This window comes from Streptococcus intermedius SK54 = ATCC 27335, assembly GCF_000413475.1.
Lineage (GTDB): Bacteria > Bacillota > Bacilli > Lactobacillales > Streptococcaceae > Streptococcus > Streptococcus intermedius.
Window position 1 is genome coordinate 1 of the sequence record NZ_ATFK01000006.1, and the last position, 57,671, is coordinate 57,671.

Consider the following 57,671-nt stretch of genomic DNA (forward strand, 5'->3'; position numbering starts at 1 on the left):
TATGCACCCTAGAGGAGTCGAACCTCTAACCGCCTGATTCGTAGTCAGGTACTCTATCCAGTTGAGCTAAGGGTGCTCTCTATTCCTATGCCGAGGACCGGAATCGAACCGGTACGATTGTTTCCAATCGCAGGATTTTAAGTCCTGTGCGTCTGCCAGTTCCGCCACCCCGGCTTCCTCAAGCGAACGACGGGGTTCGAACCCGCGACCCCCACCTTGGCAAGGTGATGTTCTACCACTGAACTACGTTCGCATTCACTTCTTTCCTTCTAATGCCGGCTACATGACTTGAACACGCGACCCTCTGATTACAAATCAGATGCTCTACCAACTGAGCTAAGCCGGCTTATCTTCTATGCGGGTGAAGGGACTTGAACCCCCACGCCGTTAAGCGCCAGATCCTAAATCTGGTGCGTCTGCCAATTCCGCCACACCCGCTTGTGACTATGACCCGTACTGGGCTCGAACCAGTGACCCTTTGATTAAAAGTCAAATGCTCTACCAACTGAGCTAACGAGTCGCTCTAATGTATTTCTATACACTAAAACGGTCCCGACGGGAATCGAACCCGCGATCTTCGCCGTGACAGGGCGACGTGATAACCGCTACACTACGGGACCTATTAAGCTTTTCCGCTTAAGAAATGGGAGTTAACGGGATCGAACCGCTGACCCTCTGCTTGTAAGGCAGATGCTCTCCCAGCTGAGCTAAACTCCCAATGTGAGATTAACTCAGCTAGCAGTAAGAAACATTGTTTCTCTATCCACTGATTGAAATGATAATACCCTCTCCATTTCAACTGAGTTAAACTCCAAAAAAGAAAGTCTTTTAACTTCCTATCCTGCTAAGCGACTACCATATCTGACAGGGGGCAACCCCCAACTACTTCCGGCGTTCTAGGGCTTAACTACTGTGTTCGGCATGGGTACAGGTGTATCTCCTAGGCTATCGTCACTTAACTGCTGAGTATGTAACACACTCAAAATTGAATAACTTCTCAAATCTTCTCAAGATCATCCCTTCTACGCTGATTCTCAATGAAATCGTACTCAAGCTCAACCCTTACTGGTTTCGCCTTCATTACTTCTTTTTGGATAAGTCCTCGAGCTATTAGTATTAGTCCGCTCCATTGCTCACACAACTTCCACTCCTAACCTATCTACCTGATCTTCTCTCAGGGCTCTTACTGATATAAAATCATGGGAAATCTCATCTTGAGGTGGGTTTCACACTTAGATGCTTTCAGCGTTTATCCCTTCCCTACATAGCTACCCAGCGATGCTCTTGGCAGAACAACTGGTACACCAGCGGTAAGTCCACTCTGGTCCTCTCGTACTAGGAGCAGATCCTCTCAAATTTCCTTCGCCCGCGACGGATAGGGACCGAACTGTCTCACGACGTTCTGAACCCAGCTCGCGTGCCGCTTTAATGGGCGAACAGCCCAACCCTTGGGACCGACTACAGCCCCAGGATGCGACGAGCCGACATCGAGGTGCCAAACCTCCCCGTCGATGTGAACTCTTGGGGGAGATAAGCCTGTTATCCCCAGGGTAGCTTTTATCCGTTGAGCGATGGCCCTTCCATACGGTACCACCGGATCACTAAGCCCGACTTTCGTCCCTGCTCGAGTTGTAGCTCTCGCAGTCAAGCTCCCTTATACCTTTACACTCTGCGATTGATTTCCAACCAATCTGAGGGAACCTTTGGGCGCCTCCGTTACTCTTTAGGAGGCGACCGCCCCAGTCAAACTGCCCGTCAGACACTGTCTCCGTAGATGATAAACCTACCGGGTTAGAGTGGCCATAACACAAGGGTAGTATCCCAACATCGCCTCCATCGAAACTGGCGTCCCGATCTCATTGGCTCCTACCTATCCTGTACATGTGGCACAGACACTCAATATCAAACTGCAGTAAAGCTCCATGGGGTCTTTCCGTCCTGTCGCGGGTAACCTGCATCTTCACAGGTACTAAAATTTCACCGAGTCTCTCGTTGAGACAGTGCCCAAATCATTACGCCTTTCGTGCGGGTCGGAACTTACCCGACAAGGAATTTCGCTACCTTAGGACCGTTATAGTTACGGCCGCCGTTTACTGGGGCTTCAATTCATACCTTCGCTTACGCTAAGCACTCCTCTTAACCTTCCAGCACCGGGCAGGCGTCACCCCCTATACATCATCTTACGATTTAGCAGAGAGCTGTGTTTTTGATAAACAGTTGCTTGGGCCTATTCACTGCGGCTGACCTAAATCAGCACCCCTTCTCCCGAAGTTACGGGGTCATTTTGCCGAGTTCCTTAACGAGAGTTCTCTCGCTCACCTGAGGCTACTCGCCTCGACTACCTGTGTCGGTTTGCGGTACGGGTAGAGTATAAATTATCGCTAGAAGCTTTTCTTGGCAGGGTGACATCACTCACTTCGCTACTAAACTTCGCTCCCCATCACAGCTCAATGTTAGAGATATAAGCATTTGACTCATATCACACCTTACTGCTTAGACGTGCTCTTCCATTCGCACGCTTGAGTTAGCCTTCTGCGTCCCTCCTTCACTCTATACTCTAGTACAGGAATCTCTACCTGTTGGCCATCGGATACACCTTTCGGTCTCTCCTTAGGTCCCGACTAACCCAGGGCGGACGAGCCTTCCCCTGGAAACCTTAGTCTTACGGTGGACAGGATTCTCACCTGTCTTGCGCTACTCATACCGGCATTCTCACTTCTATGCGTTCCAGTGCTCCTTGCGGTACACCTTCTCCACACATAGAACGCTCTCCTACCATACCTATAAAGGTATCCACAGCTTCGGTAAATTGTTTTAGCCCCGGTACATTTTCGGCGCAGGGTCACTCGACTAGTGAGCTATTACGCACTCTTTGAATGAATAGCTGCTTCTAAGCTAACATCCTAGTTGTCTGTGCAACCCCACATCCTTTTCCACTTAACAATTATTTTGGGACCTTAGCTGGTGGTCTGGGCTGTTTCCCTTTCGACTACGGATCTTAGCACTCGCAGTCTGACTGCCGACCATAATTCATTGGCATTCGGAGTTTATCTGAGATTGGTAATCCGGGATGGACCCCTCACCCAAACAGTGCTCTACCTCCAAGAATCTTTCTGTCGACGCTAGCCCTAAAGCTATTTCGGAGAGAACCAGCTATCTCCAAGTTCGTTTGGAATTTCTCCGCTACCCACAAGTCATCCAAGCACTTTTCAACGTGCCCTGGTGCGGTCCTCCAGTGAGTTTTACCTCACCTTCAACCTGCTCATGGGTAGGTCACATGGTTTCGGGTCTACAACATGATACTAAAACGCCCTATTCAGACTCGGTTTCCCTACGGCTCCGTCTCTTCAACTTAACCTCGCATCATATCGTAACTCGCCGGTTCATTCTACAAAAGGCACGCTCTCACCCATTAACGGGCTCGAACTTGTTGTAGGCACACGGTTTCAGGTTCTCTTTCACTCCCCTCCCGGGGTGCTTTTCACCTTTCCCTCACGGTACTGGTTCACTATCGGTCACTAGGGAGTATTTAGGGTTAGGAGATGGTCCTCCCAGATTCCGACGGGATTCCTCGTGTCCCGCCGTACTCAGGATACTGCTAGGTACAGAATCTATTTTAAATACGAGGCTCTTACTCTCTTTGGCTGATTTTCCCAAATCATTCTTCTATAAATTCTGAGTCCACATTGCAGTCCTACAACCCCGAAGAGTAAACTCTTCGGTTTGCCCTTCTGCCCTTTCGCTCGCCGCTACTCAGGCAATCGCTTTTGCTTTCTCTTCCTGCAGCTACTTAGATGTTTCAGTTCACTGCGTCTTCCTCCTCATTCCCTTAACAGAAATGGGTAACAGGCATCAACCTGCTGGGTTCCCCCATTCGGACATCCCTGGATCAACGCTTACTTACAGCTCCCCAAGGCATTTCGTCGTTTGTCACGTCCTTCTTCGGCTCCTAGTGCCAAGGCATCCACCGTGCGCCCTTACTAACTTAACCTTATTTTGACCTTTCAGTCATAAACTCATTAATATTCACAGCGTTTTCGGTTTATTTTCTTGTTACTATTTGATATCGTTATTCAATTTTCAATGTGCTACTTTAGGATATCATCAACTAAAGGTGAATTCCATATCCTAATGGAGCCTAGCGGGATCGAACCGCTGACCTCCTGCGTGCAAAGCAGGCGCTCTCCCAGCTGAGCTAAGGCCCCACAAGACCTCTCAAAACTAAACAAAACGAACTCAATGTCTTCCGTATTTTCCTTAGAAAGGAGGTGATCCAGCCGCACCTTCCGATACGGCTACCTTGTTACGACTTCACCCCAATCATCTATCCCACCTTAGGCGGCTGGCTCCTTACGGTTACCTCACCGACTTCGGGTGTTACAAACTCTCGTGGTGTGACGGGCGGTGTGTACAAGGCCCGGGAACGTATTCACCGCGGCGTGCTGATCCGCGATTACTAGCGATTCCGACTTCATGTAGGCGAGTTGCAGCCTACAATCCGAACTGAGACTGGCTTTCAGAGATTAGCTTGCCGTCACCGGCTTGCGACTCGTTGTACCAGCCATTGTAGCACGTGTGTAGCCCAGGTCATAAGGGGCATGATGATTTGACGTCATCCCCACCTTCCTCCGGTTTATTACCGGCAGTCTCGCTAGAGTGCCCAACTGAATGATGGCAACTAACAATAAGGGTTGCGCTCGTTGCGGGACTTAACCCAACATCTCACGACACGAGCTGACGACAACCATGCACCACCTGTCACCGATGTACCGAAGTAAAGCTCTATCTCTAGAGCGGGCATCGGGATGTCAAGACCTGGTAAGGTTCTTCGCGTTGCTTCGAATTAAACCACATGCTCCACCGCTTGTGCGGGCCCCCGTCAATTCCTTTGAGTTTCAACCTTGCGGTCGTACTCCCCAGGCGGAGTGCTTAATGCGTTAGCTGCGGCACTAAGTCCCGGAAAGGACCTAACACCTAGCACTCATCGTTTACGGCGTGGACTACCAGGGTATCTAATCCTGTTCGCTCCCCACGCTTTCGAGCCTCAGCGTCAGTTACAGACCAGAGAGCCGCTTTCGCCACCGGTGTTCCTCCATATATCTACGCATTTCACCGCTACACATGGAATTCCACTCTCCCCTTCTGCACTCAAGTTAAACAGTTTCCAAAGCCTACAATGGTTGAGCCACTGCCTTTAACTTCAGACTTATCTAACCGCCTGCGCTCGCTTTACGCCCAATAAATCCGGACAACGCTCGGGACCTACGTATTACCGCGGCTGCTGGCACGTAGTTAGCCGTCCCTTTCTGGTTAAGTACCGTCACAGTATGAACTTTCCATTCTCACACTCGTTCTTCCTTAACAACAGAGCTTTACGATCCGAAAACCTTCTTCACTCACGCGGCGTTGCTCGGTCAGGGTTCCCCCCATTGCCGAAGATTCCCTACTGCTGCCTCCCGTAGGAGTCTGGGCCGTGTCTCAGTCCCAGTGTGGCCGATCACCCTCTCAGGTCGGCTATGTATCGTCGCCTAGGTGAGCCGTTACCTCACCTACTAGCTAATACAACGCAGGTCCATCTGGTAGTGATGCATTTGCACCTTTTAAACATCTACCATGCAGTAAATGTTCTTATGCGGTATTAGCTATCGTTTCCAATAGTTATCCCCCGCTACCAGGCAGGTTACCTACGCGTTACTCACCCGTTCGCAACTCACAGAATACGGTGTAGTAAACTACGGTGCATCCTGTGCGTTCTACTTGCATGTATTAGGCACGCCGCCAGCGTTCGTCCTGAGCCAGGATCAAACTCTCATTTATAGTTTGAGTCTTCACTCATTTCTGTCACTGACAGATTTATTTGCTTATGTTTGACTGACTGTCTCTCAACAGTCGCCTGCACATTGGTTCGTCTTGTTCAGTTTTCAAAGGTCTTTATCGCCATTCAAGCGACAACTATCTTAGTATATCACCTACTACTCTTCTTGTCAATACCTTTTTTCATCTTTTTTTCTAACGCTCTGATATTTCCCTTGATTACGCTACATCTCATAGTCTTTTAAGTAGGTTCGTAACTCTCGAAGCATCGCTTGGCGGCCTTTGAACCTTTCATCTGCCAGTAACCGCTCATACTGCTCTTGCTTGGCGGGACTCAGTTGCTTTTGATAGGACTTTAATTGATCGCGGAGTATTACCAACTCGTCTAGATACAGACCTTTCAGACTTAACTTGTGCCCAATCTCACTTACCTCTTCATACACTTGGCGATCCAGTTTGCGCTTTTGACTTTCTTGTTTGCGCAGAATATCCTTTATGTGATTCCGAAACTTTGTCTTATAGTAGACATAGAGATGGGCTTCTTCCTCTACCAAATAGGGGTGGCGACTTACCAACTCATACAAGACTATCATCCCTTCTTGATCCCAATCGCTTAGCTCCCACAGATGGACATAATATTCCCGCCGACACTTCAGCACAATTCCCCTTACTTTCTCATATAACTCCTTGAAATCCATATCCTCTTCTCCTTCCTTAGATTTACATCTTTAGGATATCATGTAGAGAAACAGAAAAAACTACTTCGCCCTCTTCTGACTTCTATTTGGGGCTTTCTGACAACCTTAGGACTAGAAGATACACTTCTGGGATAAATAGGGGCCGATTAGAGATGAACGAACCCGTATTAATTGAGAAGATCAAACTGATCTTCTCAATATATTGTCTGATATCTACTTATTTATTCTGGATATTTTAGCACCTATACTTGTTTCTGACTTTATCAGTCTCTAACGACAACCTCAAAGCAAACCAAAAAGACTATAATTAGAAGCTAGTTTTACTGTTTTCTTTTATTTATCATTGTCAACAATCCTAAGATTATCGTTGCAATACCTAAAAACAGTATTGACACATTAGTTGTGCTACCTGTAGATGGAAGGTTATGATGATTTGTCAAGACTTTATTAGCCTGCTTTTTCTCTGTAGCAGGTTTTTTAGTAGATTTTTTCTCTTTGTATTCTGGTACTTCATTTACAGTTCCTTTACCGCCGTTTACTCCTCCAGGAATGCTAGCACCTGTCAGATTCACAGGGAGGTTGTGTATACTTTCAATACTTCCTGATGCTAAACCAGTGATTTTTTGACCAATAGCTCCCTTATCAACCTTAAATAGCAAAGTTTTGCTGTCGTACTGGGTTATGAAAGTTGCTATTTTCCCATTAGTCAATTTGAGAGTTGGTGCCTGATTGACTAAAACTTCTGAATCAAACTCCAAGCCAACAACTCCTTTTCCCCTATCCACAGCTTTTTTCACTTTGACTTCTTTAGGAGAAATTAAATCTTTACTCAAAAAATCCCAGTTAAATTTCTTATAAGATAAAGTATAGGGATTTTGCCCATTCTCACGATGTTCATAAAATAATCCATACTCTCCGTTTCCTAGGTCTTGAAGAGAGTTATAAGCGAATTCTCCTTTTTGAATCAAATTGTGTTTCAACCAAGTCAACTCACCATTTTTTTCAACACGCGCCAAGTGCACCAAGCCATTCGTACGTTCTGGTCCACCTGCATTACTGAGGACAACATATTCTATGCCATCATGCATGGTATGAATGGCAGACATTTGAACATAGACATCTTTAACCTGAGGATAGCGTTTAATTTCCTTTTCCCAAGTTGCACCACCATCTTTACTTGTAGCAACCTGAAGATCTCCCATCAAGCCGCGCATAAAGAGTTTGATATCTCCATTATTCAGTTGAACAACTGTTGATTCTGTATTTTGAGCATTCCTATTATTCATGGTAGAAGAATGTATCTTCTGACCTCCTACTTGACGATTGTCATTAATTGCTTCGCCAGCATGCCAAGTTTCCCCATGGTCATCTGAATAAATCAAACGAGAAGATTGAGAACCATTCAAATGTGATACGTTATTGGTCGTATAAACTGGTATCAAGATACGCCCCTTGTGCTTTCCTGTACGCAGCACAATGCCTGTTCCAGGACCTGTTCCAAGGAATTTCATCCAGTCCTTACGAACCCCTGATGTAATATCTCTTGGTGCAGACCACGTTTTTCCATCATCATCACTGTAGGACATCCACAGATAACTTGTATAAGCTATTCTAAATGGATTTTTCTTACTCTGGGCAAAATAAATATTTCCAACCAATTCCTGACCTTTGTAAATATCTCCTTTATCTCTATAATCTGCTTTTGTAGGATTGACTACAACACGATAGTCTGTTTTCTGATTATTAGCATCATAAACTTCGCCATTCTCACGAATAGTATAATGCCCAAATTCTCCTTGTTTATACAAGATTTGATAAGTCTTATCCCCTACCTGTTCATAAGCTTTTTCATTAATTTTAGGCATTCCAAAAATGCCCTTCCCCTCTGGGAACATATCATAAATTGCGAAGATTCTCTTCGTCGTTGGATCTTGAACTAGAGTCATGTCAATATTGAGAGGAGATGGTGCAACAGGATCCTTTGCATCAGGATTGTCCCTTAGATTGGACAAGACCTTCTTATCCCCCCAAGTTTTTCCATTATCCTCACTACGACGCACTACCATACCAATATCGCCATAGTCAGCGTGGTGTAACCGTCTTTGATCAGCACCAGCTATCAAAGTGCCTTTATCCGTTCTGAGAAGGGCAGGAATACGATAACTATTGATGCCTTCACTATTGGGTTGATTGTTATATCCGCTTTTAAAGACATCTGTCTTTTCAGTTAAAAGAGCTCCCTCGGGTAGCCTTTTCTCAAGATCTGATCGCTTAAAAAGTTGACTACGTTTTTGAACTTCTTCTGACGTCAAAGCACGATTATAAACCGTGAGATTTCTAACATGCAAATTGGAACCCCACATCATACTTCCCGCTCTGTTAGTCTTACCAATCTGAACATGATTAACATCTGGCATATCTTTGATAAAACGTCCTGATAATTTACTTGTTCGAGATAGAACACCATTGACATAGAGCCTAACTTGTCCATTTGGATGATCCGAATTTGGTCCATCAACTGTAAAAGTGACAGAATTCCACTGACCTGATTTAATTTTTAAGGGTGCATCATTATAACTATTGTAGAATTGTTTTCCATCTTTATCTCGACCCTCTACGATAGCAGTATTATTGTAAACTGCCATTGTAAAATATTCATTCTTAACCTTATCACTAGATACGGAAAAAAGATTATAAAATCGTGGCGCATTAGCATCTGCTTTAAATTCTATATGAATTGTTGCAGTTTGAAGCTGTTTTAATTTATCTAATTCCCCTGAAAGGTCAATTCTCTGATTATTTGAATCATTTGTTACAACATTCTCTTTTTCAAAGATCGTCTGAACATTTTCCAATTGTCTAGCATAGTAATCACGTGGAATAACATTAGTTTCTTTTAGCAAATCTGCTATAGAATTATTTATCCCTGATTCAACTTTTTTAGTATTCGCAAGCACTGTATTTACCTGTTTCAAGCCTGACAAAGCTAAAAAAATAGCTATTCCTATTACTATGAAAGTTGCCCCAACCACTAATTTACGAATTTTATCTTGTTTTTTCCAATCGAAAAAAGACCAATTCATTTTTTCTCCTTTCAAACCAAAAAATAAAGCGCTTTCTTTTTTATCGAAAATTTTTAATTCTTCAGATTAAAATACAAACAAAAAGAAATTAAGAAACTGATTAAAAACTTCTCTCCCCTTCAATTATTTACTGTTCTGTTTTTAAACCGATCAGTAAGAAAATCCCTCCTCTCTCATATGATTTTTCCCTTATTATACAACAAACACTTAAAGTTATATAGGGATTGGTATAGAATAGATTTTACTTTTAATATATTTTAATATTAAAATTTTTGTGAAAGTACTTTCTATACGCATTAAAAGAAAGTTGCTGTGTCACAACCATCACAACTATTGAGGATGATAATAGCTAAATTGAGTATGTTTAACATTTCTATTCAATTCTATTAAGCAAAGAAAAATTTTAGCAACACATAGATATCATCAAAATCTTTGAAAACAACTTGATGAAGCTAAGGAAAAATAATATCTCAATATTTAGTATTAGGATTTACCAAGTAATCTGATGTTTCTTAAACCGTCTAATATAACATGTTATACTCTTCAATTTTTTTCTTGCTACCATACCTAAACAATTCACTATTAAGGTCTGAAAAGCGTTTAAGAGTAAAATATGAATATGTTTTCTTTGTCTTTATCTTATACAACATGAAAATAATTTAATAAATATTTTGATGAATAAAGGGGTAAATAAGTAACGGTTTAATATTTTCTCATGAAAAATATTAAGAATTTCAAGGTAAAATATTTATATGTATCAAACTCATTATCAATTAACACAAAAAAACTGTGGATAGAGTATTTCCAAAATCATTTACGATTAAAGAAATAACTAATCCACAGTGATTTACTAAATATGCTGCTTAAAACTTGGCAGTATAGTATTCAATTGCACTAACTATTCTATAAAGATAAGAAATAGAAACAAATATCGACTCTGATTTTGAATCAAAAAAGTAATAAAGTTTGTACCACTTATTCTGATTTTTGCTCTTCCATTTGTGACTTCACCTCATCATAGCTCAAAGCATGTGAAGAGCTTGTATTTGGCTCCTCAGGCATTTCGCCCGTTTCATATAACGATTTAATTTGATGACTATCAAGTGTTTCATACTTAAGAAGAGCTTCTGCAATTACCTTATGTTTATCACGATTTGATTGGATAATTTCAGCTGCTTTGTTACGCGCTTCATTAAGCAAATTACGAACTTCTTCATCAATTTCATATGCAGTCTGCTCGGAAATTGATTTTTGTGTACTTGCAGCACCAAACATCGCATGGTTTCCTTCATATTGAACTGGGCCAAGTTTTTCACTCATACCATACTCTGTTACCATAGCACGCGCCATCTGTGTAGCTTGTTCAAAGTCATTTGAAGCACCTGTAGTTTGGACATTGAAAATAATTTCCTCAGCAACACGTCCTCCCATCAATCCTGCAAGTTGTTCCTTCATATCTTCTTTAGATAAAAGAGTTTGATCTTCTTTTGGGAGAGCAATCATATATCCACCTGCACGACCACGAGGTACAATAGTTACCTTATGCACAACACGTGCATTTGATAAAACAAGTCCAACAATTGTATGTCCTGCTTCATGATAAGCAACAATTTGACGATCACGTTGTGAAACTGTCTTATCTTTTTTGGACGGTCCTGCGATAACTCGGTCCTCTGCTTCATCAATATCAGAAGCATCAATAACTTTTTTATTCCGACGTGCTGCAACAAGAGCCGCTTCATTTAAGACATTTTCCAAGTCAGCACCAACAAAACCAGGAGTTTGTTGAGCAACCAGTTTTAAATCTACATCTTCAGCAAGGGGTTTATTCCTAGCATGAACACGAAGAATCGCTTCGCGGCCTTTTACATCTGGTTGACCAACAAGAACTTTACGATCAAAACGACCAGGACGCAAAAGAGCTGGATCCAAAACGTCACTTCGGTTAGTAGCAGCTATGACGATAATCCCTTCATTCCCCTCAAAACCATCCATCTCAATCAAGAGTTGGTTAAGAGTTTGTTCACGTTCATCATTACCTCCACCAAGACCAACACCACGTTGGCGACCGACAGCATCGATTTCATCAATAAAAATAATAGCTGGGGCTGCCTTTTTGGCATCTTCAAAAAGTGAGCGAACGCGGCTAGCACCAACACCAACAAACATTTCAACAAAATCGGAACCTGAGATACTAAAAAATGGAACACCTGCTTCACCAGCTACAGCTTTAGCAAGAAGGGTTTTACCAGTTCCAGGAGGGCCCTCAAGAAGGACACCAGCTGGTATACGAGCTCCCAGTTTTGTATAACGTTTAGGATCTTTTAAAAATTCAACAACTTCAACTAGTTCTTGTTTTTCTTCTTCTGCACCTGCAACATCAGAAAAGCGCACTTTTATATCTTCTTTATTTGTCGCACGAGCTTTATTACGTCCAAAACTCATAGCTCCGCGCGCTCCACCGCCTCCACCTTGATTCATCATAGAAAACAAGAAGAAAGCAAAAATTGCAAATGGAACAAGAGTTGTCAGAACTTGAATCCAAACACCACTTGAACTTTCACGTTTAATGGTAATTTCAGTTCCTTTAGCTGATGCTAATTTTTGCAATTCAGCTACTGTTAAATCTGAAGGTAGAATAACACTAGTAAAGCGACTTACAGATGTAGAAGAAGGCGTAAAAAACTGAATCCCTGTATTATCTTTTACTTTCTTGGCTTTCCTATATGTACCTGTAACTTCAATAACACTACCATTTGGTTGATAGCTAATATCCTTTACATTGCCATTTTTAATTTGTTTAACTAGTTCGGTATAGTTAATTTGTTGGCTGCGACCCACAGAACTTCCAGCTGAAAAATACTGAAAACCTGTAATAACAACGACAATGATTAAAATGTATAGGAAAGGATTTTTTATAAAACCATTATTTTGTTTATTTTTCATTTATCTATCAATATACCTTTTTATTTTGTATAAACTTCTTCTTTTAAAACACCCACATATGGGAGATTCCGATAATTTTCATCAAAATCCAAACCATAACCCACTACAAATTCATTTGGAATCGTAAAACATGTATAATCCGCTTCAATATCAACTTTTCGGCCCTCGGGTTTATCTAAAAGTGTGGCAATTTTAACAGACGCAGCTTTTTTTTCTTTAAATAGTTCACAAAGACTCTTCAACGTTTTCCCTGTATCAATAATATCTTCAACAAAAAGAATATGACGTCCAGCAACATCTTGATCAATATCTTTTATAATATGGATAACACCACTACTAGAAGTTCCACCATGATAACTTGATACTAACATAAAATCCATTTCAATATGAGTATCAACATGCTTTATCAATTCTGCCATAAATGGAACAGAACCCTTAAGAATTCCAACAAAAATAGGATTTTTTCCTGCATAATCACCAGTTAATTGAGCCCCTAGCTTTTGAGCTGCTGTTACGATCTCATCATGTGAAACCAAAACTTTCTTAATGTTTTGTTCTAGCATCTTTTTTACCTATCTAAATTTTGAATATAAAGTTTGTTATACATTATATCATTTTTTTGACTCTTACTCAAATTACTTGTTACGATTCCAGCAATTGCTATGATTTCCCCATTTTGTTCAATAATAACAGCATTTTTTCTTTGATCTATAGGAACTTTTTGATCAATAAAATACCGACGAAGTTTTTTATAATGTTGATTCAAGAATATTTTATCTTGTTCTCTTCTGCGTCGAAGTATAATTTCTGTTTCACGTGAAACAAATACTTCTTGAATTTCTGTACCATGAAGTTCTTTTCCAAAAGAAAAGCGATAATTACCATATTCCACAATATCGTTATATTTTAACAAAATTGAATCCACTTTTAAATCAGACTGTGGACTGATTTTACGAATCTCAAAATAATCATAATTTTTATATAGCTCATAATCCGCTTTAAGTAGTTGTTCATAATTAGAATGTTTGTTTAAGATTGTTAAAATATCAGAAAACTGTGCTTTACTTATCTGTAAATCAGGAAATTTCTTTAAATAAGTCTGTAGTAAAAAACTTTGTACACAATAAGGTTGGTATTGGAATTCCTTTACATTTGTTAATTCAATATTCTTCGTTAAATATACTAATGCATCTTGCATTTGAGAAATCTCTATTCCCAATTCTATTAAATGTTTTTTTAGTTGTGGATTTTCTTTTTCCAAAATTGGGAAATAATCGTTTCGAATCCGATTGCGCAAGTAATGATTTTCTTGATTTGTCCAATCTTCAAAGTGAAAAATAGTAGGGAAATCTGATTTTTGAAAAGACAGCAATGGTCTTATCAATTCTCCATTCGCAAATCTTTGTTTTTCCTTTATTCCTGAAATATGAAATAAACGACTACCACGCAAAATTCTCATAAAAATTGTTTCTGCTTGATCATCAGCATGATGTGCTGTTACTAAGGCTGTGCACTGTTCCTCTTTCATAATTTTTTTGAAAAAACTGTACCGAAAAGCACGTGCTTTTTGTTCTGAAAAAGGTCCAGAAAAACTCGATGTAAAAATATTTACACCAAGTTTCTTTGCTATTTTTTTTAATTCTTGTTCTTCAAAATCTGATTCTTCTCTCAGTCCATGATTAACATGAGCAAGACAAATTTCTATTTCTAATTTTTTACGATATTTATAAAGCCAGTCAAGTAAGGTCATAGAATCTAGTCCACCAGAAATAGCAAGTAAAATTTTTCTATGATGTTTAAAATAGCCTTTTTTTTGCACCAACTGAAAAAATCGTTGTTCTATCATTTCAAAACCTCATAAATGTCATCTGCGATTTGAGAAATGGTATCATAATCAGAATTATTTGTAAAAATAGATAAGATAAAAGGAGAGGTTGCATAAACAATAGCAACATCATGCTTAAAATCATAAGCATCCCCAATTTTATGAGCCACTTTTACATTTATATTTTTAGAAATGCGCTGTGCATCAAAATTTGTTTGCGATAATGCATTTATAATATCACCATTTTGTTCATAGATAGCTTCCATCACATTTCCTGCCATCTTTGCTGAAGCATTACGTTTTTCTACATCCCATTTTTTCCCAGCAATTTGTTCAATGGTTGTTTGATAAGTACTATCTGATTGATTGGTAATATAGTATCCTAAAATATTTGTAGCTGCATTATCTGATTCTTTTGCAATATGATTAATCAAATCTTGAATACTGTAATGATTATTATCTGCTTTTTTAGAAATGCTTCCACTACCTTCTGTATTATAAGCTCCTAAATAATCATTTACTTCTGGAATATATTTTAAGCCAGAAGATAGAATATATTTTCCCTCATTCAATTGCTTTTGAGCGTAATAAAGAATAGGAAGTTTTGCTACACTAGCAGAATACATTTCCAAATCTGGGTTGATACCAGCCGTTTTTCCAGAACCTAATTGTTTCACATAGATAGAATAGTCTGCCTTATTATACTTACTTGTTAAGATTTCTTGAACTTTATCCATACGATTATCTGTATCAGACAAATATTTCATGTCAATCCAACCTTTTTCTTCAACATAGGCATATTTCCCAGATATTGTTTCAGCAAGTTGAGTAATTTTTACTGAATGATAAGGCAGCAGATTTGTCTTAATTTCCTTTGTTCCGGTTACAAAAGCTTGATTATAAACTACAAATGACGGCTTGAGCCACATTGTTTGAGAAACAGCTGTGCTTGATTGAACAACATCATCATAAATCATTCGTTTATCAGCAGGAACGAATTTTCCATCAGCAAGCTTAAATACTGGAATACCTTGTTCATTGACCTGTAATTCAGAAAGTTTAATTGATGTATTCGGAGTTAAATTCCCAGCTACTTTTTCCAATTTTAATGATGTATAAGTTGGAATTTGCTCATAAACATTTGGATTTGTTGGAAGATCAGTGTAATAGTTACTGTATACTGTACTAGTGATTTCATACTGTTGCTTTGCAGTCAATTTAACATCTTGTTCTGTACTTACCACTATTTTTGCAGTAAAGAATGCTGGCAACAATAATAAAAATAGTAACTTACGCATGTTCTCTCCCTTCTTTTTTGATCATCTCTAACTTTATAGCATGATTTTTTTTAGATAACTCTTCTAACTTTTCATCTGAAAAATCCAAAAATTGCTCAATTGTTTGTAATAAATTTTCCATTTTTATTGTGGTAACAATCCTGGAATTGTATAAATATATTCCCCTTTTTTAGAATAATAATATTTAGCACGAGCATACTTTGCAGCATACTCCTCATTTTTTAATTTATTAGCAAAAGCTTTTTGAGATTCTTTTTCGTTGCTTATTTCCTCATATTTCTTTTGTAAATGTGTCAATTGTGCTCGATGTTTTAATAAATTTTGATAACTTTGAACCAAATTAAATGTTGGTAAAATAAACAATAAGATAACTAAAATCAATACCCAACCCATAAAGCGATTCTTCTTTCTTTTTTCTTGCTCTAAATAACGACGATGTTGATTTTCATCTTGTATATAGCGATTATTTAATTGAACAATATTTCTAACCATCTACTTCTACCCTTGTCTCTTTTATAATTTCATACATTTTAGCAGCATCTTCTTTTTTAGTACTGTCTTTCATTTCTAAAACTCGAACTAGCAAATTTTTATTTCCAAAACGAATTTCTATTTCATCATTGATTTTTAAATCTGTTGAACTTTTCGCTAAAATTCCATTTACTTTAACTCTTCCCTTATCCGCCACTTCTTTAGCAATAGGACGACGTTTTATAATACGGGATACTTTTAAATATTTATCTAATCTCATAAAGCTACCTCAATTTATTATTTTACCATTTTTTAAGAAAATATTATAGATGAAAACATAACTTTACAAAATTGTAAAGTTAGTAATCCTTCTTTTTGTTTTTAATCTCAATTAATTTTTTTGAAAATTTCATGACTTCTTCTAAAATTTTATAATCTTTTTTATTCCTTACATCAAATATCACTTCAATCAAGCCCTTATCTTCTGTTATTCTTGCTTTTAAATCTGTTATGGAAAGAGCTTCAAAATAATCTTGAGTTAAGAAAAAACGTTGAGAAACTTTTTCAAACCGAACCACTACAGATTGTTGTTTTCTCTCAATGAGTTGTACAAAAACTTGATCTAAATAAAATTTTATAAGGCCAATTTCCAATAGAAAGGCAACAACATCTGGATATTCTCCAAAACGATCAATCAACTCATTCTGTAATTCCTCATAATTTACACGACTGTCAATCTCATGAATCCGTTTGTAAATTTCAATTTTTTGCCTTTCATCAGCAATATAATCTGTAGGAAGATAGGCATCAATTTGTAAATTAATTTCAGCATTTCCTTTTTTCCTTTTTATCTCTTTTCCTTGTCTCTTAGCAATAGCTTCCTCCAGCAATTGAGAATACATTTCAAATCCAACAGAATCAATAAAGCCAGACTGTGAACTTCCTAAAATATTTCCTGCACCACGAATGGATAAATCACGCATAGCAATTTTAAAACCAGAACCCAATTCTGTAAAACCTTTTATAGTTTCTAAACGTTTTTGAGAAACTTCTGTTAAAGACTTATCAGGATGATACATGAGATAAGCATAAGCAATACGATTGCTACGACCAATACGTCCTCGTAATTGATATAAGGTTGACAACCCCATATGATCTGCATTTTCAATAAAAAGAGTATTAACATTAGGAATATCAACACCAGTTTCAATAATTGTTGTTGTAACTAAAAGATCATATTCACCATTGATAAAATCAAGTAAAGTACTTTCAAGAAGGATTTCACTCATTTGACCATGCACATATCCAATAGAAGCCTCTGGAAGCAATGTTTTTAATTCTGAAACTTTTTGCTCCATTGTGTCAACCTTATTGTAAAGATAGTAAATCTGACCTCCTCTATCCATTTCTCTTAAAACTGCATCTCTAATAACTGTTGAATTACTTTCTAAAACATAAGTTTGAATTGGATAGCGGTTTGTTGGAGGAGTTTCAATAACTGATAAATCACGTATACCTAACATAGACATATGAAGTGTACGAGGTATTGGAGTAGCCGTCAAAGTTAAAACATCAACTTTCGTTTTCAATTTTTTTAATTTTTCTTTATGTTTAACCCCAAAACGTTGTTCTTCATCAATAACAATGAGTCCTAAATCAGCAAATGCAACATCTTTTGACAAAAGACGATGCGTTCCAATAATAATATCCACTTGATCCTTTTTTAATTTTTCTAAAATTATTTTTTGTTCAGATTTACTTTTAAAGCGACTTAATACTTCAATATTGATAGGAAAATCATTGAAACGTTCCTTAAAATTCGTATAGTGCTGTTGTGCCAAAACAGTAGTAGGAACTAAAATTGCCACTTGTTTATGATCATTTACTGCTTTAAAAGCAGCTCTCATAGCTACTTCAGTCTTTCCAAAACCAACATCCCCAACTAAAAGACGATCCATAGGATAATCACTTTCCATATCCTTTTTAACTTCCTTTATGGAACGTAGTTGATCTTCTGTTTCTATATAAGGAAAAGCATTATCAAATTCTTGTTGATATGAATCATCACTAGAAAAAGCAAACCCTTTTAACTGACTTCTCTCTGCATAGAGTTTGATTAAGTCCTCAGCAATATCTTCAACTTGATGTTGCACTCTCTGTTTAGTTTTTTGAAACCGTCCATCATTTAATTTATTGATTTTAGGCTCTTTACCACCACTCGCAACATATTTAGAAAGTAAATGAATCTGATCAACAGGAATTGAAATACGATCTGCATTTTGATACTGAATAGTAAGATAGTCACGGTGAATTCCTGAAATTTCAATTGTTTCAATTCCTAAATATCGACCAATTCCATGAACACTATGAACAACATAATCTCCCTTTTCTAGCTCATTATAATTTTTCAGACGTTCAGCATTAGAGAGATTCTGTCTTCGAACTTTCCGTTTTACTTTTTTTTGCAAAATATCATACTCAGTAATCAACACAATTTTTTCATCTACAAAATTAAAGCCTTGAATTAAAGATCCTTTCACTAATTGAATAGCATGTTCATGGATTTTATTATCATTGACATAATCAAGTGGAATATTATATTCTTGTAAAGCTTTATGTAAACTTTGAAAAGTTAATGAAGAATTCGATTGTAAAATGACTGTATAATTAGATTTTTTATAACGACTGATTTCTTCTTTTAAAAGTTGGAATTGACTAAAAAACTCCTGCATAGGATACTGATTAAATTGATAAAGAGAGTCAAATTTTAAATTTCCAAATCCTTTATGAAAATTTGAAAAGAAGGTAGCTGGTTTATATTTTCTAAATACTGAATAGACATCTGCAAAATAAGATTGTTTTACAACAGATTTACCGTTTTGTAAATTTTCTGTCAATAAATCTGCTGCTTCTAATTGAAACTGAGTATGTTTATTTATAATTTTTTGAAAATCATCAAAGAAAATAGGGCTATGTTTTGGAAGATAGTCAAGAATTGTCCATTTATTTTGATAAAAAATAGATAATAGTTTTCTTACATCAGCATGTTGGATTTGTTTTTTTATACTATCTAAAATTTCTTCCAAATAAGATTTTAATGTTGAATCTACAGTTTTTTCTATCTGAGTTTCTATTTTTTTCTGTGCATTTTTATAGTCTATTGTAGTAAATAGAACATCTGTGGCAGGATGAATACACACACTTTCTACATTTTGAATAGAGACTTGGCTTTCTGGATCAAATAAACGAATACTATCAACTTCATCACCAAAAAATTCAATCCTAAAAGGCATTTGACTAGAACGTTCAAAAATATCTAAAATGTCACCTCGAAGACTAAATTCCCCTTGATTCAATACTTGTAACACTCGCTTATAACCTGAATTTGACAATTGAAAAATCAAATCATTTAGATCATATTCTTGCCCTATTTTTAGATTGATATAAGCCGAATTAAAATTAACAGGATTAGGTAAAAAAAGTTGACTAGCAGCCACATTAACTATCAAAAACCCTGATTGTTGAGAATTTAATAAAAAATCTAGAGCTTCTAAACGAGAAAAAATCTTTTCTTGAGAAAAAAAGATAAACTCAGATAAGGGAGTATCATCTGCAAGAAATGTATAAACCTTTTCTTCCCCTACCAAGCCAATCAAATCACTAGAAAGTTTCTCTGCCTCACTATAAGTAGATGTTAAAATGAGAATTTTATGATTACTCTCTACACAAGATGCCATTGTAATAATTTTAGTTGAAAATGATAACCCCATCAATAGTTGTCTAGTTGACTTATTTAGGTTTCTTTGCCAATCAGCTATCTGTTTATTTTGATTAAATAACTCAATAATATCCATCTCTTTATCCATTATATTGTTGCATTGTTTGTTCAAAATTCTTAAATTGTAAATAATATTTTACAGCATTGTCAACTCTGTCAAGTGTGTTCAAAATTGTAATATAATCTTCTTTTACAAATTTTCCTAATACATAGTGAATAATTGTTGTCTTATTTTGGGGACGACCAATACCTATTTTTATTCGTTTAAATTCTTGAGTTCCAATATATTTAATAATTGATTTAATGCCATTATGACCACCAGCAGAACCTTTTGCTCTTAATCGAATTTTCCCTACTTCCATATCTAAATCGTCATAAATAACTAATAAATCTTCACTATTTAGACCATAGTAAGATAAAAGAGCATGAACAGCTTTTCCACTTTCGTTCATAAAAGTTGTTGGTTTAACAAAATATACTTTTTCTTCATTTAAAAATGTAGAAGTAATTTCTGCCTGAAAAATTTTATCAGTTGTAAACTTTAAATTTTTTTCTTTACACATTTTGTCAATGAGCATAAACCCTACATTATGTCTTGTTTCAAAATATTTCTCTCCAGGATTTCCTAATCCTACAATCATCTTTACCATTTTTTACCTCTAAAAATACCAAAAGGGCTGGAATTATTTTTCCAACCTCGTTCATATTAATTTACAATACTTTACACATTAAATCTAAATTCCATAATATCGCCATCTTGAACAATATATTCTTTTCCTTCTTCACGCAGCCGTCCTGCTTCCTTGACTGCCTTTTCACTCCCATATTTTACTAAATCATCATAAGACATAGTTACAGCACGAATGAAGCCTTTCTCAAAGTCTGAGTGGATAATTCCAGCTGCTTGTGGTGCTTTCATACCATGTTTAAAAGTCCAAGCCCGTACTTCTTTCTCACCAGCTGTAAAGTAAGTTCCAAGTCCTAATAAGTGATAGGCTGCTCTAGTTAATTTGTCAACTCCAGATTCATTCAAGCCCATAGCCTCCAAAAATTCAATTTTATCTTCATCATCTAACTCAGAAATTTCTTCCTCAGCACGCGCTGATATAACTACTACCTCTGCATTTTCAGTTGCTGCAAATTTACGAATTTGCTGAACATATTCGATATTATCTGGATCTGCTACTTCGTCTTCACTAACATTTGCAACATAAAGAACAGGTTTTGTGGTCAATAAAAATAATCTTTTAACAATTTTTTGTTCTTCTTCATCAAATTCAATGGTACGAGCTGATAACCCATTTTCTAAGACTGGCTTAATTTTTTGTAAAACCTGAAACTCTGCTACTGAATCTTTATCTTTTTGCGTTCGAGCAATTTTTTCTACACGTGCATACCGTTTGTTGATACTTTCTAAATCTGCTAAAATCAACTCTAAATTAATCGTCTCAATATCAGCCATTGGATCTACAAAATCAGATTCACGTCCTTGTTCACGCATAACATTCTCATCGTCAAAAGCACGAACTACATGAACAATGGCATCTACTTCCCTAATATTAGCCAAAAATTGATTTCCAAGCCCTTCTCCTTTTGAAGCTCCCTTTACAATCCCTGCAATATCTGTAAATTCAAAAGTCGTTGCTACCTTTTTCTGTGGTTTGATGAGTTCTGTTAATTTATCCAACCGAACATCTGGAACTTCTACCCGTCCAACATTAGGATCAATTGTTGCAAAGGGATAATTAGCTGCCTCTGCTCCTGCTTTTGTAATTGCATTAAATAAAGTGGATTTTCCAACATTAGGTAATCCTACAATTCCTGCTGTTAAAGCCATTTAGCTCTTCCTTTCATCTTTTCAATTCAATAAACAATTATATCATATTTACAATTATTTTACTTATAACTGAATCATTTTAACAAAATGTTGTTTTTTCCTTATAAAAATATTATAATTTTATTAAGGTATAGGAGGTAATACTATGAAAAAAAGATATTTAAAACCATTATTGGTCGGTTTTGTTGCATTGTTTGCACTCATCACTCTTATTGCATGTGGAACTCAGGAAAAAAAGATGTCATTTCAAAGAATTGATCAAAATTTACAATATGACTTGCGTCTAACCTATTATTATAAGAATGATGTTGTCACAAAACAAACTACTAAGTCATTTTTATCTTACAAATCTTTAGGGGCCACTAAAAAAGAAGATGTAAAAGATAAAATTGATAAAGCTTCTCAAAGGTATCAAAATATCAAAGGAATTAAAGAAAAAGTTACTTATGAAAAGAACGGAGTTAAAGAAACTGTAGAAATTAACTTTAACAAAGTGGATTTTGATAAATTAGCAACTTTGCCTGGAATGTATACAGATAAGAATACGAGAAAATCCAAAAAAGTTAGTATGAAAGCCAGTAAAACTCTCCTAACAGGTAAAGGATTTAAAGAAATTACAGATGATAAATTTGAAAAATTAAAATAAGACTAAAAAAGGTGCTAAAACATTAATGTCCTAGCACCTTTTTTAGTCTTCGTTCAAATTCATATCGGCTCAACATTACAAGATGTTGACAATTTGTACAGCGAATTTTAATATCTGCCCCCACTCGAATAATTTCCCAACGATTTGCTTTTTTACCTGTAGACTTTATTGTACAGGCATGTGGCTTTTTCATCTCAACAAAATTTCCTACATCATACATTAGTTTGTTCTCACTGGTGTAATCAATTGAATAAAGTTTTCTGTGTCATCACTTGGTAATAAAGTGAATGGGCGAACCGCTGAAATAAAGCTGATTGTAACCTTTTCACTATCAATAGCTTTTAAAGAATCAATTAAATAAGTTGGATTAAAACTAATAGTTAAATCTTGGCCTGAAATACTTTCAGTATCAATTTCTTCGTTCACACGACCAACTTCAGGAGAATTAACATGAGCACTAACTAAGCCATTTATAATTTCTAATTTAACTGTTCCATTTTGAGTTGCATTTGAAAGAAGACGCGCACGTTCCATTGCATAACGAAGGTTATTTTTATCAAAAGTTATGACACTAGTAAACTCTGTTGGAATTAAACGGTCCGTATCAGGATAATTTCCTTCTAAAAGTCGAGTATAAAAGCTAATATTTTCGCTTCTAAAGAGTAATTGATTATTTGTGAAGTAAATCTCTACTGTTTCAATATCATCCGTAAAAACAGCTGAAAATTCGCGTAGAGAACGACTAGGAATAACAACATCAAAGTTATCCCCATTTTCTTCCAAAATAATCTTCTTTTGGCTCATGCGGTGAGAATCTGTTGCAACTGTTTTTAAATTTTTATTTTCCGTTAAAACAAAATGAACTCCCGTTAAAATTGGACGACTTTCTTGGATACTAGCTGCAAAAGCTGTCTCGTTAATAATCTTTTTAAGAACACTTGTTTCAAGCACTAGAGGGGTACTTACTGAAATTTCTTGAATACGAGGATATTGATCTGCATCTTTTCCTTTTAAGGTGATTTCTGATTTACCACTTGTTAAAACAATTTGCTTTTGTTCAATTTCCTTAAAATCAAATGTTATATCAGGAAGACTTGATACAACATTAATAAAAAATGTTGCTTCAAGTAAAATGGACCCTGAAGAAGTTATTAAAAGTCCTGCATTTTCGTTTTTAATTGAAATAAAATTTTCAATAGAAATTTGTCCGTTAGAACCAATCAATGTAATCCCTTCGCTTGTGACATCAATTTTTACTGTGGAAAGTATTGGAATAGCATTTTTGTGGCTAATAGCTCTTTTGGTGGTATTTAAAGCTTGTAAAAATAAATTTTTATTAATTGAAAAGTTAATCATAGAAGCTCCTTTTATTATTTTATGATTATTAGGTTAATAGTAATAGTAGTTTATGTGAAATGTGTGGATAAGTTTTAAAATTAGTGACAGAGTACCAAAATGAACTTGTTTATAAATTGTGAATAACTTTAGCTTTTTTCTCAAATTATCCACAATCATCTGATTTTATTTTTTATGTTTTCTATTTCTAAACGAAGATTATCATCTGTTTCGAGCATTGTTTTTATTTTCCCATGAGCATGTATAACTGTCGTATGATCCTTGCCACCGAATTCTCTTCCAATTTTTGGAAGGGAATTATCAGTTAATTCACGTGTTAAATACATAGCTACCTGTCTAGCAAGGACAATATTTTGAACTCGGCGACTTCCTTTCATTTCTTTAACACTGACTCCATAGAATTTTCCAACTTCTGTTTGAATTTTATCAATTGGAATAACCAAAATTTGATTTGCATCTTGTTTTCGAGCTCGAATAGCTTCAGCAGCAACATCAATTGTAATTTCTTTAAGATTTTTCACTCTAGCCATGAGAGAAATATCATTTAAGGCACCTTCTAAATCGCGAACATTTGAATCAAATTGACCTGCTAGATATTCTAAGGTATCATTTGGAAAAATATAATCCAAATCTTCTATTTTATTGCGTAAAATGGCAACTCTTGTTTCGAAATCTGGTGGGGTAATGTTTTGAGTTAATCCCCATTTAAAGCGCGTGACCAAACGTTCTTCAAGATTATCCAGATGGTCAGGACTACGGTCACTTGTTAGCACAATTTGTTTATTTTCCCCATGCAAAGCATTAAAAGTATTAAAAAATTCTTCTTGAGTGGAAACTTTCTTTCCTCCCAAAGACTGAATATCATCAATCAATAAGAGGTCAAGGCTTCGATAAGTTCTCTTAAAGCTTTCCATTTCTCCCAACCGAAGATGTTCCAAAAAGTCATTGATAAAGGTCTCAGCAGGGATATATTTCACTCTGGCATCTGGAATGTTTTCTAAAATTTGATTTCCAATTGCATTTAGTAGGTGAGTTTTTCCTAATCCTGGTCCACCATAGATAAATAATGGATTATAAGTTGTTGCTAAATTTTCAGAAACAGCTAGTGCAGCTGATAGAGCCCAAACGTTCCCATCACCTTGGACAAAATTATCAAATGTATATTTTGCTTTTAATCCAGTTTCAATAGGAGGAAGACTTATTTTAACCTCTGACTGGTTTGTATTTGTTGACTGAGTAACTTCGTTACTTTCTTCTTGAAAGATATACTGGACTGTAATTTGATTATTGAAAATTTCAAAACCTGCAGTAATGATGACGTCTGCTAAGTTTTGATCCCAAAATAATTGTTTGACTGGACTATCAAGAAGTATGGTAGCTTGAAAATTTTCAACTTTAATTAACTTAGCTCCTGAAACAAAATAGTCATACGTATTTTTTTTTATTTGTTTTTGAGCTAATTCTAAAACACGCGCCCAAAAACGAGATTCTTGTGTCATAAAAAACCTCCTTTACCAATTATTTTTAAGTCTTATTTAGTAGTCTATAGAAAATAGTTTACCATAAAACACCAAAGTTTTCCACAATCTGTGGAAATAAATTCACAATGTTTTTCTGAGTTTTCCACAGATTGTTGATAAAACGATTTTTTTGTGATTTATCAAGTTTTCCTTATAAGAATATAGTGGATAATTCTGTGAATTTTAAAAATAAAAATAACAGCTTTATGTAAAGCTGTCAATAATTCTTTGATATTCTTCTTGATTTGAAAAATGAATACAGATTTTTCCAGATTGAGACTGCTTGGAAAATTGGAGTGAAATATCTGTACCAAATATCTTTTTTAACCTTTCTTCTTCTTCTTTAATAAAAAGTTGATTTTTATTTTTTGTTACAGTTTTTGTTCGTTTTGGGTGCAATTGTTTTTCTAGTTTTCTAACTGAAAGTTCTTGAGATAGAATTTTTTTAAACCAGTGATTTTGCTCTTTTTCTGAGAGATTGATAAGCAGGCGAGCATGTCCTTGAGAGATATTTCCTTCTTTTACTGCTTCAATTATATTGGATGGTAAATTTAATAAACGAATAGAATTTGTAATGTAAGGGCGAGATTTTCCCATTGTTAGAGCGATTTCTTTGTGTGTCAATCCCTTGTCAATTAAATATTGATAAGATTGTGCTTCTTCTATAGGATTGAGGTCTTCTCTTTGTAAATTTTCAATGATAGCTTGCTTTATCATTTCATCATCTGTTAATTCTTTTATAATAGCTGGTATATTAGTTAAACCTGCTAATTTAGCAGCTCTAAAACGTCTTTCACCAGCTAGTAATTCATAACCAATTATTGGAGATTTTCGTACAATGATGGGCTGAATAATTCCATGTTCTTTTATAGAATTAGCAAGTTCAGTAATTTTTTCTTCTGAAAATTCTTTTCTTGGTTGATAAGGATTGGTTTGTATGTCATTAAGTGTAATGTATTGATATTTTTCCATGTTCCTATAGAATAACACACCTTTACAATTCTGTAAAGGTGTGTTATTAAAATATCAATTATTTGAATTTAAATCTTTTGTAGATTTTGTAAGTTTAATGGTGGTGGTTGTTTCTTTTCCATTACGATAAAATGTAATTTTTATATCATCACCAATTGAATGTTTGTATAAAGCAGATTGTAAATCATTTGCTGAGGAAATGTCTTTTCCATCTATCTTTGTAATAACATCATATTTTTGAAGTTTTCCTGCTGCAGGCATTCCAGACTGAGCTGAACGAACAACAACTCCTGCAGTCACTTTTGCTGGAAGTTTCAAACGTGATAAATCAGAACTAGATAGATTACTAATATCAATCATTTGAATTCCTAAAGCTGGTCGCGTAACTGCTCCGTTTGATTCCAATTGGCTGATGATGTTGGTGACATCATTAGATGGAATAGCAAAACCTAATCCCTCTACAGATGTTCCACGATTACTAGCAATTTTACTTGAAGTAATACCAATAACTTGCCCTTGGATATTTACAAGTGGACCACCAGAATTCCCAGGATTAATCGCTGTATCTGTTTGAATAGCCTGAGTAGAGATAGTTTGACCATCTTCAGATTTTAAAGACACATTACGATTTAAGCTAGAAATAATTCCTTGAGTAACAGTATTTGCATAATTTGATCCAAGTGGGCTACCAATAGCAATAGCAGTTTCTCCAACAGTTAATTTACTAGAATCACCAAATTCAGCAACTGACTTGACTTTGCTCGCACTAATACGGACGACAGAAATATCTGAGTAAGTATCTGAGCCTACGATTTCTCCTGGAACTTTGTTACCATCCGCTAAACGAATATCCACTTTACTAGCACCATTAATAACATGAGTATTAGTTACAAGATAGGCATACTTACTGTCTTTTTTATAAATAACCCCTGAACCTTCGCTTGCTACTCTTTGTGAGTTATTATTGTTACTATTAAAGTCATCATTTCCAAAAATGCTATTTTGAGATTTATTATTAGCATAGGTAATAACAGAAACAACAGCATCCTTTACTTTATTGACAGCCTGTGTTGTAGAATTGGTATTTTTATAAGATGTAGTAACATGGTTAACCTTAGTAGTAGTTGTGTTGTTTTTATTTAATTTTGAAGAAGTTACATTTCCTAATAAACCACCAATAAAACCTATAGCTAAGACCATGAAAAGCCATAAGAATTTTTGTGTGAAATTTGAAGAGTTTTTCATATTTTCCTCCTAGTTATTTCAATTACTGAAAGTATAAATAATTTATCTTAATTATAACTTAAATATTAAGTTTTTCCACAAATTGTGGAAAACTTTTAAAAACTGTGAGTTTCTTAGTGATTTATAAGGTTTTTGAAAGAATATTTAATTTGTTATTATGTGAATAAGATGTGAAATAATTGTGGATATGGTAAAATAAAAATATGAAAATAAAACTTGTAACTGTTGGAAAACTAAAAGAAAAATACCTTAAAGATGGAATTTCAGAGTATACTAAACGGCTGAACCGCTTTACTAAGTTTGATATAATTGAACTTCCAGATGAAAAAACACCAGATAAAGCAAGCCACTTAGAAAATCAACAAATTCTTGATAAAGAAGGAGCTCGTATTTTATCAAAACTAGCTGATAAAGAATTTGTGATTGTTTTAGCTATTGAAGGTCAACAATTTCCATCAGAAAAATTTAGTAAGATATTAAGTGATATAACTATTCGTGGAATCTCAGATATTACTTTTGTAATTGGAGGAAGCCTTGGTTTATCTACTGCTGTTAAAAAAAGAGCTAATTTATTAATGAGTTTTGGAAAATTGACTCTTCCTCATCAATTAATGCGATTGGTTTTAGTAGAACAAATTTATCGAGCGTTTATGATTCAACAAGGAAGTCCTTATCACAAGTAATCTTGACGTTATAGGCTTTTTTTGTTAAAATGATAGAGCATTGGTCTCATAGCTCAGCTGGATAGAGCATTCGCCTTCTAAGCGAACGGTCGCAGGTTCGAATCCTGCTGGGATCATATAAGTTTTAGGCACGAAAGAGGCGTGCCTTTTTCTTATCTGTGCAAAAAGTCTTTTGAGATGTAAAAATGTATCGTTTAGAAATTTTTTTAATTTAGTTATCAAGATTTTGTATAATTTTCTTGTAAGGTTTCTTACAAAAAATATTAAGGAGAAATTATGAAAAAGTTGTTTGCTAAAAAAGAGGTAGTAAAAAAGGAAGTTGTGAAATTTAAAGAGTTAAATGATGAACAGTTAGATAAAGTTATTGGTGGGGATAGTCGAATCAGAATGGGATTTGATTTTTCTAAACTTTTTGGTAAATAAATGTTCAGGAGTAAGTATGGTGAAAATAGAATTTATATATTGGGTTATATTCTCCATTATAGAAGCTATTTCTGTTGTATATTGTTATAAGAAGATAAGTAGAGTGAATAAAGTGAATATTCACTTTACTTTATTATGTTTAGGAATTGTATTTTTGACTGATTTTACTACAATAATACATTATTCGGTTAGATATATAATGTTTTTTATTCAACCATTATTTTTTTATTTATACTTTGTTAAAGTAAAAAAAGTTAAAAAACATTCGTCTTTATTTTTAGCACTATTTTTATCTTTAGCTGTATCAGGTTCTGAAACCTTCTTTTCAGTTATTATTTCTTCTGTTACAGGTGATAAGTTTGTTGATAGATATTGGGGATTGTTCTATATTTTTATTAATATTATTTCTTTAGTTTTCATTTTAAAAGCAATTGATTATTTTAAGTTTAATTTTAAATATTTTAAAAAGATAGATTTTAAAGAAAATATTGTACAATTAAATTTTTATCTATTATTTATTCATCTTTTATTAAATATATCGCATTGGCTTAGTAACATGAAAAATTTAAATAGTTTTTCTAGTATGATTGCTACAATTTGCTTTTTAATGTTTATGTCAATTTTGTTCTACTTACAATCTATTCGCGAAAAATATGAAAAAGAAGAACAAATTAAGCAAAAAGAACAGGAGCAACTGCAATTACAAAAATATACAGATGAAATTGTTAATCTGTATAATGAAATTCGAGGTTTTCGTCATGATTATGGTGGGATGTTGGCAAGTTTTCAATCAGCTATTCATACAGGTGATATAAAAGAAGTGGAGCGAATCTATCAGGAGGTTCTCGTAAATGCTAATTTACAGCTTCGTTCTGATAAATATACGTATTTTGATTTAAATAATGTTGGAGATTCAGCACTTAGAAGTGTTATGACGCAAACATTGTTTAAGGCACGAGATTACAATATAGAATTAATATTTGAAGTAAAAGATTTTGTTAAACCTTTGCCAATTAAATTGTTAGATTTGGTTAGAATGACAAGTGTCCTTTTAAATAATGCAATAGAGGGAGCGGCAGAAAGTTATCAAAAAACGCTGAATGTTTCTTTAGTAGATCTGGATACAGAAACGATCTTAGTTATTCAAAATTCACGTAAGAAAAGACCTCTAGATTTGGAAGAAATTTACCAAACTGATTTTTCAACAAAGGGTGTGGGACGCGGTTTAGGTTTAAGTAATATTAAAGAAATTATTAATAACTATGAAGGAATTATTCTGGATACTAAAATCGAAGATGAATATTTTATACAAGCAATGAGAGTAAGGAAAGAAGGTTTATAATGAAAGTATTAGTATTAGAAGATGAAATTTCACATCAAGTAAGAATGGAAACAACTTTGGCAGAGATTGCAAAAGAAATGGGAATTTCTATCAAAGTTAAAGTAACTGGAAAAATAAGAGAATTTAAAGAATATATTGAGAATGATGAAGTAAATCAATTATACTTTTTAGATATTGATATTAAAGGGGAAGAGACAAAAGGTTTAGAAATAGCAAAATTTATACGTCATCATAATCCGTATGCTATTATTGTTTTTGTTACAACGAAATCAGAATTTGCTACTATGACTTTTAAATATAAAGTTTCTGCACTAGATTTTGTTGATAAAAATTTGAATGATGTTGCTTTTAAAAAACATATAAAAGATAATATCGAGTATACAAAAGCAACGTTGATTGAAAATAAAGATATGGTTGATTATTTTGAATATAGTTTTCGTGGTGGAGAAGTTAGAATGCCATTTAATGATATTTTATATATTGAAACGACAGGTTCTTCTCATAAATTAAGAATTGTAGGTAAAAACTTTTTTAAAGAATTTTATGGTACTATTGCAGATATTCAAGAAAAAGACAAGGAGACACAGCGTTTCTTTTCACCTCATAAATCTTATTTAGTTAATATTGGAAATATTAAGAGTTATGACAAAAAAATGAAAGAAATTATTTTTTATGAAGATCACCGTTGCCCAATTACTCGAATGAAAATTGGAAAGTTGAAAACTATTTTAGAGGAGTCAAAAGGATGAATAAAAACTAAATTTTTAAATAAAAACTATTGACAAAGTTTTCCAAACTGGTATAATAGTATATGTTCTGTGAAAGAGCATATATGGTCCGTTGGTCAAGGGGTTAAGACACCGCCTTTTCACGGCGGTAACACGGGTTCGAATCCCGTACGGACTATATTATCCGGCATAGCTCAGTTGGTAGTAGCGCATGACTGTTAATCATGATGTCGTAGGTTCGAGTCCTACTGCCGGAGCTACAAAGCATTCATAAAGGATGCTTTTTTATATTAGTAATATATAATAAAACCCAAACTGTCTTTTTGTTCAGTTTGGGTTTTTAATTATAACAATTTTTTCTTTCGTATCTTATTATAAATAATAAAGAATGAGATTCCAGATAAAAATGCTATACTACCTTCTTTTAGACCATTCGGGATAAATGTCAATTTAATTTTTCCCTCTCCTTTTTTTACATTAACCTTCATAAAGCCATTCTGCGCTCTTGAAATTTTGATTGTTTTCCCATTTTGCGTTGCAGACCAACCTTTATCATAAGGAATGGTGAAGAATAAAGAACTATTTCGTTGAGCTTGATAATATGCTGTTATTGTATTATGTTTTGTTGTTACTGATACTTTTTGTTGTTGAATCTTGTTTATTGCTTGTTGAAAACGATTTGTGTCAAGAGTATAAAATTCAGGACTATCAAACGAAACTTTTGAATTATATGGAAAAGTTACTTTTACAGTTATGGTTTGCTTTTGATTAAAGTATCCAAGATTAAAAAAAGGAAAGACATTATTAGTACCATAATGCATTTTTTGATTGTTGTTTACAGTTATGTCAACTGATTTTTGGTTGTCATTTGAGAAAGTTAAGTTTGGTAAAGTTAAATAAACTTGACTATTTGCTCGAACTTCTAAAGTATAAGTGACACTGGCAAAAGAATCATGACCATTTTTATCTACTTCTGCAACTATTCTATTTCCAACTTGTTTGACATTATGAGTCTTTAGAGAAAACAATCTATGATAGTATTTTAAATTTAATCCAGAAAGTTGATTGAGAAAATGAGTTTGATTATCTAACGTTAAATGATTAAACTTTACATCTTTGTAAATTGAATTTGTTAGAAATGCTAGTGAATTAGCATTTCTATTTTCATAGAGTGTTAAATTATCTTTAGTCTTAATAGACGAAAAACCATATTTCTGAGGATTATTTGTTGAAATATTATATTTTACTCCTAATAAGCTATCCATAATAATACTATTATTTTGATAACGTAAATTTAAATTTGTTCCAGATGATTTAAAACCAAGTTTATCAAGAATAGAACTAGCCACAGTATTACGAACAGAAGAAAATTGAGAGATACCATTATAATTGTACTTCATGCTATCATTTCCAGTTTGAATAGCCAATTTTTCAGTTCTAAAGAAATTTAAATTTTTCTTTTTACTATATTTAACAAGCGAATCAATAGATGTTAAATCTTGTTCATAAGCATTCCTACTTGCAAAGATCCATTCCTTTGCAATTCCTTCAATTTGATAAAAGCTATTTAAACTGAGTTCAAAACAAACAAATAATAAAGTAGAAACTGTAAATATTTTAGAAGGGATATATTTTTTTGTATAAGCCCAAAAAATTAAAAGATAAGCGACTAAAAATTCTAATGTTAAGATAAAATTAACAGAACCTAAAAATTTGTAATGTTTCTTAAAAATAAAAGTAGAAATAAACCCAAATCCTAAGATAGAAAAACTAACTAGAATATTTGTTAGTTTAAATTCCTTTAGGCGTTCTAAACTTTCTGCAGCTAAGAAGATAATGACAATGGAAAATGTCCAAGAATAACGATGTAGAAACATATTTGGAGCATGCATGCCTTGCCAAAATAAATCTAATGGTTGTAAATAAAAACTAGATACTAAAATCGTAATTAAAATAAAGTAAGCAAGTTTCACGTGAAACTTAATAGATTGTAATGTAAAAAATAGAACTGCTAACAATAATGGAATGAGGCCAACATATATCATTGGAATAGATCCATATTTAGTGGTGTCAAACGAACCAATAAAATTTTTAGCAAAAATATCTAAGTACCAGCTTTTTTCAGTTAGTAAAGTTGTCACCTTTGTCAATTTTTCACCATGCGTTTTTAAATCTAAAAAGGTTGGTAAAATCATAATGAGACTTGTTATTCCAGATAAGATTGATATAACTGTAAAATCTAGAAAAGATTTAATTCTAGTTTTAAAATTCCATGAAATTTGAACAAAATACCATAGAGTCAGAAAAATGACCATCATGTATCCAAAATAATAATTTTGAATAAAAAGGATTGACAAAGATGTAAAGTAAAGAATACGTTTATTTTGAACAATTAATTGGTGTAAACCAAGTAAAATTAGTGGAATAATAATAAAAATATCTAACCAAGTTTTTATTTCAAGTTGACTAACTGCAAAACTCATTAAAGAATAGGATGTTGACAGTATTAAAATATAATAAGGACAAATTTTTTTGAATATATTTTTAATGCTTATGAAACAAGTCAATCCCATCAAACCAAACTTTATCAGAGTAAATAAATATACTGCATCTGGCATATTTTTTAAATTGAAAAAGTAAACTAAAGGTGATAAAAAACTTCCAAGATAATAGCTAGATAAAGCATAAAAATTTAATCCAAGTCCACTTGTAAATGTATAAAAAATACTGTCTGTACCATGCAAAATATTTCTTAAAGTAACATCGAAAATGACATACTGATGAAAACCATCTCCCAAAAGTGGAGAAGTGTCACTTTTCCAATAAATTCCATTTATAAAATAAGTTAAAAACATGATAAAAAATGGGATAAAAAATGCAAATAGATAATAAGGTTTAAGAAGTTTTTTGATTTTTTTCATAGGTTATGATAAATAATAAAATGCTAAAAATTAAGGAACTGAATCTTTTATCAGCTCCTACTGTCGAAAAGGTTTAATCTTTCCAAAGGTTCTTGACTTTTTCTTGTACTTCTTGATTTTCTAAAAATTCATCATAGGTTTCATCAATTCGGTCAATGACACCCTTTTTAGAAAGAACAATAATATGATTAGCAAGTGTTTGGATAAATTCATGATCATGACTAGCAAAAATAATAGATTCTTTAAAATTTTTCAGACCATCATTTAGGCTAGAAATAGATTCTAAGTCTAAGTGATTAGTTGGATCATCTAATATCAAAACGTTTGATTTGAGAAGCATGAGTTTTGATAACATGACACGAACCTTTTCCCCACCTGATAAAACATTGACAGATTTGTTAACTTCATCACCAGAGAAAAGCATACGCCCTAAGAACCCTCGAAGGAAAGTATTGTCATCTTCTTCTTTACTTGCAAATTGACGGAGCCAGTCAAGAATAGATTCCCCACTAGCAAAGTCTTTGCTAGTGTCTTTTGGTAGATAAGATTGACTAGTTGTAACACCCCATTTTACAGTTCCTTCATAGTCAATATCTCCCATAATAGCTCGAATCAAAGCAGTTGTTTGAAGGTCGTTTTGTCCAATCAAGGCTGTCTTATCTCCAGGACGCAGAATGAAGCTGATATTATCAAGAATAATATCACCGTCAATCTTGACAGAAAGGTTTTCAACTGTTAAGAGGTCATTTCCAATTTCACGTTCTGCTTTGAAATTAATAAATGGGTATTTGCGGCTGGATGGGACAATTTCTTCCAATTCAATTTTGTCCAGCATTTTTTTACGAGAAGTTGCTTGCTTTGATTTGGAAGCATTAGCAGAGAAGCGAGCAACGAATTCTTGTAGTTGCTTTATTTTTTCTTCAGCTTTAGCATTTCGGTCTGCTAAGAGTTTAGCAGCTAATTCACTAGATTCTTTCCAGAAGTCATAATTACCAACATAAAGTTTGATTTTACCGAAGTCTAAATCAGCCATATGGGTACATACTTTATTAAGAAAGTGACGATCGTGAGATACAACAATAACAGTATTTTCAAAATCAATCAAAAAATCTTCTAACCAAGAGATGGATTGAATGTCAAGGCCATTTGTTGGTTCATCTAGTAATAGAACATCTGGTTTACCAAATAGAGCTTTAGCAAGGAGAACTTTTACTTTATCTCCATTTGATAATTCGTTCATATTTTGGTAGTGGAGGGTTTCAGGAATATGAAGATTTTGTAGCAATTGAGAAGCTTCGGTTTCAGCTTCCCAGCCGCCTAATTCAGCAAATTCACCTTCTAACTCAGCTGCTCGGACACCATCTTCATCAGAAAAATCAGGTTTCATATAAATGGTATCTTTTTCTTTCATAATATTATAAAGATGCTCGTTTCCCATGATAACTACGTCAATCACTCGATTTTCTTCATAGTCAAAGTGATTTTGTCGAAGGACTGAAAGACGTTCATCAGGCCCGAGTGAGATGCTTCCAGTAGTTGGTTCGATATCCCCAGCTAGGATTTTTAAAAACGTTGATTTTCCGGCACCATTAGCACCAATTAAACCATAGGTATTTCCTTTTGTAAATTTGATATTGACATCATCAAATAATTTTCGATCACTAAATCGTAGTGAGACATCTGATACTGTAAGCAATGTTTTTCTCCTAATTCTGTAATTAGTTTCATTTTACTAGAAAATTTGACTTTTTTCAAATGATTCAGGGATAAAATATTACATTTTAGAATAGAGTGAAGTATGAAAAATAAATTCATGTATAATAAATTTATAAAGTTTTTAGGAGGAAAAAATGAGAATTTTACTAATAAATGGTTATCAAAAACATGATTTCTGTAAAGGAGAATTAAATTTTAGTTTGTATAACATTATGTTGGAAAATTTACGACACAAACATGATGTTCAATTATCGTCAGTTGAGGACTACAATGTAATAGACGAAAGAAATAAATTTTTGTGGGCAGATTTGATTATTTTTCAATTTCCTATTTATTGGTTTAATGTACCAGGGAAGTTAAAATTATATATGGATAAAGTTTTTGAATATGGTCAATTTTATTCGTTTGCAGATATTTATGGTCAAGGTGGTTTGATGAAAGAGAAGGAGTATATCTTATCCACAACTTGGAATGCACCAGAAGAAGCATTTAACAATTCAACTGCATTTTTTAATGGGAAAGATGTGGATGATATTTTGATTTCATTTCATAAAACTATGGAATTTTGTGGCTTAAAGAAAAGAAAAACACTATCTTTTCATAATGTTGTAAAAAATCCTCAATTTGAACTTTACAAACAGACAGTGGAAGATTATATTTCAAAAGAATTGTAAAGGAATAATAAAGTGTTAGTTGTGTTTAATTTAAAAAATCAGATGTCTATTGAGCAACAGTTAGAATTATTAGAGAAGTTCAATAAACCAATAAGCAAGCAGCATCAATTGATTATAGCTCCTATTATACCAGATTATGATAAATATCATTTTGATATTGCAGTTCAAAATTTGTCAATGAAGGGAAAGAATGTAGGAGATTTATCACCTCAACATTTAAAACATTACAACATAAATTATGCTTTTGTAGGTCATCTAGAAAGGCAAAAATATTTAAATGAGACAGTAAGAATTATTCGTTCAAAGATTGACAATGCTTTACAGACAGAGATTACTCCTATTATTTGTGTAGGAAATAATGAAAATCCTATTTTTGAATGTGCAACATATTTAGACGGTTTAAACCTTCAAGATAATCATATTATCATAGCTTATGAAATGTTAAGTGCAACATTAAAAGGAGAAAAGGATTATTCATTTACCAAAGTCGAAGAAAATTTTCAAGATTTAAAAAACTATTTGGATAATTTAAGTGTAAAGTTTAGATTTACATATCAGTTGATTTTTGGTGGCGGTGTAAATTGTGAAGATGTTGAACAGATTTTAACTATTGGATTTGATGGTATTCTTATTGGAGATAGAATTGGTAGTTTAGTTGAAACATATCAATATTTAGTAAAAGATAGTTTTGCATTGACATAAAAATCGAGGAGAAAATAATGAAATCAATTTTAGTGACAGGAGGAGCTGGATATATTGGCTCACACACTGTCAAAGCACTTTTAGATATTGATTACGATGTGCATGTTTTAGATAATTTAGTAACAGGTTCAAGAGAGGCTGTAGATAAAAGAGCACATTTTAAACAACTTGATGTTTATGATGAAGTTGCTTTAAAAGATTATTTAGAAAATCACCCAATAGATGCTGTTTTACATTGTGCAGGTGAAATTGTTGTTAGCGAAAGTGTTGAGAATCCAAGTAAATATTTTGCTGCAAATGTGGCAGGAATGAATCATGTGTTAAAAGTATTATCAGAAGTAGGGATTGATAAAATTATATTTTCTTCTACAGCTTCAGTTTATGGTAACAATTGTATAGATAAACTCGCAAATGAAGATACATTATTAAATCCGATAAATCCTTATGCTGAGACAAAATTGATGGGAGAACGCATGATTTATTGGATGGCCAATCGCTATAATTGGAAATATGTCATTTTTCGATATTTTAATGTTGCAGGTGCTGCTATGGATGCTTCAAATGGTTTAAGAGTTAAAAATCCGACACATATTATCCCTAATATTAATAAAACAGCTCTTGGACAAAATGATAGTTTAAAAATTTTTGGAGATGATTATGAAACACGAGATGGTTCATGTGTTCGAGACTATATTCATGTTTTAGATTTAGCACAAGCACATGTAAAGGGATTTGATTATTTGTTTACAGATTCGTCAACTTCACAGATTTTCAATCTAGGAACTGAACATGGTTACACTGTCAAGGAGATATACAATACTGCAGAACAAATTTTATATCAAAAAATCCCTTATGAAATTGTAGCACGTCGTGCTGGAGACCCAGCAAGTGTATTAGCAAACGCCTCCAAAGCAAAAGAATTTCTAAATTGGCAAGCATTTTATTCTTTGAAAGATATTATTTTATCTGATTATAATTGGCGTATGAAGGCAGGAAATTCACTTGTCGACTAATTTTAAGAAGTGACAAAATAGCCCCTACACTTTTTTCTTGAAAATGGTATAATATTATCAAGAAAATTCAAGGAGAATGTGATGTCAAAACCTATTATTTTAACAGGAGATCGCCCAACAGGAAAGTTACATATTGGTCATTATGTAGGAAGTTTGCGAAATCGTGTTTTATTACAAGATAAAGGGGAATATGAATTATTTGTATTTTTAGCTGATCAACAAGCTTTGACGGATCACGCTAAGGATCCTAAGACAATTGTAGAGTCAATTGGGAATGTGGCATTAGACTATTTAGCTGTTGGCTTAGATCCTGAAAAGACAACTATTTTTATTCAAAGTCAAATCCCAGAGTTGTCAGAACTGTCAATGTATTATATGAATCTGGTATCACTAGCTCGTTTAGAACGTAACCCAACTGTCAAGTCAGAGATTGCTCAAAAAGCATTTGGTGAAAGTATTCCGACTGGTTTTTTAGTTTATCCAATTGCACAAGCAGCAGATATCACTGCTTTTAAAGCGAATTATGTTCCAGTAGGTAATGATCAAAAACCAATGATTGAACAGACTCGTGAAATTGTCCGTTCTTTTAATCATACTTATGGTTGTGATGTCTTGGTAGAACCTAAGGGACTTTATCCTCAAAATGAAGCAGCAGGGCGTTTGCCAGGGCTTGACGGCAATGCAAAAATGTCGAAATCTTTAAATAATGGTATTTATTTATCTGATGATATGGATACTCTACAAAAGAAAGTGATGAGCATGTATACAGATCCTGACCATATCAAGATTGAAGATCCTGGTAAAATTGACGGTAATATGGTTTTTCATTATTTAGATGTATTTGGTCGTCCAGAAGATATGCGAGAAATTACAATAATGAAAGAACACTATCAACAAGGTGGACTGGGAGACGTGAAAACAAAACGCTATTTATTAGAAATTTTAGAGCGTGAATTAGGTCCAATTCGTGAACGTCGTGTTGAATTTTCAAAAGATATGGGAGAAGTCTATACCATGTTACAAAAAGGTAGTGATAGAGCACGGCAAGTGGCTAGTCAAACACTTTTTGAGGTAAAGTCTGCTATGGGGATTAACTATTTTCAATAAAAATAAGCAAAACTATCACCTAACGTGATGGTTTTTACTTTTTATAAAATAGAGATTGACAAATACAGATAGAATGGTATCATATTAACAATAAATACGAGCTATGCTCAATAAATAAAGAAAAGAGGAATTTGTGGATGTCTAACTGGGACGCTAAATTTTTGAAAAAAGGTTTTACTTTTGATGATGTATTACTCATCCCTGCTGAGAGTCATGTTTTGCCAAATGATGCTAATTTACAAACAAAATTGGCTCAAAATTTGACACTCAATATTCCAATTATCACTGCAGCAATGGATACTGTTACAGAGAGTAAAATGGCCATCGCTATTGCTCGTGCTGGAGGTCTTGGTGTTATTCACAAAAATATGTCTATTGAGCAACAAGCAGATGAAGTTCGGAAAGTCAAGCGATCAGAAAATGGGGTTATTATCGATCCATTCTTCTTGACACCTACTCATACAGTATCAGATGCAGAAGAATTGATGGAGCGTTATCGTATCAGTGGAGTTCCTGTTGTTGAAACGCTTGAAAACCGTAAATTAGTTGGGATTATTACGAATCGTGATATGCGATTTATTACAGATTATACTCAACCTATTTCAGCACATATGACGAGTAAAAATTTAGTTACTTCGCCTGTTGGGACAGATTTAGAAACAGCAGAACGGATACTTCATGAACATCGCATTGAAAAATTACCATTAGTAGATGACTATGGTCGTTTGTCTGGTTTGATTACAATTAAAGATATTGAAAAAGTGATTGAATTTCCAAATGCAGCTAAAGATGAGTATGGTCGCCTTTTAGTTGCAGGTGCTGTAGGTGTTACTTCTGATACATTTGAGCGTGCAGAAGCTTTATTTGAAGCAGGTGCAGATGCTATTGTCATTGATACAGCACATGGACATTCAGCAGGCGTCCTTCGGAAGATTGCTGAGATTCGTACATATTTTCCGGAACGAACATTGATTGCAGGAAATATTGCTACAGCAGAAGGTGCACGTGCATTATATGATGCCGGAGTTGATGTTGTAAAAGTCGGGATTGGTCCAGGTTCAATTTGTACAACTCGCGTCATTGCTGGAGTTGGTGTACCTCAAGTGACTGCAATTTATGATGCGGCACAAGTGGCGCGTGAATACAGGAAAACAATTATTGCAGATGGTGGGATTCAGTATTCAGGAGATATCGTGAAAGCACTTGCTGCAGGAGGAAATGCAGTGATGCTTGGTTCAATGTTTGCTGGTACAGATGAGGCACCAGGTGAAACAGAAATTTTCCAAGGCCGTAAGTTTAAAACATATCGTGGGATGGGGTCCATTGCTGCTATGAAGAAAGGATCCAGCGATCGTTATTTCCAGGGTTCTGTCAATGAGGCGAACAAGCTAGTTCCAGAAGGTATTGAAGGTCGTGTAGCTTATAAAGGTGCAGCGGCAGATATCGTCTTCCAAATGATTGGTGGGATTCGTTCTGGTATGGGTTACTGTGGAGCAGCTAATATCCAAGAACTACATGATAAGGCGCAATTTATTGAAATGAGTGGAGCTGGTTTGAAAGAAAGTCACCCACATGATGTACAAATTACAAATGAAGCTCCAAACTATTCTGTACAATAAATTATAAGAAAACTGCACTCCAAAAGTTGGAAACAACATCTAAGAATTGGGGTGTTTTCTTATAAAATTAATTGATGCTGCTAAAAGATGGATTTATAAACTGAAATAAGACAGAATTTCACATAGTCAGTGACACTATGTGGAGCTCTCTAACCTGAAATATATGATACAAGTTGTGCAACTTGCTTGCATATCTCAATTACTGGTATCAGTGAAACAACTGCTATATCTATTATTGGGGGGAGATAAGGCGACATTTGTTGTGTTTAATCTGCTGATCAAAATAAGGCTTTTATCAATATTGACTTACAACACTATGAATTTGGAGATTTGATGGTCAAGGAACGCATTTCGAAATACTGTTAGAAGGATTTTAAGTGCATTTATAACACTGTTTCTGCTAGTTATAGCAATCTCTGTCATATCGCAGATTTCCATAAGAACTGAAAAAGATAGTTACCAGGCACTTCAACACGACTACATACAATCATTTCCATGTATCGTTTTAGCAGTATGACATATTACGCAGAATAAGTTTTACGATTACGATTTGATACAAAATCTTATGTATGTTCATTCTAACACCTTATTCATGAAATAAGGTGTTGTTTTTTGTGTGCTTTGGGTCTATCATAGTAAGAAAAAAGACAAGGGCTCTAGATTTACCATTGTCTCAAAAATAATTTTTATTGAAAATATTGGTATTAACAAATGGTAGAAAAGGACTTAGTCCTATCCACAACAGAGCTAAACCCTTCCAATAATTATTTGTCAAACTATACAGAGTACAGAGTTTTTATAACGAGATTGACATCCTTGTAAACTATAACAACAGTTACTTTACACTTGATTTTCCATAAAATGTCCATCATGAATTGAGAAAATTTTAATATCAGAAGGCAAATGTTTCAGATGTTCTAAAGTTGTTGTTGTGATAAATGTTTGTATATTTTGAGAGATAGTTTCAAGCAAATTCAATTGACGATTGTTGTCAAGTTCGCTCATAACATCGTCAAGTAGAAGAATTGGTTTTTCTTTGGTCACAGTTTCCATAAGTTCAATCTCTGCCAACTTAAGAGATAGGACCATACTTCGATGTTGTCCTTGACTACCAAAAGTGGCATTCATGTTATTAATATAAAAAGCGATATCATCTCGATGGGGACCAATTCCAGTATTTTTTTTAAATAAATCTCTACTACGGCTTTGTCTTAATGCAATTTGGAAAGATTCTTTCAATTTATTGGGATCTGAAAGTGGAATAGAAGAGCAATACTTAATGGTTAAGTTTTCTAAATTACTTGAAAGCTCTAAATGTTTTTGTTGACCAAAGTGTTCTAGTTTTTTGAGAAACTCTGTCCGATGTTGTATAACACGGCAACCAAACTCTACTAGCTGATCATCCAAGACAGTTAAAAAAGTCTCATCTATTTTTGGGGCTGCCTTTAGATAAGCATTTCGTTGTTTTAAAACATGATGATATTGTGATAAATCAGATAAATAGATTGGTTTAATTTGCCCTAATTCTATGTCGATAAATTTCCGTCTAAGAGCTGGTGTCCCTTTAATCAGTTGTAAATCTTCTGGAGCAAATAGAACAACATTCATATTTCCAACATAATCGGATAATTTACTTTGTTTTAAATGATTAACCTTTGTAGTTCTTCCTTTAGGGGTCAAGTCAATTTCTAAAGAGATATTCCCAGTTTCTTTGGCAAGTTGTCCAGAAATTTTTAAAGAATCGTTAGAAAAATAAATTAAATCTTTATCTGAACGAGTTCGATGACTTCGTGTCAACGCAAGAAAATAGATAGCTTCTAAAATATTTGTTTTTCCTTGAGCGTTTTCCCCTAAAAAAATATTGAGACCAGGGTGAAAATCTATTTCAGTTAATTTATAATTGCGAAAATATTGAATTTGTAAGTTTTTTAACCACATATTAAAGACCTGGAAAGCGAATTAGAGCTTTTTTCTCATATTTATTGGCTTTTAGTTTGGCTGTTGTTGACTTGGCTTTTTTGATATCTTTGTTCATTTCTTTTACAAGAGAGGCAACTCGCTTTTTTTCTAAAAGCTCCTTATCGTGTTCAGCTCGTTCTTCTTGATTTGGTACAGTCAGAAGTATTTCTAATTTTTGATTTGGAAGAGTAATGATGTCACCAATACGAATTTTTTTTCCGCGTCGAGTTTCTAGTTCTCCATTAAAATAAACTTTATTTTTTTGAAGAAAACTTTTAATAGCACCACCACTTTGAATGATTCCAACTTCTTTTAGTAACGCTTGTAGAGTAATATACTCATCAAATAATTTGTATTTCATAATTTACCTCAATCTTTGTCATTATATCATAATTGAAAGAAAAGATGATATTAAAATAATTAAATTATATTTTGAAGAAAACGTTTTAAGTTAAAAAGAGTAATGCTTGAATGAGAAATTGGCCACTGTTTCGTGATATAATAGAAGTCAGTATTAAAAGAATATGAGGAACGCTATGGAGCTAGTTTCTGGAGTAGATCTCCATTTTATACCATCCAAAAAATTTAAAACCAATCGAATAAAGATGAGATTTTCAGCTCCAATGTCTGTGAATACGATTGCAGGGCGTGTACTGTTGGCAAATATGCTTGAAACAGCCAATGAAATTTATCCCACGCCACAAATTTTTCGTGAGCGATTAGCAAATCTTTATGGTGCAAACTTTTCAACAAGGTTATCACGAAGAGGGTTAACTCATTATGTAGACTTAGATGTCTCTTTTGTTAGTGACACATTTTTAAGTCGTAAAAATACATTAACAGGAGAGATACTTGATTTTTTGAAAGATAGCTTGTTAAAACCTTTAGTAGATGGCAAATCTTTTAATCAGGTTATTTTTGAAGTTGAAAAGAAGAATATACTCAATGATTTAAGGGCTGAAATTGAAGATCACTTTTATTATGCCCATCAAAAATTGAATAAATTATTTTATACAAAACCGGAGATGCAGATTCCTTCTTTTGCTACATTAGATCTTGTAAAAAAAGAAACGTCAGAAAGTAGTTTTGCCATTTTTCAAAAAATGCTTCAAAATGACAAGATTGATATATTTTTTATAGGTGAATTTAATGAGATTGAAGTCTGTGAGCATTTGAAAAGTTTTGCTTTACAACCTCGTCAACTTATTTTACAACCACAATATCATCAAGAATTTTCTAGTATTTTAAAAGAAGGTTTGGAACGAAATGATGCTCATCAATCCATAATTGAATTAGGCTATCATTTTTCAATTCAATATGGAGATAAATATCATATCCCTCTGATTATATTGAATGGACTTTTAGGTGGTTTTGCTCATTCAAAATTATTTGTAAATGTTCGCGAAAAAGAAAGCTTAGCTTATACAATTTCTAGCACTATTGATATTTTTTCAGGTATGATGCGTATCTATGCTGGAATTGATAAAACAAATCGAACCAAAACAGTAAGTCTCATTTATAGACAAATTGGAGATTTAAAAAAGGGTCGCTTTACAGATGAAGATTTAAATCAGACTAAAAAAATGCTACGAAATACTATTCTTTGTTCCTTAGATAAGCAAAATACATTGATGGAACGAGCTTATATGGCATCTGTTTTTCAGACAAAATTTATGCCAATTGATATTTTGTTAAATACTTTAGATGCAGTTAGTCGAGAAGATATTATTGTTGTTGCAAGACAACTTAGTTTACAGGCAGTTTATTTTATGGAAGGAAATTAATGCAACCTTTAAAAATAGAGAGGAAGGATTATCCTGCAGTTAGAGAGGTAGTCTATCAATCTACTTTACAAAATGGTCTAAGAGTATTTTTTTTACCTAAACAAGAATTTAATGAAGTCTATGGGATTATGACTGTAAATTTTGGGTCAATTGATACTCGTTTTATTCCGCATGGCGCTAATCAAGTTGTTCAATATCCTGCAGGAGTTGCTCATTTTTTAGAACATAAATTATTTGAAGATGAACATGGTCAAGATATTTTACAACAATTTGTTGAATTAGGTGCAGAGGGCAACGCTTTTACAAGTTTTACTAAGACTAGCTATCTTTTTTCAGCGACAGATAATGTGTTAGAAAGTGTGAGTTTGTTGCAAAGTTTACTAGGAAATGCGTATTTTACAGAAGAATCTGTTCAACGTGAACAAGAAATTATCCAGCAAGAAATTGATATGTATAAGGATAATCCAGATTATTGTTTGTACTTTCACACTTTAGCAAACCTTTATCCAGATACTCCGTTGGCAGAAGATATTGCAGGAAGCATTGAATCAGTTACAGAAATAACAGTTGAAGATTTGGATAAAAATTTTGAAAGTTTTTATTGTCCATCTAATATGAGCTTACTGTTGATTGGCGATTTTGACTTAGAAAAGACCATTACTGTTATTCAAGAGCAGCAGGAATGTTTAGAGTCTTTTGCTAAACAAGATTTTATTCCACGCTTTCCACTTACATTAAATCCCGTTATTTCTACAGGAAGTGTGCGAATGGAAGTGGCGAGTTCTAAACTCGCAATTGGATTACGTGGGAATCAATCCTTAGTAGGAATTAATTTATTTCGTTATAAGATTAGCCTAAAGCTGCTGTTTGCAATGATGTTTGGTTGGACATCTAAAAGATTTCAATCACTTTATGAACTTGGAAAAATCGATAACTCACTATCATTAGAAGTTGAGGTTGAAAAAGATTTTCACTTTGTGATGCTGACGATGGATACTAGTGAACCAGTTGCTCTCTCTCACCAATTTCGTTCGGTAATTTGGAATTTTGAAAACGATCCTGATGTGACAGAAGAACATCTTGATACCATAAAAAGTGAAATGTTTGGTGATTTTTTGCATGGGCTTAATTCATTAGAATATATTGCAACTCAATATGAAACTTTTGTAGAGGGTGAGAATTTATTTGATTTACCCAAAATATTACAGACAATCAGTTTAGTCGACATAGTAGAAATAGGGCATCATTTTATTGATTCTTGTGAAATGGTTGACTTTACTATTTTTCCAAAATGATTTCATGTTTTAGCGAAATTTGGTAAAATAGTGTTTAATAGAAAGAAGGCTAGAGCGTATGAGAAAAAAAACAATTGGTGAAGTCCTAAGATTAGCTCGTATCAATCAAGGGATGAACTTAGAAGATTTACAAAAGAAAACAGATATTCAGTTAGAGTTACTGGAAGCTATGGAAGCTGATGATTTTGATCGTCTCCCTAGTCCTTTTTATGCTCGTTCTTTTCTAAGAAAATATGCTTGGGCTGTTGATTTAGATGAACGGATTATTCTTGATGCTTATGAAGAAGGGAGTATGATTGCTTATGATGAAGTAGATGTTAATGAGGAAGAGAATTTTAGAAGTCGAAGAACAAGAAAACAGCGAACTTCTTTTTTACCATTGTTCTATTTGACTATTTTAGCACTAGCTATTCTATCGTTTGTTAGTTATTATGTTTGGACATATGTTCAACACAATTCATTACAAACAACCCCTTCGTCAAGTTATAGTATTGTAAATAAACAGACAACTAATTCTTCTAGTTCGTCTACTTCTAGTGAATCATCTAGTAGTTCAAAAACAAATTTGATTGTATCTGGAAATGGTGATAAATTGACAGCGACGTTGACAGGTGTTGCAAACCCTGTCAACTTAAAATTATCTGTTAGTGGTACAAGCAGTTGGGTAAGTGTTACAGGTACAGACTTGGAAGGTGGGGTTACATTAAGCCCTGAAAAAGAAACTGTGTCAACTGTCATTTCTCCTGGAACCACTTCAACAATTACTCTTGGTGTGGTGAAAGGTGTAACCATTACAATTGATAATCAACAAATTGATACATCAGGCTTGACAAGCTTGACTGGTACGATTACACTTATAGTAAAATATTAAGGAAATAAAAATGAAAAAAGAAAATATTCCCAATGCTTTAACTTTGTTACGGATTGCTTTGATTCCGATTTTTATTTTAGTATTGTCCTTAGGTCATTCTATTAGAATGCATGTCTTTGCAGCAGTTATTTTTGCAGTAGCTAGTATTACAGATTACTTGGATGGCTATTTAGCTCGTAAATGGAATGTTGTAACGAACTTCGGGAAATTTGCTGATCCAATGGCAGATAAGTTATTAGTAATGTCGGCTTTTATTATGTTGATTGAAATGAATATGGCACCTGCTTGGGTTGTTGCAGTTATCATTTGCCGAGAGTTAGCTGTTACAGGTTTGCGATTATTATTGGTTGAAACGGGGGGGACAGTCTTAGCTGCAGCTATGCCGGGAAAAATTAAAACATTTACACAGATGTTTTCCATTATTTTTCTGTTACTGCATTGGACATGGCTAGGGCAAATTTTACTATATATTGCATTAATTTTTACGATTTATTCCGGTTATGACTATTTCAAAGGAAGTGCCTATCTTTTTAAAGATACATTTAGATAATATGAAAAATATCATTGAAGTTCAGCATTTAAAGTACAAATACGATAATCATGCAAATAATTATATTCTTAAAGATGTTACGTTTCACGTGAAACAAGGAGAATGGCTATCTATTGTTGGGCACAATGGCAGTGGTAAGTCTACAACAGTTCGTTTAATAGATGGTTTATTGGAAGCAGAAAGCGGTGAGATATTCATTGATGGAGATAAATTAACTCTTGAAAATGTTTGGGAGAAGCGTCAGCATATTGGAATGGTTTTTCAAAATCCAGATAATCAATTTGTGGGGGCAACTGTTGAGGATGATGTTGCTTTTGGTTTGGAAAATCAAGGGGTTGATTACCAAACGATGTTTGATAGAGTTCATGAAGCATTAAGCATTGTTGGAATGCAAGATTTTAAAGAACGTGAACCAGCAAGACTTTCTGGTGGTCAAAAGCAGCGCGTAGCCATTGCTGGTGTGGTTGCTTTGCGCCCAGATATTATTATTTTAGATGAAGCAACTAGTATGTTGGATCCAGAAGGGCGTTTAGAGTTGATTCAGACAGTTAAAAAGATTAAAGATCAGCATGGTATGACTGTTATTTCTATTACACATGATTTGGATGAAGTAGCCCTTAGTGATCGAGTTTTGGTGATGAAAGAAGGAAAGGTAGAATCAACTAGTACACCGAGTGAACTTTTCTCACGAACAGATTTAGAAGACTTAGGTTTAGATGAACCTTTTACAAACCAAGTAAAATCAACTTTGTTTAAATTAGGTTTTCAATTGCCAGAGCACTATTTAACGGAAAAAGAATTGCAGGATAATTTATGGGAATTACTTTAGAAAATGTAAGTTATGCTTATCAAGTAGGCACTCCCTTTGAGGGTCCTGCCCTTTTTGAAGTCAATTTAGAAATAAAAGATGGCTCATATACTGCTTTGATTGGTCATACAGGTAGTGGAAAATCAACTATTTTACAATTGTTGAATGGGCTTTTAGTCCCAACTGAAGGAAGTGTAGTGATTGATGAACTCAAAATTACTTCTACGTCTGTAAACAAAGATATTAAGCAAGTACGTAAAAAAGTGGGATTGGTGTTTCAGTTTGCAGAAAGTCAGATTTTTGATGAGACTGTTTTAAAAGATGTTGCTTTTGGACCACAAAATTTTGGTGTATCAAAAGAGGAGGCGGAACGTTTAGCACGTAAAAATTTAGCTCTTGTTGGAATCTCAGAAGAATTATTTGAACGTAGTCCGTTTGAATTGTCTGGGGGACAGATGCGGCGAGTAGCTATAGCTGGCATTCTAGCCATGGAACCAGATGTTCTTGTGTTAGATGAGCCAACAGCAGGTTTGGATCCTGCTGGACGTAAAGAATTGATGAGTCTATTTAAGCAATTACATAAAGCAGGGATGACCATTGTTTTAGTGACACATTTGATGGATGATGTTGCTAATTTTGCAGATACTGTCTATATAATGGAAAAAGGAAGAGTAGTAAAAAGTGGAGATCCTCGGCAAGTCTTTCAAGATGTAGTGTTTATGGAAAGTATTCAACTAGGAGTCCCCAAAATTACAAAGTTTGCACAAGAATTAAAAAATAGAGGGCTAACTCTTCCATATCTACCTATTACATTAAAAGAATTTAAGGAGTTACTACATGGATAGCATGATTTTAGGACGATATGTTTCTGGGAACTCAATTATTCATCGATTAGATCCTCGCAGCAAACTTTTGTCAATGTTTCTCTTTATTTTAATTATCTTTTTGGCAAATAATATTGTAACTAATGGCTTATTATTTGCCTTTACAATGTTATTGGTTAGACTTTCCAAAATTCCTTTAGGATTTTTTCTTAAAGGATTAAAATCTATGGTCTTTTTGATTGCTTTTACGACTTTATTCCAACTATTTTTTACATCTGGTGGCTCGGTGTTATTTCAATTTGGCTTTATAAGAATCACAGAGGTAGGTTTAGCTCAGTCAGGCATCATTTTTAGCCGCTTTCTTTTAATTATTATTTTTTCTACTCTCCTGACTTTAACAACAATGCCACTTAGTTTGGCAGATGCAGTTGAATCATTATTGCAACCTTTAGCGGCATTAAAGATACCTATTCATGAAATAGGTTTGATGTTATCAATGAGTTTACGTTTCGTGCCTACTTTGATGGATGATACAACACGAATTATGAATGCTCAAAGAGCACGTGGTGTTGATTTTGGTGAAGGGAGTATTGTGCAAAAGGTAAAATCAACCATTCCTATTTTAATTCCGTTATTTGCTTCTAGTTTTAAACGTGCGGATGCTTTGGCGACTGCCATGGAGGCAAGAGGTTACCAAGGCGGTTTGGGAAGAAGCCGTTATCGACAGTTGAGGTGGAAAAAAGAAGATACATTCTCTATTTTTACTATATTTGTTTTGGCTCTGATGTTATTTTTCTTGAAAAGTTAAAAAGTTATATTATTGTTAGCAAAAAAACGCCTTTTAAAGCGTTTTTTGCGTATAAAATCAATATTTCTGTAATCTTTGTAATACAATTCTAAGATTACAGAAATATTTTACGTGTAATATAGTATTATACGAAAAAAGGAGAAATTAATATATACATGAAAACAATGAAATTAACGCTATCAGGAATTTTTACTGCAGTTGCTTTTTTTGCAACAGGAACTATTGCAAGTGCTGAATCTTATACTGTTAAATCAGGTGATACTTTATCAGAAATTGCTAAAGAAAAAAATACATCAGTTGAAAAGCTAGTTGAACTTAATAAAATTGAAAATCCTGACTTCATTAAAGTTGGACAAATTTTAGAACTTGATAAAGAAAAACGTTCGAAAGTTTCAACAACTACAACTTACAAAGCTGCGACATATAATGCACCTGCTACGACAACTACTTATTCACAACCAGCTACAGCAAACCGTTCTTCAAATGTGGTTCTTCCTAATGGAAACACTGCTGGTACTACAGGAGCTTATGCAGCTGCTCGTATGGCAGAATTGACAGGTGTTCCAGCGTCAACTTGGGAACATATCATTGCTCGTGAATCAAATGGGCAAGTAAATGCTTACAATCCATCAGGAGCTAGTGGTCTTTTTCAAACAATGCCAGGTTGGGGTTCAACAGCTACAGTAAATGACCAAATTCAAGCTGCTTATCGTGCATATAAGGCACAAGGATTATCTGCTTGGAATTATTAAGCGGAATAACAATAAATGAGTTAATTAAAAGATGAGTAAATCTGTACTTGATTTACTCATCTTTTTTGGATTTTTGTGACTTTCAGTCTATCTCGCTCTGTTAGGTGTAAGGTGTGAGACAAATAAACGCAGGTACGTAACGTTGTAAACGTAGTTTACAAATTGTGTCAAGTCTTATTTATCAATGTTGTTAAAAGATTTTGAGGTGAATCTGAGATAAAATCTGCTCCATTGATAGTTAATTCATCTTTCTTTCCAAATCCCCATAAAACTCCTAGAGTATTAATGCCAACAGATTTCCCACCTATCATATCGAACTTTGTATCTCCAACAATAACAGACTGTTCCAGAGTGGCGTGAGAATGATTTAAAGCGCGTGCTAAAACATCTGCCTTATAGTAAGAATTTGGAAGTGAACCAAAAATACCATTGAAATACTTATCAATTTTTAGATATTGTGCCATTTTATTAGCCATTGACTCATTTTTACTAGTAGTGATGTAGATGTGGTAATCTGACTTTTCTAATTCTATTAAAAGTTCTTTTATACCATAGTAAAGTTGAGCTTCAAACACACCTTTATCTTTATAGTATTCTCTAAAATAAGAAATAGCTTGATTAAGATCAGTTTCTGGGACAGTAGAAGCAAAGCTTACTTCTAAAGGTGGTCCAATGAAGGTATCTAGTTTTTTGCTTTCTGGAGTTTTTATATGTAATGAAGTGAATGCATAATGGAAAGCGTTTTTGATTCCTATTGAGCTATCAACAAGAGTTCCATCTAAATCGAAAAAAATATATTTAAAATTTTGCATAGTCTATATATAAGAGATGAGGTAGTTCGTGAGAACGATAAAGATAGTGAATGGAGGAAGTAGAGTTTTTGTTGAAAATACTTTTCTGGGTTTAAAAAGTGAATAGTGATAGAACTTCCTTGATAAGCTCTATCCTATCTATAGCCTCAAAGCAGTGTTTCAAGTATAATTAGCTCCATTTATTTTGAAATTGGAAACTAGTACACCAATATTTTGTGTAAAAGAAGTTATTCACCAAAAATTTCTTTGGATAATTTACGACCAGTAGGTGTAGCTGCCAAACCTCCTTCAGCAGTCTCGCGAAAGGCAGTTGGCATACTTGTCCCAACTTGATACATTGCATCAATCACTTCGTCAACAGGAATTTTAGATTCAATACCTGCCAAAGCCATATCAGCAGCAATGAAAGCATAACTGGCTCCCATAGCATTTCGCTTAACACAAGGGACTTCGACTAAACCTGCAACAGGGTCACAGATTAAGCCAAGCATATTTTTAATAACAAAGCAAATTGCTTGGCTAGCTTGAAATGCTGTACCACCTGCTGCTAGAACAAGTGCTGCTGCACTCATGGCTGCTGCTGAGCCAACTTCAGCTTGACAACCACCTTCAGCTCCTGAAATGGACGCATTATTAGCGATAACTAGACCAAAAGCTCCAGCAGTTAATAGAAAGTCTAGTTGTTGTTTTTCAGTAAGTTCTAATTTTTCAATAGCTGATGTGAGAACGGCAGGTAAACAACCAGCACTTCCAGCTGTTGGTGTTGCACAAACTAGCCCCATTTTCGCATTGTATTCATTGACAGCAATAGCATTTTTGGCTGCTGTTAAGACCGTATAATCCGAAAGCGCCTTTCCTGATTGAATATATTTGTGAAGTTTGGCTGCATCGCCACCTGTCAATCCGCTCCGAGATTTACTTTCGTCCAATCCCATAATGACAGAACCTTTCATAACGTCTAGATTTCTGGTCATTAACCGTAAAACTTCGTCACGTTTACGCCCTGTCAGCTCGTATTCAGTAGCAATCATAAGTTCGGCTACACTACCTTGAAAGTCTAAATCAGCTTGTTCTACTAATTCTTTGATTGAATAAAACATGAGTTCTCCTATTTGAAGAAATTGACATTGTGGAGGTGGGGTATTTTGCGGATTTCTTCTACTGCTTGGTCACAACTACGACTATCCACCTCGATAATCATAATTGCCTTTTCACCAGCTTTTTCTCTTGTGACATTCATTTGTGCAATATTGATGTGGTAACGAGAGAGTGCTTCCGTAACATGAGCAATCATTCCAGGGATGTCCTGATGAACGATAATAATTGTGGGAGTGTTCATGCTGAGCGAAACAGAGAAACCATTTAACTCAGTCACTTGAATATTCCCACCACCAATAGAAATACCCGTAACACTAATCATTTTACGATCATTTTTAATGGTGATTTTAGCTGTATTTGGATGTGGAGCATTACTATCTTTTTGAATCGTCCAGATAATTTTAATGCCTCGCTGATGAGCAATCTCAAGGCTGTTTGGAATTTCAGGATCATCTGTATTCATTCCCAGAATTCCCGCTACCAAAGCCAAGTCTGTACCATGCCCTCGATAGGTTTTTGCAAAAGAATTAAATAGTTGAAATTCGACTTCAGTCGGCTTATCATCAAAAATGGATGAAACAATTTTTCCAATACGAACAGCACCTGCTGTATGACTACTAGATGGACCTATCATCACAGGTCCAATAATATCAAAAACAGATTGAAATTTTAGTGAGTTCATCATAACTCCTTATAGATTCATTATCTTCATTATATCAAAGTTCAGTATATTTTTCTGCCTTTTTAGGTGATAAAGGGAAATTGGATTAAATTTAGACTTGCTTTGAGGGCAGTCTTCTTATAGGAAGCTTAAAACAAAGAAATAGAGGGCGAATTTTAGCCTTTCCTCAATTTCTTTGTAATATTTTTAATGGAAAACAAAAAGAATAGTAATAATTAAGGTATATGATAGTTCTATCACAGGAAAGGAGAATTTAAATGATATTGAATTTAAATAATGCGAGCAAACGAACAAAAGTGGGTTTAATGACCTTAGCTGTAACAGCAATCTTTTTTCTTCCTACATTTGCAAATGCGGATAGCTATACAGTGAAATCTGGAGATACCCTTTCAGCTATTGCTACATCACATAATACAACAGTTGATCACATTGCTCAGAAAAATAAGATTAGTAATATCCATCTGATTAGTGTTGGGCAGGTCTTAGAGTTGAATGATTCAGTTGCAATGACTACCACTGCCGCATCATCTGGTTTGAGTGCTGAAGATGCATCAGCAAAAGAATGGATTGCACAAAAAGAATCAAGTGGTAGTTACACAGCGCGAAATGGCCAATATTATGGCCGATATCAATTGAGCTTGTCTTACTTAAATGGTGACTTATCAGCAGAAAATCAAGAAAAAGTAGCAGATGCTTATGTATCAGGTCGTTATGGTTCTTGGTCAGCTGCTAAAGCTTTCTGGCTAGCAAATGGCTGGTATTGATACATATAAAAAGTGATTGAGGTTGGGACAAAATGTCTCAGCCTATTTTTTCTAGGTGTAAGCTTTTAATGTAGTAGTTGATTGCAAAAAGGACCATCATTTTTAGCGACAAGCTAGAAATCTAGTATATCAAGTTTTGAAAAACTCTTTTGAAGGAATTTCCATTTTTCAATCACTATCTCAATAATTTGTCTATCACATTTTTAGTTTACAGCGGTGTAAAGGTAGAACGATTTGGCTGTTGAAATTTGTTCTTAAACTTATTTCATGTTATAATAAATCTTGCTCAAGCGACCTTCAATCGTTGAAAGCACAGCACGACCTTCAATCGTGAAATAACGAAAAGATGGGAGAATACAATGCGTGATAACTCTAAAATTCGTGTCGTTGTTGGTATGAGCGGAGGTGTTGATTCATCAGTAACTGCTTTGCTCTTGAAAGAGCAAGGTTATGATGTGATTGGCATCTTCATGAAAAACTGGGACGATACAGATGAATTTGGTGTTTGCACAGCTACAGAAGACTACAAGGATGTAGCAGCTGTTGCAGATCAAATTGGCATTCCTTACTACTCTGTCAACTTTGAAAAGGAGTACTGGGATCGCGTTTTTGAATATTTCTTGGCAGAATACCGAGCTGGTAGGACTCCAAACCCAGATGTCATGTGTAACAAGGAAATCAAGTTTAAAGCCTTCCTTGACTATGCCTTGACACTGGGAGCAGATTATGTTGCAACTGGTCATTATGCTCAGGTAAAGAGAGATGAAGATGGCCTAGTCCACATGCTGAGAGGTAAGGATAATAACAAGGATCAGACTTACTTTCTAAGTCAACTGTCTCAGGAACAACTTCAGAAGACTATGTTTCCTCTGGGGCATCTAGAAAAGCCAGAAGTTCGAGCAATTGCTGAAAAAGCAGGTTTAGCCACTGCTAAGAAAAAAGACTCAACTGGTATTTGCTTCATTGGCGAAAAGAATTTTAAAGAATTTCTGAGCCAATACTTACCTGCCCAACCTGGTCGCATGATGACCTTTGAAGGTCGAGATATGGGCCAGCATGCAGGCTTAATGTATTATACTATTGGCCAGCGAGGTGGTCTTGGAATTGGCGGTCAGAATGGTGGTGATAATGAACCTTGGTTCGTTGTTGGAAAAGATCTCAGTCAAAATATTCTTTATGTTGGTCAAGGCTTTTATCATGACAACTTAATGTCAACCAGTCTTGACGCTAGTCAGGTTCATTTCACAAAAGAAATGCCAGAAGAATTTACTATGGAGTGTACTGCTAAGTTTCGCTATCGTCAGCCAGATTCTAAGGTGACAGTTACTGTAAAGGGTGACAAGGCAATTGTCAATTTTGCAGAATTGCAACGCGCTATTACACCTGGACAAGCTGTTGTATTTTATGATGGAGAAGAGTGTCTTGGTGGAGGCCTAATTGACAATGCTTATAAAAATGGAAAGCTTCAACAGTATATTTAAATTGACATATTGAAACAATCTGCTAAAATAGATATAGCAATAACTATGATGGTCAAAGCTCATGGATGTTGTAGGACTTTTGTCCTGCACTTCTAGAGGTTTGACTTTTTTGGTGAAGAATAAGGAAAAAAGATGACACACAATTTTACTGAAAGTTATGATATTGTCGTGATTGGTGCTGGGCATGCAGGAGTTGAAGCTTCTCTGGCTGCCAGCCGGATGGGCTGTAAAGTTTTACTTGCGACAATCAATATTGAAATGTTAGCCTTTATGCCTTGTAACCCTTCTATTGGAGGTTCTGCTAAGGGAATTGTTGTACGGGAAGTGGATGCTCTAGGCGGAGAGATGGCTAAGAATATAGATAAAACTTATATTCAGATGAAGATGCTTAATACTGGGAAAGGGCCTGCTGTTCGTGCTCTTCGTGCTCAAGCAGATAAAGAACTCTATTCCAGAGAAATGCGTAAGACGGTTCAACACCAAGAAAATCTGACTTTGCGTCAAACCGTTATAGATGAGATTCTAGTCGAGAATGGGAAAGTCATTGGTGTGAAAACAGCTACGCATCAAGAGTTTGCTGCAAAGGCAGTTGTTGTAACAACTGGTACAGCCCTGCGTGGAGAAATTATTATTGGAGATTTGAAGTATTCTTCTGGTCCGAATCATAGCTTAGCCGCAATTAGCCTAGCAGATAACTTACGTGACTTAGGATTTGAAATTGGACGTTTTAAAACGGGTACACCTCCACGTATTAAAGCCTCTTCTATCAATTATGAGGAAACGGATATTCAGCCTGGAGATGAAAAAGCGAATCATTTTTCTTATATTTCTCGTGATGAGGACTACCTTAAAGATCAGATTCCTTGTTGGTTGACTTATACTAATGCAGAGAGTCATGAAATTATTCAAAGCAATCTTTATCGTGCACCAATGTTTTCAGGTATGGTGAAGGGGGTTGGTCCACGTTACTGCCCATCCATTGAAGACAAAATTGTTCGTTTTGCGGACAAAGAACGCCACCAACTTTTCTTGGAACCGGAAGGACGAGATACAGAAGAAGTTTATATTCAGGGGCTTTCAACGAGTTTGCCAGAAGATGTTCAAAAAGACTTAGTGCATTCTATTAAGGGACTTGAAAATGCTGAATTAATGCGAACTGGCTATGCGATTGAATATGATATGATTATGCCACATCAGCTTCGTGCTACTCTAGAAACTAAGAAAATCTCAGGTTTGTTTACAGCTGGGCAAACGAATGGGACGTCTGGTTACGAAGAAGCAGCAGGACAAGGCATTGTTGCAGGGATCAATGCAGCTCTAAAAGTTCAAGAAAAACCAGAACTGATTTTGAAACGCAGTGATGGTTATATTGGGGTCATGATTGATGACTTGGTCACTAAGGGAACGGTAGAGCCGTATCGTCTTTTGACTAGTCGAGCCGAATATCGTCTCATTTTACGTCATGACAATGCGGATATGCGATTGACTGAAATTGGACATAAAGTAGGATTGGTTGATGATGAGCGCTGGCTGCGTTTTGAAATTAAGAAACATCAATATGAAACTGAAATGAAGCGTTTGAATTCTATTAAATTAAAGCCAATTAAAGAAACGAATGAAATGGTTGAAAAATTAGGCTTTAAACCATTGACAGACGCAGTTACAGCGAAAGAATTTTTGCGTCGTCCAGAAGTTTCGTATGAAGATGTTATCAATTTTATTGGTCCAGCAGCTGAAGTTTTAGATGAAAAGATTATTGAATTGATTGAAACTGAAGTTAAATATGAAGGCTATATTTCTAAAGCATTGGATCAGGTTGAAAAAATGAAGCGCATGGAAGAAAAACGCATTCCAGCAACTATAGATTGGGATGATATTGATTCTATTGCTACAGAAGCTCGTCAAAAGTTTAAGAAAATAAACCCAGAAACTATTGGTCAGGCTAGTCGGATTTCTGGTGTCAATCCTGCAGATATTTCAATTCTGATGGTCTATTTGGAAGGAAAATCACGAAGTATTTCGAAAAACCAGGAAAAAACAAAAAAATAATGATGAAGATACTTGTTCATACTGTTGAGCAAGTATTTTTTATAAATTGAAGTTGACAGCATTGTAAAGCAATAGGTTATTTAAGTTGATATAAAGGGGATATAACTTATTTTTATTGTCAAGTTTACTTAGGAGAGTAGAAAGATTTTGTATTTTAGATGCTTAACGATATAATTGGTGTGGTTTTATTTAGGGAAAGCTCGCTTTTTTAGAGCTTTTGTGGTAAAATGGCGGTTAAGAGGTTTATGATGAAAAAATTTCGTTTTACTCCAATACATTTTATAATCATGGGCATTGTTTCTTTTGGAATTTTAGCCATTTTGTTACGAGTTCTTGGTAGTAGCATCTTGATGTTATTGACTCTTTTTTTGGTGCTAGCTGTTTTGATTTTTCTATTGATTTTCCAACAAAAGAGTTATGAAATTAACGAAGTGGAACAAATCCAGTATGTAAACGATCAAGCAGAAAATAGTTTGGCATCATTACTTGAAAGGATGCCAGTTGGTGTTGTGAAAGTTGATCCAGCATCTGGAAATGTGGAATGGTTTAATCCTTATGCAGAGCTAATTCTAACGAATGAAGACGGTGAATTTGATGTGGATTTGCTGCAAAAAATAACTAAAACACCTTTGGAAGGTGGAGGCTCGTATGCAACGATTGGAGATACTAAATATTCAGTGTATTTAGATCATGCTTCAAGTGTATTTTATTTTTTTG

At 34.6% G+C, this 57,671-nt stretch carries 46 protein-coding genes, 12 tRNA genes and 3 rRNA genes (1 of these 61 running past the window's edge); 25 read left to right on the forward strand and 36 right to left on the reverse strand.

All coding sequences use genetic code 11. The features are described 5' to 3' along the window. Positions 1 to 2 precede the first annotated feature (2 nt). The 24 genes from HMPREF1654_RS07855 to ychF all read right to left on the reverse strand — a co-directional run bounded on the left by HMPREF1654_RS07855 (position 3) and on the right by ychF (position 21,750). Positions 3 to 76, reverse strand: a tRNA-Arg gene (locus tag HMPREF1654_RS07855). Positions 77 to 88: 12 nt separating this feature from the next. Then, positions 89 to 174, reverse strand: a tRNA-Leu gene (locus tag HMPREF1654_RS07860). Between the two features lie 7 nt (positions 175 to 181). Further along, positions 182 to 253, reverse strand: a tRNA-Gly gene (locus HMPREF1654_RS07865). A gap of 20 nt (positions 254 to 273) precedes the next feature. Then, positions 274 to 346, reverse strand: a tRNA-Thr gene (locus HMPREF1654_RS07870). Between the two features lie 10 nt (positions 347 to 356). Further along, positions 357 to 438, reverse strand: a tRNA-Leu gene (locus HMPREF1654_RS07875). Positions 439 to 447: 9 nt separating this feature from the next. Beyond that, positions 448 to 520 (reverse strand) — tRNA-Lys (locus HMPREF1654_RS07880). 27 nt (positions 521 to 547) lie between these two features. Further along, positions 548 to 620: transfer RNA gene (locus HMPREF1654_RS07885), tRNA-Asp, on the reverse strand. 24 nt (positions 621 to 644) lie between these two features. Next, a tRNA-Val gene (locus HMPREF1654_RS07890) sits at positions 645 to 717 on the reverse strand. Positions 718 to 843: 126 nt separating this feature from the next. Then, positions 844 to 959, reverse strand: a 5S ribosomal RNA gene (gene rrf, locus HMPREF1654_RS07895). 131 nt (positions 960 to 1,090) lie between these two features. After that, a 23S ribosomal RNA gene (locus tag HMPREF1654_RS07900) occupies positions 1,091 to 3,991 on the reverse strand. A gap of 141 nt (positions 3,992 to 4,132) precedes the next feature. Further along, positions 4,133 to 4,205: transfer RNA gene (locus tag HMPREF1654_RS07905), tRNA-Ala, on the reverse strand. Positions 4,206 to 4,261: 56 nt separating this feature from the next. Next, a 16S ribosomal RNA gene (locus HMPREF1654_RS07910) occupies positions 4,262 to 5,817 on the reverse strand. Together the 16S, 23S and 5S rRNA genes with 9 tRNA genes alongside form the textbook arrangement of a ribosomal RNA operon. 221 nt (positions 5,818 to 6,038) lie before the next feature. Then, positions 6,039 to 6,512, reverse strand: a complete 474-nt coding sequence (locus tag HMPREF1654_RS07915) for a transcriptional regulator (RefSeq protein WP_014829546.1) — start codon at positions 6,510 to 6,512, stop codon at positions 6,039 to 6,041. A gap of 320 nt (positions 6,513 to 6,832) precedes the next feature. Beyond that, positions 6,833 to 9,595, reverse strand: a complete 2,763-nt coding sequence (locus HMPREF1654_RS07920) for a sialidase domain-containing protein (protein WP_003075594.1) — start codon at positions 9,593 to 9,595, stop codon at positions 6,833 to 6,835. A gap of 975 nt (positions 9,596 to 10,570) precedes the next feature. Beyond that, positions 10,571 to 12,541, reverse strand: a complete 1,971-nt coding sequence (gene ftsH / locus HMPREF1654_RS07925; RefSeq protein WP_003075525.1) for an ATP-dependent zinc metalloprotease FtsH — start codon at positions 12,539 to 12,541, stop codon at positions 10,571 to 10,573. Between the two features lie 20 nt (positions 12,542 to 12,561). Next, a complete protein-coding gene (gene hpt / locus HMPREF1654_RS07930; protein ID WP_003075523.1) occupies positions 12,562 to 13,104 on the reverse strand; it encodes a hypoxanthine phosphoribosyltransferase in 543 nt (180 codons plus the stop codon). Between the two features lie 5 nt (positions 13,105 to 13,109). After that, positions 13,110 to 14,387 (reverse strand): tRNA lysidine(34) synthetase TilS, encoded by a 1,278-nt coding sequence (tilS, locus tag HMPREF1654_RS07935; protein WP_003075584.1) that lies wholly within the window; start codon positions 14,385 to 14,387, stop codon positions 13,110 to 13,112. Beyond that, positions 14,384 to 15,664: a serine hydrolase gene (locus HMPREF1654_RS07940; protein ID WP_003075582.1), complete on the reverse strand. Its 1,281-nt coding sequence runs from the start codon at positions 15,662 to 15,664 to the stop codon at positions 14,384 to 14,386. The genes tilS and HMPREF1654_RS07940 overlap by 4 nt, the downstream gene beginning before the upstream one ends. Next, positions 15,657 to 15,785 carry an SP_0009 family protein gene (locus tag HMPREF1654_RS10315; protein WP_003075597.1) on the reverse strand — a complete coding sequence of 43 codons (129 nt, stop codon included), beginning with the start codon at positions 15,783 to 15,785 and terminating at the stop codon, positions 15,657 to 15,659. The genes HMPREF1654_RS07940 and HMPREF1654_RS10315 overlap by 8 nt, the downstream gene beginning before the upstream one ends. A 2-nt stretch (positions 15,786 to 15,787) precedes the next feature. Continuing rightward, positions 15,788 to 16,156, reverse strand: coding sequence for a septum formation initiator family protein (locus HMPREF1654_RS07945; protein WP_003075514.1), 369 nt, complete (start codon positions 16,154 to 16,156; stop codon positions 15,788 to 15,790). Next, entirely contained in the window at positions 16,149 to 16,415 is a 267-nt protein-coding gene (locus tag HMPREF1654_RS07950) for an RNA-binding S4 domain-containing protein (protein WP_003075512.1), read from the reverse strand. The genes HMPREF1654_RS07945 and HMPREF1654_RS07950 overlap by 8 nt, the downstream gene beginning before the upstream one ends. 79 nt (positions 16,416 to 16,494) lie before the next feature. Continuing rightward, a complete protein-coding gene (gene mfd, locus HMPREF1654_RS07955) occupies positions 16,495 to 19,989 on the reverse strand; it encodes a transcription-repair coupling factor (protein ID WP_003075588.1) in 3,495 nt (1,164 codons plus the stop codon). A 4-nt stretch (positions 19,990 to 19,993) separates the two neighbouring features. Beyond that, positions 19,994 to 20,563 (reverse strand): aminoacyl-tRNA hydrolase, encoded by a 570-nt coding sequence (gene pth / locus HMPREF1654_RS07960; RefSeq protein ID WP_003075606.1) that lies wholly within the window; start codon positions 20,561 to 20,563, stop codon positions 19,994 to 19,996. Positions 20,564 to 20,634: 71 nt separating this feature from the next. Continuing rightward, positions 20,635 to 21,750: a redox-regulated ATPase YchF gene (gene ychF / locus HMPREF1654_RS07965; protein ID WP_003075579.1), complete on the reverse strand. Its 1,116-nt coding sequence runs from the start codon at positions 21,748 to 21,750 to the stop codon at positions 20,635 to 20,637. A gap of 145 nt (positions 21,751 to 21,895) precedes the next feature. Here ychF and HMPREF1654_RS07970 point away from each other — a divergent pair, with 145 nt between their 5' ends. After that, a complete protein-coding gene (locus HMPREF1654_RS07970; RefSeq protein WP_003075599.1) occupies positions 21,896 to 22,396 on the forward strand; it encodes a DUF1307 domain-containing protein in 501 nt (166 codons plus the stop codon). 22 nt (positions 22,397 to 22,418) lie between these two features. On the opposite strand, the gene HMPREF1654_RS07975 is transcribed toward HMPREF1654_RS07970, so the two are convergent. The 5 genes from HMPREF1654_RS07975 to htrA form a co-directional block, all read right to left on the reverse strand. Beyond that, complete coding sequence (locus HMPREF1654_RS07975; RefSeq protein WP_003075608.1) at positions 22,419 to 22,616, reverse strand: DUF951 domain-containing protein; 198 nt, start codon at positions 22,614 to 22,616, stop codon at positions 22,419 to 22,421. Continuing rightward, positions 22,616 to 23,752: a DNA polymerase III subunit beta gene (gene dnaN / locus HMPREF1654_RS07980; RefSeq protein WP_003075575.1), complete on the reverse strand. Its 1,137-nt coding sequence runs from the start codon at positions 23,750 to 23,752 to the stop codon at positions 22,616 to 22,618. Before dnaN ends, HMPREF1654_RS07975 begins: the two co-directional genes overlap by 1 nt. Before the next feature lie 155 nt (positions 23,753 to 23,907). Beyond that, entirely contained in the window at positions 23,908 to 25,251 is a 1,344-nt protein-coding gene (gene dnaA, locus HMPREF1654_RS07985; RefSeq protein WP_003075601.1) for a chromosomal replication initiator protein DnaA, read from the reverse strand. A gap of 225 nt (positions 25,252 to 25,476) precedes the next feature. Beyond that, positions 25,477 to 26,244 carry a ParB/RepB/Spo0J family partition protein gene (locus HMPREF1654_RS07990; protein ID WP_003075591.1) on the reverse strand — a complete coding sequence of 256 codons (768 nt, stop codon included), beginning with the start codon at positions 26,242 to 26,244 and terminating at the stop codon, positions 25,477 to 25,479. A gap of 54 nt (positions 26,245 to 26,298) precedes the next feature. Continuing rightward, a complete protein-coding gene (htrA, locus tag HMPREF1654_RS07995; protein WP_003075586.1) occupies positions 26,299 to 27,489 on the reverse strand; it encodes a serine protease HtrA in 1,191 nt (396 codons plus the stop codon). Between the two features lie 203 nt (positions 27,490 to 27,692). On the opposite strand from htrA, the gene rlmH reads away from it, so the two are divergent. The 7 genes from rlmH to HMPREF1654_RS08030 all read left to right on the forward strand — a co-directional run bounded on the left by rlmH (position 27,693) and on the right by HMPREF1654_RS08030 (position 30,922). Further along, a complete protein-coding gene (gene rlmH / locus HMPREF1654_RS08000; RefSeq protein WP_003075603.1) occupies positions 27,693 to 28,172 on the forward strand; it encodes a 23S rRNA (pseudouridine(1915)-N(3))-methyltransferase RlmH in 480 nt (159 codons plus the stop codon). A gap of 42 nt (positions 28,173 to 28,214) precedes the next feature. Continuing rightward, positions 28,215 to 28,288: transfer RNA gene (locus HMPREF1654_RS08005), tRNA-Arg, on the forward strand. A gap of 160 nt (positions 28,289 to 28,448) precedes the next feature. Next, on the forward strand, positions 28,449 to 28,595 hold the full coding sequence (locus HMPREF1654_RS09870) for a bacteriocin (protein WP_003075491.1): 147 nt from the start codon (positions 28,449 to 28,451) through the stop codon (positions 28,593 to 28,595). Between the two features lie 16 nt (positions 28,596 to 28,611). Continuing rightward, on the forward strand, positions 28,612 to 29,937 hold the full coding sequence (locus tag HMPREF1654_RS08015; RefSeq protein WP_014829844.1) for a GHKL domain-containing protein: 1,326 nt from the start codon (positions 28,612 to 28,614) through the stop codon (positions 29,935 to 29,937). Further along, positions 29,937 to 30,686 (forward strand): competence system response regulator transcription factor ComE, encoded by a 750-nt coding sequence (gene comE, locus HMPREF1654_RS08020; RefSeq protein ID WP_003075577.1) that lies wholly within the window; start codon positions 29,937 to 29,939, stop codon positions 30,684 to 30,686. Before HMPREF1654_RS08015 ends, comE begins: the two co-directional genes overlap by 1 nt. 85 nt (positions 30,687 to 30,771) lie before the next feature. Beyond that, positions 30,772 to 30,843 (forward strand) — tRNA-Glu (locus HMPREF1654_RS08025). 5 nt (positions 30,844 to 30,848) lie between these two features. Continuing rightward, positions 30,849 to 30,922: transfer RNA gene (locus HMPREF1654_RS08030), tRNA-Asn, on the forward strand. A gap of 87 nt (positions 30,923 to 31,009) precedes the next feature. Here the strand turns inward: HMPREF1654_RS08030 and HMPREF1654_RS08035 are convergent. Further along, positions 31,010 to 33,586, reverse strand: coding sequence for a YfhO family protein (locus HMPREF1654_RS08035; protein WP_003077344.1), 2,577 nt, complete (start codon positions 33,584 to 33,586; stop codon positions 31,010 to 31,012). A gap of 73 nt (positions 33,587 to 33,659) precedes the next feature. After that, positions 33,660 to 35,282 carry an ATP-binding cassette domain-containing protein gene (locus HMPREF1654_RS08040; protein ID WP_003077196.1) on the reverse strand — a complete coding sequence of 541 codons (1,623 nt, stop codon included), beginning with the start codon at positions 35,280 to 35,282 and terminating at the stop codon, positions 33,660 to 33,662. Between the two features lie 154 nt (positions 35,283 to 35,436). Between HMPREF1654_RS08040 and HMPREF1654_RS08045 the strand changes: the two genes are divergently transcribed. From HMPREF1654_RS08045 to guaB, 5 genes are all read left to right on the forward strand, one after another. Further along, complete coding sequence (locus tag HMPREF1654_RS08045) at positions 35,437 to 35,976, forward strand: NAD(P)H-dependent oxidoreductase (RefSeq protein ID WP_003077208.1); 540 nt, start codon at positions 35,437 to 35,439, stop codon at positions 35,974 to 35,976. Positions 35,977 to 35,988: 12 nt separating this feature from the next. Then, positions 35,989 to 36,678: a triose-phosphate isomerase gene (locus tag HMPREF1654_RS08050; protein WP_003077384.1), complete on the forward strand. Its 690-nt coding sequence runs from the start codon at positions 35,989 to 35,991 to the stop codon at positions 36,676 to 36,678. A gap of 17 nt (positions 36,679 to 36,695) precedes the next feature. Then, complete coding sequence (galE, locus tag HMPREF1654_RS08055) at positions 36,696 to 37,691, forward strand: UDP-glucose 4-epimerase GalE (protein WP_003077140.1); 996 nt, start codon at positions 36,696 to 36,698, stop codon at positions 37,689 to 37,691. 81 nt (positions 37,692 to 37,772) lie between these two features. Next, positions 37,773 to 38,798 (forward strand): tryptophan--tRNA ligase, encoded by a 1,026-nt coding sequence (trpS, locus tag HMPREF1654_RS08060; RefSeq protein ID WP_003075477.1) that lies wholly within the window; start codon positions 37,773 to 37,775, stop codon positions 38,796 to 38,798. 137 nt (positions 38,799 to 38,935) lie between these two features. Further along, on the forward strand, positions 38,936 to 40,417 hold the full coding sequence (guaB, locus tag HMPREF1654_RS08065) for an IMP dehydrogenase (protein WP_003075475.1): 1,482 nt from the start codon (positions 38,936 to 38,938) through the stop codon (positions 40,415 to 40,417). An 840-nt stretch (positions 40,418 to 41,257) separates the two neighbouring features. Here the strand turns inward: guaB and recF are convergent. Further along, entirely contained in the window at positions 41,258 to 42,355 is a 1,098-nt protein-coding gene (gene recF, locus HMPREF1654_RS08070) for a DNA replication/repair protein RecF (RefSeq protein WP_003075474.1), read from the reverse strand. A 1-nt stretch (position 42,356) separates the two neighbouring features. Continuing rightward, positions 42,357 to 42,737 carry a S4 domain-containing protein YaaA gene (gene yaaA / locus HMPREF1654_RS08075; protein ID WP_003075472.1) on the reverse strand — a complete coding sequence of 127 codons (381 nt, stop codon included), beginning with the start codon at positions 42,735 to 42,737 and terminating at the stop codon, positions 42,357 to 42,359. 175 nt (positions 42,738 to 42,912) lie between these two features. Between yaaA and yfmF the strand changes: the two genes are divergently transcribed. The 8 genes from yfmF to HMPREF1654_RS08115 all read left to right on the forward strand — a co-directional run bounded on the left by yfmF (position 42,913) and on the right by HMPREF1654_RS08115 (position 50,068). Further along, positions 42,913 to 44,160, forward strand: a complete 1,248-nt coding sequence (yfmF, locus tag HMPREF1654_RS08080; RefSeq protein ID WP_003077165.1) for an EF-P 5-aminopentanol modification-associated protein YfmF — start codon at positions 42,913 to 42,915, stop codon at positions 44,158 to 44,160. Beyond that, positions 44,160 to 45,455, forward strand: coding sequence for an EF-P 5-aminopentanol modification-associated protein YfmH (yfmH, locus tag HMPREF1654_RS08085; RefSeq protein ID WP_003077336.1), 1,296 nt, complete (start codon positions 44,160 to 44,162; stop codon positions 45,453 to 45,455). The genes yfmF and yfmH overlap by 1 nt, the downstream gene beginning before the upstream one ends. A 58-nt stretch (positions 45,456 to 45,513) precedes the next feature. After that, on the forward strand, positions 45,514 to 46,326 hold the full coding sequence (gene rodZ / locus HMPREF1654_RS08090; RefSeq protein WP_003077154.1) for a cytoskeleton protein RodZ: 813 nt from the start codon (positions 45,514 to 45,516) through the stop codon (positions 46,324 to 46,326). A gap of 10 nt (positions 46,327 to 46,336) precedes the next feature. Next, the gene (pgsA, locus tag HMPREF1654_RS08095; RefSeq protein WP_003077406.1) at positions 46,337 to 46,876 is read left to right on the forward strand and encodes a CDP-diacylglycerol--glycerol-3-phosphate 3-phosphatidyltransferase; all 540 of its coding nucleotides are present in this window, start codon (positions 46,337 to 46,339) and stop codon (positions 46,874 to 46,876) included. A 1-nt stretch (position 46,877) separates the two neighbouring features. Next, positions 46,878 to 47,705: an energy-coupling factor ABC transporter ATP-binding protein gene (locus HMPREF1654_RS08100; protein ID WP_003077214.1), complete on the forward strand. Its 828-nt coding sequence runs from the start codon at positions 46,878 to 46,880 to the stop codon at positions 47,703 to 47,705. Next, positions 47,690 to 48,529, forward strand: coding sequence for an energy-coupling factor transporter ATPase (locus HMPREF1654_RS08105; protein WP_003077391.1), 840 nt, complete (start codon positions 47,690 to 47,692; stop codon positions 48,527 to 48,529). The genes HMPREF1654_RS08100 and HMPREF1654_RS08105 overlap by 16 nt, the downstream gene beginning before the upstream one ends. Beyond that, positions 48,522 to 49,316, forward strand: a complete 795-nt coding sequence (locus tag HMPREF1654_RS08110; RefSeq protein WP_003077187.1) for an energy-coupling factor transporter transmembrane component T family protein — start codon at positions 48,522 to 48,524, stop codon at positions 49,314 to 49,316. The genes HMPREF1654_RS08105 and HMPREF1654_RS08110 overlap by 8 nt, the downstream gene beginning before the upstream one ends. A gap of 155 nt (positions 49,317 to 49,471) precedes the next feature. Further along, the gene (locus HMPREF1654_RS08115) at positions 49,472 to 50,068 is read left to right on the forward strand and encodes a LysM peptidoglycan-binding domain-containing protein (RefSeq protein ID WP_003075455.1); all 597 of its coding nucleotides are present in this window, start codon (positions 49,472 to 49,474) and stop codon (positions 50,066 to 50,068) included. A 167-nt stretch (positions 50,069 to 50,235) separates the two neighbouring features. Here HMPREF1654_RS08115 and HMPREF1654_RS08120 read toward each other — a convergent pair whose 3' ends face one another. The 3 genes from HMPREF1654_RS08120 to sdaAB all read right to left on the reverse strand — a co-directional run bounded on the left by HMPREF1654_RS08120 (position 50,236) and on the right by sdaAB (position 52,660). Continuing rightward, complete coding sequence (locus HMPREF1654_RS08120) at positions 50,236 to 50,880, reverse strand: HAD hydrolase-like protein (RefSeq protein ID WP_003075453.1); 645 nt, start codon at positions 50,878 to 50,880, stop codon at positions 50,236 to 50,238. Positions 50,881 to 51,107: 227 nt separating this feature from the next. Next, positions 51,108 to 51,980 carry an L-serine ammonia-lyase, iron-sulfur-dependent, subunit alpha gene (sdaAA, locus tag HMPREF1654_RS08125; protein ID WP_003075451.1) on the reverse strand — a complete coding sequence of 291 codons (873 nt, stop codon included), beginning with the start codon at positions 51,978 to 51,980 and terminating at the stop codon, positions 51,108 to 51,110. 8 nt (positions 51,981 to 51,988) lie between these two features. Then, a complete protein-coding gene (sdaAB, locus tag HMPREF1654_RS08130; RefSeq protein ID WP_003075448.1) occupies positions 51,989 to 52,660 on the reverse strand; it encodes an L-serine ammonia-lyase, iron-sulfur-dependent subunit beta in 672 nt (223 codons plus the stop codon). A gap of 257 nt (positions 52,661 to 52,917) precedes the next feature. On the opposite strand from sdaAB, the gene apf reads away from it, so the two are divergent. The 4 genes from apf to HMPREF1654_RS08150 all read left to right on the forward strand — a co-directional run. Further along, a complete protein-coding gene (gene apf, locus HMPREF1654_RS08135; protein ID WP_003075446.1) occupies positions 52,918 to 53,424 on the forward strand; it encodes an aggregation-promoting factor in 507 nt (168 codons plus the stop codon). 335 nt (positions 53,425 to 53,759) lie between these two features. Then, on the forward strand, positions 53,760 to 54,905 hold the full coding sequence (gene mnmA, locus HMPREF1654_RS08140) for a tRNA 2-thiouridine(34) synthase MnmA (RefSeq protein WP_331436700.1): 1,146 nt from the start codon (positions 53,760 to 53,762) through the stop codon (positions 54,903 to 54,905). A gap of 132 nt (positions 54,906 to 55,037) precedes the next feature. Then, positions 55,038 to 56,954: a tRNA uridine-5-carboxymethylaminomethyl(34) synthesis enzyme MnmG gene (gene mnmG / locus HMPREF1654_RS08145; RefSeq protein WP_003077182.1), complete on the forward strand. Its 1,917-nt coding sequence runs from the start codon at positions 55,038 to 55,040 to the stop codon at positions 56,952 to 56,954. A 248-nt stretch (positions 56,955 to 57,202) separates the two neighbouring features. Next, positions 57,203 to 57,671, forward strand: the 5' end (the start) of a protein-coding gene (locus HMPREF1654_RS08150) for a DHH family phosphoesterase (RefSeq protein ID WP_003077249.1). 1,508 nt of this gene lie beyond the right edge of the window; only the first 469 of its 1,977 coding nucleotides appear in the window; it begins with the start codon at positions 57,203 to 57,205; its stop codon lies beyond the right edge, outside the window.

What these genes read in the sequence shown, in the direction of transcription:
- comE (WP_003075577.1), top strand. Translation starts at nt 29,937, where the DNA reads ATGAAAGTATTAGTATTAGAAGATGAAATTTCACATCAAGTAAGAATG.
- apf (WP_003075446.1), top strand. Translation starts at nt 52,918, where the DNA reads ATGATATTGAATTTAAATAATGCGAGCAAACGAACAAAAGTGGGTTTA.
- HMPREF1654_RS07950 (WP_003075512.1), bottom strand. Translation starts at nt 16,415, where the DNA reads ATGAGATTAGATAAATATTTAAAAGTATCCCGTATTATAAAACGTCGT.
- HMPREF1654_RS08045 (WP_003077208.1), top strand. Translation starts at nt 35,437, where the DNA reads ATGAGAATTTTACTAATAAATGGTTATCAAAAACATGATTTCTGTAAA.
- HMPREF1654_RS08115 (WP_003075455.1), top strand. Translation starts at nt 49,472, where the DNA reads ATGAAAACAATGAAATTAACGCTATCAGGAATTTTTACTGCAGTTGCT.
- guaB (WP_003075475.1), top strand. Translation starts at nt 38,936, where the DNA reads ATGTCTAACTGGGACGCTAAATTTTTGAAAAAAGGTTTTACTTTTGAT.
- galE (WP_003077140.1), top strand. Translation starts at nt 36,696, where the DNA reads ATGAAATCAATTTTAGTGACAGGAGGAGCTGGATATATTGGCTCACAC.
- ftsH (WP_003075525.1), bottom strand. Translation starts at nt 12,541, where the DNA reads ATGAAAAATAAACAAAATAATGGTTTTATAAAAAATCCTTTCCTATAC.
- HMPREF1654_RS07945 (WP_003075514.1), bottom strand. Translation starts at nt 16,156, where the DNA reads ATGGTTAGAAATATTGTTCAATTAAATAATCGCTATATACAAGATGAA.
- rodZ (WP_003077154.1), top strand. Translation starts at nt 45,514, where the DNA reads ATGAGAAAAAAAACAATTGGTGAAGTCCTAAGATTAGCTCGTATCAAT.
- yaaA (WP_003075472.1), bottom strand. Translation starts at nt 42,737, where the DNA reads ATGAAATACAAATTATTTGATGAGTATATTACTCTACAAGCGTTACTA.
- HMPREF1654_RS07975 (WP_003075608.1), bottom strand. Translation starts at nt 22,616, where the DNA reads ATGTATGATGTAGGAAATTTTGTTGAGATGAAAAAGCCACATGCCTGT.
- HMPREF1654_RS08035 (WP_003077344.1), bottom strand. Translation starts at nt 33,586, where the DNA reads ATGAAAAAAATCAAAAAACTTCTTAAACCTTATTATCTATTTGCATTT.
- HMPREF1654_RS07990 (WP_003075591.1), bottom strand. Translation starts at nt 26,244, where the DNA reads ATGGAAAAATATCAATACATTACACTTAATGACATACAAACCAATCCT.
- tilS (WP_003075584.1), bottom strand. Translation starts at nt 14,387, where the DNA reads ATGATAGAACAACGATTTTTTCAGTTGGTGCAAAAAAAAGGCTATTTT.
- HMPREF1654_RS07920 (WP_003075594.1), bottom strand. Translation starts at nt 9,595, where the DNA reads ATGAATTGGTCTTTTTTCGATTGGAAAAAACAAGATAAAATTCGTAAA.
- ychF (WP_003075579.1), bottom strand. Translation starts at nt 21,750, where the DNA reads ATGGCTTTAACAGCAGGAATTGTAGGATTACCTAATGTTGGAAAATCC.
- yfmF (WP_003077165.1), top strand. Translation starts at nt 42,913, where the DNA reads ATGGAGCTAGTTTCTGGAGTAGATCTCCATTTTATACCATCCAAAAAA.
- yfmH (WP_003077336.1), top strand. Translation starts at nt 44,160, where the DNA reads ATGCAACCTTTAAAAATAGAGAGGAAGGATTATCCTGCAGTTAGAGAG.
- recF (WP_003075474.1), bottom strand. Translation starts at nt 42,355, where the DNA reads ATGTGGTTAAAAAACTTACAAATTCAATATTTTCGCAATTATAAATTA.
- HMPREF1654_RS07970 (WP_003075599.1), top strand. Translation starts at nt 21,896, where the DNA reads ATGAAAAAAAGATATTTAAAACCATTATTGGTCGGTTTTGTTGCATTG.
- rlmH (WP_003075603.1), top strand. Translation starts at nt 27,693, where the DNA reads ATGAAAATAAAACTTGTAACTGTTGGAAAACTAAAAGAAAAATACCTT.
- sdaAB (WP_003075448.1), bottom strand. Translation starts at nt 52,660, where the DNA reads ATGAACTCACTAAAATTTCAATCTGTTTTTGATATTATTGGACCTGTG.
- HMPREF1654_RS08105 (WP_003077391.1), top strand. Translation starts at nt 47,690, where the DNA reads ATGGGAATTACTTTAGAAAATGTAAGTTATGCTTATCAAGTAGGCACT.
- hpt (WP_003075523.1), bottom strand. Translation starts at nt 13,104, where the DNA reads ATGCTAGAACAAAACATTAAGAAAGTTTTGGTTTCACATGATGAGATC.
- HMPREF1654_RS08015 (WP_014829844.1), top strand. Translation starts at nt 28,612, where the DNA reads ATGGTGAAAATAGAATTTATATATTGGGTTATATTCTCCATTATAGAA.
- HMPREF1654_RS09870 (WP_003075491.1), top strand. Translation starts at nt 28,449, where the DNA reads ATGAAAAAGTTGTTTGCTAAAAAAGAGGTAGTAAAAAAGGAAGTTGTG.
- HMPREF1654_RS07915 (WP_014829546.1), bottom strand. Translation starts at nt 6,512, where the DNA reads ATGGATTTCAAGGAGTTATATGAGAAAGTAAGGGGAATTGTGCTGAAG.
- trpS (WP_003075477.1), top strand. Translation starts at nt 37,773, where the DNA reads ATGTCAAAACCTATTATTTTAACAGGAGATCGCCCAACAGGAAAGTTA.
- dnaA (WP_003075601.1), bottom strand. Translation starts at nt 25,251, where the DNA reads ATGACACAAGAATCTCGTTTTTGGGCGCGTGTTTTAGAATTAGCTCAA.
- HMPREF1654_RS10315 (WP_003075597.1), bottom strand. Translation starts at nt 15,785, where the DNA reads ATGGAAAATTTATTACAAACAATTGAGCAATTTTTGGATTTTTCAGAT.
- HMPREF1654_RS08100 (WP_003077214.1), top strand. Translation starts at nt 46,878, where the DNA reads ATGAAAAATATCATTGAAGTTCAGCATTTAAAGTACAAATACGATAAT.
- htrA (WP_003075586.1), bottom strand. Translation starts at nt 27,489, where the DNA reads ATGAAAAACTCTTCAAATTTCACACAAAAATTCTTATGGCTTTTCATG.
- mnmG (WP_003077182.1), top strand. Translation starts at nt 55,038, where the DNA reads ATGACACACAATTTTACTGAAAGTTATGATATTGTCGTGATTGGTGCT.
- dnaN (WP_003075575.1), bottom strand. Translation starts at nt 23,752, where the DNA reads ATGATTAACTTTTCAATTAATAAAAATTTATTTTTACAAGCTTTAAAT.
- sdaAA (WP_003075451.1), bottom strand. Translation starts at nt 51,980, where the DNA reads ATGTTTTATTCAATCAAAGAATTAGTAGAACAAGCTGATTTAGACTTT.
- HMPREF1654_RS08110 (WP_003077187.1), top strand. Translation starts at nt 48,522, where the DNA reads ATGGATAGCATGATTTTAGGACGATATGTTTCTGGGAACTCAATTATT.
- HMPREF1654_RS08120 (WP_003075453.1), bottom strand. Translation starts at nt 50,880, where the DNA reads ATGCAAAATTTTAAATATATTTTTTTCGATTTAGATGGAACTCTTGTT.
- pth (WP_003075606.1), bottom strand. Translation starts at nt 20,563, where the DNA reads ATGGTAAAGATGATTGTAGGATTAGGAAATCCTGGAGAGAAATATTTT.
- mfd (WP_003075588.1), bottom strand. Translation starts at nt 19,989, where the DNA reads ATGGATATTATTGAGTTATTTAATCAAAATAAACAGATAGCTGATTGG.
- HMPREF1654_RS07940 (WP_003075582.1), bottom strand. Translation starts at nt 15,664, where the DNA reads ATGCGTAAGTTACTATTTTTATTATTGTTGCCAGCATTCTTTACTGCA.
- pgsA (WP_003077406.1), top strand. Translation starts at nt 46,337, where the DNA reads ATGAAAAAAGAAAATATTCCCAATGCTTTAACTTTGTTACGGATTGCT.